This is a genomic window from Rhodococcus sp. BP-316 (assembly GCF_019836105.1).
GTDB lineage: Bacteria > Actinomycetota > Actinomycetes > Mycobacteriales > Mycobacteriaceae > Rhodococcoides.
Map to the genome: position 1 here is coordinate 1 of NZ_JABUEE010000011.1, position 57,024 is coordinate 57,024.

A 57,024-nucleotide genomic window follows, 5' to 3' on the forward strand; every position below is an offset into this window, starting at 1 on the left:
GGTCCGGGGTTCGGGGTGTGCGCCCGAATGGGGTTGTGCGGTGGTCACGGGTGCTCCTACGTGTCGGGAGATACTCGGATGACGGTAGTGAGACCACCATCACACCGATACGGCGTGGCGCCGATCACACGCCGAGCAGCGCGCCGGTGCGCCGAACGGTCTGCCGGGCGGGACGAACGGTCGTGCCGCTCACTGCTTGCGCAGTCGCTCCACGCCCAGACCGAGGCGTTCGGGTGCGTGCATGGCCGACATGATGCGGCCGATGTCCAGCGGTATCGAGGACCGAGTCGCCAGCGACACTGTCACCATGACGGCGAAGGCGAGGGGCACGCTGACCGCCGCCGGGTAGCCGACGATCGCCGCGGCCCACCCACCCAGGAGCTGATCGGACACCCCGCCGAGCACGGCGAGGGATGCGGCGGCCGTGGAGACCCCGCCGCCGACGATCAGCCCCGCGGCGGCCCCGGCGGCGGTGAGACCGCGCCACCAGATGCCGAGCACCAGCAGCGGACAGAGCGTCGACGCCGCGACGGCGAACACGAGCCCGACGGTGCGGGAGAGGTCGAGCGTCACCAACCCGACCGACAGCAGCAGCGGACCGGTGCCGGCCACGATCGCGGCGATCCGGAAGTCGCGCACCCGGCCGCGCAGGACGTCGGTGCTGAGCACTCCGGCGATGGTCACCAGCAGTCCCGACGACGTGGACAGGAACGCCGCCATCGCGCCCGCGGCGACGAGTGCGGCGAGCAGCAGCCCCGGCACCCCGTCGATGGCCGCCGACGGCAGCAGGAGCACGGCCGCGTCGGATGCTCCGGTGATCAGCAACTGGGGAACGTACAGGCGTGCGAACACACCCAGCACCGTCGGGAACAGGTAGAACACCGACAGCAGACCCACCACGGTCAGCGCCGTCCAGCGGGCCGCCGGCCCGTCCGGGTTGGTGTAGAAGCGCACGAGGACGTGGGGCAGCCCCATCGTGCCGAGGAACGTGGCGAGGATCAGCGAGTACACCTGGTACAGCGGGAAGGGACCACCGAAACCGTTGCCGGGCGAGAGCCAGTCGGAGCCCTCGACCGGTGCGCCCGCCACCACGGGGACCGGCGATCCTGCCTCGAGTTCGAGCACCGTGCCCGACTGCAGCGTGTGGTCGCCCGCGTCGAGTGTCGTCGGTCCGTCCACCGCGGCGCCGTCGACGGTGCCGCGGACCACGACGTCGAGGTTCTCCTGCACCTGCACGACGACGTCGGTACTGATGTCGACCGTCGTGGCGGTGTCCACGGACGGCGGTGCGGGGGTGCCCATCTCGCGCGGATCGGCCGCGAAATGCACCGCGAGCACCAGCGCCGGTACCGCGACGGCCGTCAGCTTGAGCCAGTACTGGAACGCCTGGACGAACGTGATGGAGCGCATGCCGCCGCCGACCACGTTGAGGATCACGATCACTCCGATGACAGCCGCGCCGACCCAACTGGGAACGCCGAGAAGGATGTTGAGGGTGAGCCCGGCGCCCTGCAGCTGCGGGACGAGGTACAGCGCGCACACCCCGGCGACCACCAGCATGGCCAACGTGCGGAGCCGCGCCGAACCGAGGCGGAACTCGGCGAAGTCCGGCACCGTGTACGCACCGGACCGTCGCAGCGGCGCCGAGACGAACAGCAACAGCCCGAGATACCCGGCCGTGAAGCCCACCGGGTACCACAGTGCGTCGGCACCGTACTTGGCGATCAGGCCCGCGACCCCGAGAAACGATGCGGCCGAGAGGTACTCACCGGACACGGCCGCGGCGTTCCACCGCGGACCCACGCTACGGGAGGCGACGAGGAAGTCGGAGGTGGTGCGCGCCAACCGGACTCCGTAAGCGCCCACCGCGACCGTGGCCACCGCCGAGAAGATGACGGCGAGCACCGTGGGGACGGACACCATCAGCGCGTGCCGGACGTGAGAGCGCCGGCCATCAGTCCTCCACCAGTTCGGTGAACTCCTGCTCGTTGCGCTCGGCCGAACGGACGAAGAGGTACCCGGCGACCAGCAGGACCGGGTACGCGGCGACGGCGAGTGCCCACCACGGAACCCCGATGCCGGCGATGCGTGCGGTACCCGCGGCCGGCGCGAACACCCACACCAGCGGGACGATGCCGAGGATCAGGACCACGACGGCCGCGGTGCGCAACGCGAGCGCCAACTGTGCGCGGACCAGGCCGTTGATCATGGCCTCGCCCACCTCGGTCTGCTCCTGGACCTCCACCCGGGTGCGCACGATGCGTGCGCCGCGGCGCTGGGCCAACACCACCTTCTCTCGCTGCGCCGCCATCTCAGGAACGGTGCTGTCCGGCGAGTGCCGCTCGTGGGCCGCGGACGAGCCGATCGCGGAGTTCGCGGGTGTGGCGACGGCTCACCGGGAGCTCGACGGGTGGGCAGGCACCCGTGCCGCGCAGGCAGACCACCAGTCCGGACCCGACGGTGCGGGTCCCCCCGACCTGGCCGACGGACACGAGGTACGACCGATGGACGCGCAGGAATCCGTGGTCGGCCCAGCGGGACTCCAGCGTCGAGAGGGCGATCCGCACCAGGTGGGTGCCGGTCGTCGTGTGCAGCCGGGCGTAGTCGCCCTCGGCCTCCACCCAGACGACGGTGGACCGCGGCACCATCGTCGTCACACCGCCGAGCTCCACCGGGATCACGTCGTCCTGGTCGCTGCGCCCCGCGGGACCCGGTACCGCGCCGGACCTCTTGTCGACGACGCGGCGGACAGCGTCGGACAGGCGCTGGTCGCGGATCGGCTTGAGGAGGTAGTCGACGGCCCCGATCTCGAAGGCGGCGACGGCGCGATCGTCGTGGGCGGTCACGAAGACGACCGCCGGCGGTGAGGCGAAGTTGCTCAGCACTCCGGCCAGTTCCATGCCGTCGAGTCCGGGCATGTCGATGTCGAGAAAGACACCGTCGACCGGCGCGTCGCGCAGGATGCGCAGCGCCGTGGTGGCGTCGCTCGCTCCCTCGACCGATCCGACCGCCGGGTGGCGGCGCAGCAGGTAGACGAGTTCGTCCAGGGCCGGCCGCTCGTCGTCCACGGCGAGCAGCCGCAGGGGCCGGTCGGCAGCGGCGGGCGTGGTCGCCTCGGTGGCATGGGTGGGGCTCATGGCGTCTTCATCGTGCCATGTCGCGCGCGCACGTCAGGGCCGGATGCCTGCCCGAAATTTCGGGATCCGCATACTCACCTTGGTGCCGGCGTCCGGCGCGGTCTCCACCACCAGGCCGTAGTCGTTGCCGAAGGCGGCGCGCAACCGGTCGTCGACGTTGGCGAGTCCGACGTGCACCCCCTCCTCCGATCCCAGGTCGCCGGAGCGCAGCAGTTCCGGATCCATGCCGACACCGTCGTCCTCGATGCTGATGGCCGCGTCCGTACCCGCGTCCGCCGCGATCACGGTGATACGGCCGCGGCCCCGGCCTGCGACGCCGTGGCGCACCGCGTTCTCGACGAGGGGCTGCAGCGCCAGGAACGGCAACACCACTCCGAGTACCTCGGGAGCGATCTGCACCGTCACGTCGAGGGAGTCACCGAAACGCGCGCGCTCGAGCGTGAGGTACCGGTCGATGTTGCGGAGCTCGTCGGAGAGCACCGTGAACTCCCCCGCCGTGCGGAACGAGTAGCGCGTGAAGTCGGCGAACTCGAGGACCAACTCGCGCGCACGATCGGGATCGGTCCGCACGAACGACGCGATGGTCGTCAGGGCGTTGTAGATGAAGTGCGGGCTGATCTGGGCGCGCAGCGCCCGGACCTCGGCCCGGTCGAGGCGTGCTCTGCTCGCGTCGAGTTCGGCCAGCTCGACCTGCTCGCCGACGTACCGCGCGACCTCGGTGCAGGCCCCGAGAAGACCGGGACCGGGTTCCTCCAGCGTGACCACGCCCAGCACGCAGACCACGCCGGCGCCCTCGGTGAGGACCGGCTGCACCACCACCGAACGTGCCGGGGCGTCTGCGGTCGCGGCGGTGCGCAGCAGCACCCGACGCTCGGTGTCGACGGCGCGGCGGGCGACCACGGGGAACTCGTCCAGGGTCCCGTCGACGGGACCGTCGTGGCCCAACACCGTCCCGTCCGGTCCCGCCAGGACGACGGCGGCGGCACCGGTCAGCGTGCGAAGGTGCGGCGCCGCCTCCGACGCGGACGCGGCGTCGAGGCCCCGCCGCAACGGGCGTGCCGCGAGCGACGCGGTGTGCAGCGCGGCGTGCACCGCGCGTTCGGTGGGCGTGGTCAGCGGGCGCGTCCCCCGGCGCGTGATGACGACGACCGCACCGGCGACGACCGCGGCCATCACCAACAGGACGACCGCCGTGGTGGCTGTCACGGCACCTGATCACACGTGTTCGTCGGTTGTCCGGTTCCCGCGAACCGCTGGGTGATCCAGTCGATGCCCTCGATGTTGGCGGCCGAGTCGGCGTGGCCCTGGTCCGCCCGGACCCGGTAGTCGATGACGTCGCCCTGCGCGCACGCTCGGCGGGACGCGTCCTCGGTCCACTGCGGCAGGATGAGATCGTCTCGCGAGCCGACCAGCACCATCATCGGCGCCGCGGCCCGTCCCTGCGGTAAGGCGTTGTCCGACAACCACTCTCGAATGGCGGCGTACGCCTCCGGCGAGCTGGGGCGCACGTCGTCCGGTCCGATGGATCCCGCGGCCGTCAACTTCCCGGCGGCCAGGGGTCCCGTGCAGGCCAACAGGACGTCCTTGTTCTCCAGCAGTCCGCCGCTGAGGAAGTCCGCGTCGGTGTACTCCGGATGGTCCACGAGGAAGCCCTCGACGACGAACGGCATGATCGCCTTCTGCGGCAACGTGAGCTGCCCCAGTCCGGACTCCGGGGCGATCGGGCTGATGTCCGCGGCCGGGGACAGGTTGGCCGATCCCAGGAACTCGAGCCCGTCGCCGTACTCCGCGGCCATCTCGGCGGCGGCCCAGGTGGCCTGCCCACCCTGCGACACGCCCAGCGCCGCCCAGCGAGTCCCGCTGCCGGGCGCCACGTTCCGCGCTGCGCGGACAGCGTCGATGATGTCGTGGCCGGCCGACGGGGCGTTCAGGTACGGATGCGGATCGTCGGTTCCCAGGCCCTCGTAGTCCGTCACCGCGACGACGGCGCCGCGTTCGAGCATCGGCGTGACCAGGCCGATGGAGCCGAGCAGATTGGGATAGAGGGACGGTGCGCACTCGTCGGTCACACCCGTCGTGCCGTGCCCGACGGACACGACCGGCCATCCCCCCCCGGGCGGTGCGCCGGCCGGGACGAACACCGTGCCCGTGACGTCGACACCGCCGCCGTCCACCCCGGACGTCGAGCGGTACGTGATGCGGTGCGCCGTGGCGCCGAGATTGGTGACCGCCTGGTCGACCTGACCGAGGAGCACGTCGGCGACCAGCGAGCCGCGCTCGTCGCCCGTGGGGGCAGGAGAGCGGGGTGCCGCGTCGGTGGTCGCGTCGTTCCCCGGGGTGGGCGCGGGATCCGAGGACGCACATCCCGACAGCATCAGCATCGACGCCGCCAGTGCCGATCCCAGCAGGACCGGGACCCTGCCGCGCAGTCCTGGTCTCGAACCGATCCTGCACACGTTCACTCTCGACCTCTTTCCGCCATGAATCGCTGCAACCGTGTCTCGGTGGCGGCCTGCTCGATGTCGAGCCCGTCCAGAACCGCAGCGAGAACCTCGTCGTCGAGGTCCCCCGCGTCGCGTGCGGCGAGCAACGCCTCGCGCTGTCGCCGCAGTGCGGTGCGCCGCCATCGATCGAACACCGCGCCGGAGGACCGCGCCCGCGCGGCCCTCTCCTGATCGTCCTCGTCCTGCTCCGTCCGGAGTCGGCCCAGCATCACGCGGCGCACCCGATCGACGACCTCGGCGGCCTCGGTTCCCTCGACCTTCGTCATCGCCTCGTCGAGCGACTCCTCGACCGCACGGCGGGCGATCTGCCGAGCGAGTGCGCGCTGCTCGTCGAGATGCCGGGCCTCGTCCGGGTCGGAGATGTCCAGCCGTCGGATCACCAGCGGCAATGTCACCCCCTGGATCAGCAGGGTTCCGACGGCCACGGTGAAGGCGATGGCCTGGATGACTCCGCGCCCCGGGAAGTCGTCCCCCGCGAGAGTGGTGAAGGGGACACCGGCGGCCGCCGCGAGGGTCACCACTCCGCGCATCCCGGCCCAGGACAGGACGACGTTCTGGCGCCAGGTCAGTTCCGCGTCCTCGGTCGATCGAGCCCGGTGGTAGACGCGTCGCAGCGCCGAGCCGGCGAACAGCATCACCGGACGCACTGCCATGACGAGCGCGAGGACCAGCAGTCCGTACAGGAAGATGTGGTGGACGGGCAGCCCCTCGCGGCTGATGTCGTCGATGACGAACTCGAGCTGCAAGCCCATGTAGGCGAAGACGAAGGTCTCGAGGAGCAGATCGAGCGTCGGCCAGACGTGCCGCTCCTGGATGCGCGTCGGGATCGCGTCGCCGCTGCGCGCCGAACCGAGCACGAATCCGGCGGTGACGACGGCGAGCACACCCGAGGCGTGGATCTGCTCCGCGGCGAGGTAGGCGGTGAAGGGAACGAGGATGCCCAGCACGGTCTCCAGCGCGCTGTCCGCCATGCGGCTGCGGACGAAGCGCACGAGTCGGCTGAGCGCGTATCCCACAGCGACGCCGCCCACGACCTCGTAGACGAAGAACAGGAGCGGCGAGTCGATGCCGACCCGGCTCCCCGTCACGGAGGCGACCGTGATGGTGAACAGGGTCAGCGCCGCCGCGTCGTTGACGAGTGATTCGCCGGTGAGGATCGCCATCATGCGCGCGGGCAGCCCCAGCTTGCGCCCCACGGCCACCGCCGCGACGGCGTCCGGCGGCGCGACCACGGCGCCGAGGACCAGGGCGGCGCCCAGTGTCAGCTCCGGGACGAGCCAGTACGAGAAGTACCCCACCGAGACGGTCGTGATGACGACGAGACCGACGCCGAGCCGGACGATGGAGCGGAAGTTGTGCGCGAAGGAGCGGAACGAGAAGTTCAACGCTGTCGAGTACAGCAGGGGCGGAAGGATCACGCCCAGAAGGAGTTCGGGTTCGAGAGCGGGACGCGGCAGCCCGGGGACGAACGAGGCGACCGACCCGACGGCGACGAGAACGAGGGGCACCTGCAGATCGAGGCGCTTGGCGAAGCCGGCGATGACGACGGCCCCGACGATCACCAGAAGCAGGAGCCACCCGTCCATCGACTCGACTACCGCGCGGGTCTGCTACTTCTCGGGGATCGCCTTCTTGGCGGCGTCCTGGACCTTGTCGATCTTGTCGGCGTACTTGCCCTGCGTCTTCTTGTCGGCGAAGTCCGCTGCCTTGTCCACGGCCTTCTCGATCTTGTCACTGTTCTGAGCGGCGGCCTTCTTGCCCTGGCCGATCAGCTTCTTGAGGTTGTCCACGAGTGCCATGGTCGTCACGATACCGCGCCGGACCACCAACGCCGGTGCGGGAGAGGACGCGCGAGATCGACTCGCTGGCCCGGCATCGGCACCACCACCGAGATCCGCTCCGCCTCGGCGGCCGTCAGCAGCCGCTCCACGGGTTCGGACCACGGGTGGAACGCGAGGTTGAAGGTCGCCCAGTGGACGGGCACGACGATGCCGGAGGACGGGGTGCCCTGCTGCAGGTCACCGTGCGACCGCGCCGCCTCCTCGGGGTTCATGTGGATGTCCGGCCACCGGTCGTCGTAGGCGCCGACGGGAAGCAGGGTCACGTCGAACGGACCGAGCCGCGCGCCGATGTCCGCGAACGCCTCGGTGTAGCCGGTGTCGCCGCCGAAGAAGGCCCGGTGCTCCGGACCCACCACCGACCACGACGCCCACTGCGTGGTGTCGCGCACCAGGGACCGGCCCGAGAAGTGTCGCGCCTCCAGGCACGTGACGGTGAGCGATCCGATGCGGACGTCGTCGTTCCAGTCGAGCTCGACGATCCGGTCCTCGGGAACCTTCCAGCGGCGCAGATGGGCGCCCACCCCCAGCGGCACCAGGAACGGTGCCGACTGCGACGTGAGCAGCGTGGCCACCGTGTCACGGTCGAGGTGGTCGTAGTGATCGTGCGAGATGACGATGGCGTCGACCTGCGGAAGCGCCTCGGCCGCAACGGGTACCGGGTGCAATCTGGCCGGTCCGAGAACCCGCGACGGTGAGACCCGCCGGCTCCAGACCGGATCGGTGAGCACGCGGTGACCGTCGATCTCGACGACCACCGAGGAGTGCCCGAACCAGGTGACGGCCAGGTCCCCGGCCTCCGCCGGCGCGAGCGGGGTGGCCAACGGCACGGCGCGCTCGGGTCGTCCCGAGCGGCCGCGCGTGAGCATCGCGGCTCCGATGCTCGCCTGCTCCCCCGCCGCGACCGGCGAGCTGCTGCGAGTGTTGTGGAACTTGCGGTCCCGGTAGTGCGAGGACGCGGCGGCGTACGGACGGATGGCACCGCGTCCGGCGCCGACGGCGGACGGCACACCCCACGCCGCGCGCGCGAGCCAGGACAACCCTGCGGCGGCGAGCCCGATGGACACTGCTGCGGTGGCTGGTTTCACGCCTCCGACACTAGTCCACGGTTGATGTGTACCGACTTCACAAGTATCGGCTCACGTCTGTTCCGGCAGGATGTGCTCCCCCGTCTTGTCGGTGCTCAGCGACAGCGACGAGATGTAGAGCGTCTCCCCGTTCGGCCCCTTCTTGGCCGACGCGATCATGTCCGGCCGCTCGAACTCCATTCCCGACACCGAGCACAGCAGCGTCGCGTCGGACGGGTTGCCGTACTCGTCGAACATCGGCAGGTCGATGCCGTCGTCGGTGCGCCGCAGGTAGTACTTGCCCTTGGTCGCGATCGCCAGCACGGGCGGCAGCACGATCGCCAGTACCAGCGCCACGATGGGCGAGTACGGCTTGATCGCCGGCCCGAACGCCCCGAAGAACACGAGGATGGACAGGATCGCGGACACCGCCATGGAACCGAAACCGACGGGGTTCACCGCGTAGAGCATCCCCCTGCGGAACTCCGGCACCTTCGGGGACAGCTTCAGCAGGTACTTGTTGAACACGATGTCGGAGGCGACCACCGCGATCCAGGCGATACCGCAGTTCGCGTAGAACCCGAGGATGTTGTTGAGGAAGTCGAACATGTTGGCTTCCATCAGGATCAACGCGATCGCGAGGTTGAACAGCACGAAGACCAGTCGTCCGGGGTAGGACTTGGTGACGCGGGTGTACGAGTTGGTCCACGCCAGGGAGCCCGAGTATGCGTTGGTCACGTTGATCTTGATCTGCGAGATGACCACGAGCACCACGGCGAGGGTCATGGCGAGCCAGCCCGGCATGAAGTTCTCGTAGATCTCGAGGAACTGGTGCACCGGCTCGTTGGCGATCGACGATCCGTCGACCACGTTCGCGATGAGGTACACGGCGAGGAAGAGTCCGACGATCTGCTTGAGCGCACCGAAGATGACCCAGCCCGGCCCCGCGAGCAGGACGGCCGTCCACCAGCGACGCGAGTTCTCCGGCGTCTTGGGCGGCATGAAGCGCAGGTAGTCGATCTGCTCCGCGATCTGAGCGATCAACGAGAGGCAGACACCCGCGGCCAGCATGACGGATCCGAGGTTCACACCGGTGCCGGCGGCACCGTCGGCACCCCCGTAGGCCATGAACTGACCGATGGAGTCGGGGTTGCTCACCACGAGATAGACGAACGGCAGCACCATGAGGATCAGCCACAGCGGGGTCGTCCACACCTGCAGTGTGGCGAGCGCCTTCATGCCGTAGATGACCAACGGGATGACCATCAGGGTGGACACCGCGTACCCGATGGGCAGCGGGATGTTCAGCCCCAGTTCGAGGCCCTGGGCCATGATCGACCCTTCGAGCGCGAAGAAGATGAACGTGAACGTCGCGAAGATGACGTTGGTGACCACCGACCCGTAGTAGCCGAATCCGCTTCCGCGCGTGATCAGATCGAGGTCGATGTTGTAGCGCGCCGCGTAGTAGGCGAGCGGCAGACCCGTCAGGAAGATGACGACGGCGAACACCAGGATTCCCCACAGCGCGTTGCCGGTGCCGTAGGAGATGCCGATGTTGGCGCCGATCGCGAAGTCCGCGAGATAGGCGATTCCGCCGAGAGCCGACGTCGCCACGACGCCGGTCCCCCACTTGCGGTAGCTGCGCGGGGCGAAGCGCAGCGTGTAGTCCTCGAGCGTCTCCTTCAGTGCCGCCGACTGCTTCTGACTGTCGGACGTGAGCGTGGAGTCGGGTGGAACGTCTCCGAGAGCGGTCATGGTCGGGTGCCTCCGGTCGTGTCGCACGCCGTGGCGGCGCGATGCGAGATGACCGTAGGAACGCTGTGTTGCCGGACTGTACGCACTCTGTGTCGAGTGCGTTACGTGGTGCCGGGGTGTCGCCTTTGTCCGAATCGGCAGGTCAGCGACCCCGATGTCGTCACTGGCCCTGGAAGACCGGGCGTCGCTTCTCCTTGCGCGCGATCCGCGCCTCCACGGCGTCGTTGCTCGCCCAGGCGGCCGCGAACGCGTCGAGCTGCGTGGCGTTCGCCTCGTCACGTGTGCCGTCGTCGTTGAAGACGAGTTTGAGGTGACGCAGCGACAGTGGCGCCAGCTGCGCGATCTCCTCGGCCCACGCGTGCGCGACGTCGAGATCGCCGAGTTTGTTGGCCAGTCCGCACGCCAGCGCCTGCTCGGCGGACAACTGCTCGGCACCCAGGAGCACCGTCCGGGCGGGACCGCCGCCGGCCAGCGACACCAGCCGCTTGACGGTCCAGTTGTCCACGGCGATGGCCAACCGGGTGGAGGGAATGGCGAAGAAGGCGCCCGAGTCGACCACCCGCAGGTCTGCGGCGATGGCCAACTGCGTACCCGCACCCACAGCAGGCCCGTTCACGGCGGCGATGACCGGGACCGACACGGTCTGGAGCGCGCGGTTCATCGACAGCAGCGCCTCGGGGAACTCGTCGGCGATGGCTTCGCCCGACAGATCGGCGCCCGCGCAGAAGCTCGTGCCCTCGCCGGTGATCACGACGACGCGGGTGCCGTCCGCCTCGGCACCCTCCACCGCCTCACGCACTTCGGTGCACAGAGCCGTGTTCAGAGCGTTGCGGCGCTCCGGTCGCTGCAGTTCCACGGTGAGAACCGCGCCGTTCCTGGTGATACCAATGGTCACGTTGTGTCTTCTCTCTGCGTGGAACGAAGTGTTCTGTGAGACCCCCTTACGCGAATTTACCGGGTGCGGAGCCCTGACTGGTGTACTGGACGGGTGCAACACGTCGACGTCGCAGTGATCGGTGCCGGGCAGGCCGGTCTGTCCGCGGCCTATTTCCTGCAGCGAGCGGGGCTGCGGGCATGGGACGACTACGTCGTGCTCGACGGTGCGCCGGCTCCCGGTGGGGCGTGGCAGTTCCGCTGGCCCTCCCTGACCCTCGAGACCGTCAACGGCGTGCACGACCTCCCGGGCATGGCCTTCGCGGACACGCTGGCACCCGACGTCGACCCCGCTCACGTGCCCGCGTCGTCGGCGGTGCCCGAGTACTACGCGGCGTACGAGAAGCACTTCGCGCTGCCCGTGCGGCGGCCGGGACGGGTGTCGGTCGTCTGCGACCGGGACGAGACGACGATGCGGTACCGGGTGGAGGCCGAGCAGGGCGACGTCCACGCACGGGGCTTGATCAACTGCACCGGCACCTGGGAGCACCCGTTCGTCCCGCGCTACCCCGGCATGGAGACGTTCACGGGGCGCCAACTGCACACGCGCGACTACACCTCGGCGGAGGAGTTCCGCGGCGAGCACGTCGTCGTCGTCGGAGGCGGGATCTCCGCGGTGCAGTTGCTCGACGAGATCTCACGCGTGACCACCACGACGTGGGTGACCCGCCGCGAGCCCGTCTTCCTCGAGCGGGACTTCACACCCGAGGTGGGCCGCGCTGCCGTCGGGCAGGTCGAGGATCGAGTGCGCCGCGGACTGCCGCCAGGATCGGTGGTGTCGGTGACCGGTCTGATCCTCACCCCCAGCTTGCGCGAGGCCCGCGATCGCGGCGTCCTGGTACGGCGGCCCATGTTCGCGGAGGTCACACCCGACGGAGTGCGGTGGGACGACGGCACCGCCACCCGGGCGGACGTCATCCTGTGGGCCACCGGGTTTCGCAGCGCGCTCGATCACCTCGCGCCACTCCGACTGCGCGGGCCGGGCGGCGGCATCACGATGACCGGCGCGTCGGCCACTCGAGTGGCCGCGCGGCCCAGCGTCCATCTGATCGGATACGGTCCGTCGGCCAGCACCATCGGCGCCAACCGTGCGGGACGCACGGCCGTGCGGGAACTACTTCAGGAGCTGGGCGAGACGTGAGTGCCGTGGTCCGTGTCGACGACCTGTCCGCCTATCGCGGCGAGCGCACGCTGTTCGACGGTCTCGACCTCACCGTCGGACCCGGCGACGTCGTCGGGCTGGTCGGCGCGAACGGCGCCGGCAAGTCGACGCTGCTCGGCCTGCTGGCGGGCACGGCGACCGGAATCGACCACGACGGCACGGTCACGCTCACCCCGTCGGACGCCACCGTCGGCCACCTGGCGCAGGAGGTCTCCCGCGTTCCCGGTGAGACCGTCGAGATGTTCCTGCAGCGCCGCACCGGAGTGCGCGCGGCCGAGGACGCGATGAACGCGGCGGCGGAGACGCTCGGCGACGCGAGCGCGTCGGACGATCTCTACACACCGGCACTGGAGCGGTGGTTGGCGCTCGGCGGCGCCGATCTGCCCGAGCGAGCCGAGTCGGTGCTCGCCGGCCTGGGCCTGGACGCGGCGCTCGACACCGAGATGTCCGCCCTGTCCGGTGGGCAGGCGGCCCGCGCATCACTCGCGGGAATCCTGTTGGCGCGCTATGACGTCCTGCTTCTCGACGAGCCCACCAACGATCTGGATCTCGCGGGACTGGACCAGCTCGAGAACTTCGTGACGAGTACCCAGTGCGCCGTGATGATCGTCAGTCACGATCGTGAGTTCCTGGCGCGCACCGTCACCGGCATCGTCGAGCTGGACCTGGCGCAGCAGCAGATAGCGGTCTACGACGGCGGGTACGAGGCCTACCTCGTCGAGCGCGACGTGGCGCGTCGTCACGCACGGGAAGAGTTCGAGCAGTACGCCGACACCAGGTCCGGGCTCGAGGATCGCGCTCGGATGCAACGGAACTGGCTCGAGCACGGCGTGCGGAACGCTCGACGCAAGAGCAAGGACAACGACAAGGCGAGCCGGAAGGTCCGCGCCGAATCGACGGAGAAGCAAGCCGCGAAGGCGCGCCAGACCCAGCGACGCATCGAACGGCTCGACGTCGTCGAGGAGCCGCGCAAGGAGTGGGAACTGCGCATGGAGATCGCGGCGGCGCCCCGCAGCGGCAGCGTCGTGGTCTCCGTGAACTCCGCCGTCGTGGAGCGGGGGACGTTCCGGCTCGGGCCGGTGACGGCACAGATCGACGCTGGGGACCGCATCGTCGTCACCGGCGCCAACGGCTCGGGCAAGACCACCCTGCTGCACCTGTTGCTGGGCCGCATCACGCCGACCAGTGGATCCGTGAGCACCGGCTCCGGAGTCGAGATCGGCGAGATGGACCAGGCGCGTTCGGCTTTCGACGGACCCGACTCGGTCGCCGACGCGCTGGCAGCCTCCGTTCCGGACTGGCCGGACGCCGACGTCCGCACACTCCTGGCGAAGTTCGGTCTCCGCGGACAGGCCGCCCTGCGGCCGTCGGCATCCCTGTCCCCCGGCGAGCGCACCCGAGCGGGACTCGCTCTGCTGCAGGCCCGCGGGGTGAACCTGCTGGTCCTCGACGAGCCCACCAACCACCTCGACGTCCCCGCCATCGAGCAGCTCGAATCGGCACTGGAGACCTACGAGGGAACGATGCTCCTGGTCACCCACGACCGGCGGATGCTCGACTCGGTGCGCAGCACGCGCCGGTGGACCGTCGCGCAGGGCGTTCTGCACCAGGACTGAGCGATCGTGTGGTTCAGCGCGCGCTCGCCCGAACAGCGCTGCCCACGGTATTGACACATCGTTGGGTTTATACAACACTTCGATATATGAGTCCGGTCAAACGCGGGACCACACTCCCCATCCACAACCGCATCGGTGTGCTGCGCGCCGAGCGTCGGATGACCCGCGCCCAGCTCGCGGAACTCGTCGACGTCAACCCGCAGACGGTCGGCGCACTCGAACGCGGTGACCACTACCCGAGCCTCGATCTCGCGATGCGCATCTGCGACGTGTTCGGGCTGCCGATCGAGGCGGTGTTCTCGCGTACCGAGTTCGCGCCGCTGTCCACCGAGGTCTACCGGCGCACCCGGCCGGAGGAAGGAACACCACGATGAGCGACACCGTTCTGGACCGCTACCAGGCGTTCCGCACCCGTCGATACCTGCAGAACGAGGCGCGGTACGCGCACTACCTCCCCGGCTGGCGCACCCGGTCGCGGCGCCGGCTGCTGGTGTGGATACTGGTCGCCGCGCTCGTGGCTCTGGTGGCGTCGTCCGTGTTCATCCTCGTCGGACCCGAATGGGCACCTCTCACCTGGCTACCGGGCGCGATCGTCATGTGCGTGTCGTGGACGACGCTGCAGATCGTCACCGGCCGCCGTAGCGACGCTCCCGCCGATGCGCTGGACGAGTGGGACCTGCAACGGCGCAACGCGGCTCGCTCCATCGGGTTCTCGATCACCCAGGGCGTGGTGACGGTTCCGGCACTGGCACTGGTGTGGGCGACGACGTTCATCGACGATCCCCGACTGGCACTCGGTGGCGGCTTCATCATACTGAGTGGTCTAATTGTGGGGAGCTGCTCTCCGGGCATCATCCTCGCCTGGACGGCGCCGATCGACGATCCGGACGAATTCCCCACTCTCCCATCACACTCCCCCGAGGAAGGACCAGCATGAGCGGCTCGACTCTCGAGATCGACGACCTGCACAAGAGATACGGCGAGACCGTCGCACTCGACGGCGTCGGGTTCACCGTGAACCCCGGCGAGGTGTTCGGGTTCGTCGGCAGCAACGGTGCCGGCAAGACGACGACGATGCGCATCACCCTCGGCGTGCTGGGAGCCGATTCGGGAGAGGCACGCCTGAACGGGCAGCCCATCGACCTGAACGTTCGCCGCACCATCGGGTACATGCCGGAGGAGCGTGGGCTGTACCCGAAGATGAAGGTGGGGGCGCAGCTGAAGTACCTGGCCGAGCTGCACGGGCTGTCCACGTCGGACGCCTCCGCCGCGGTCGCGACCTGGACCGAGCGCCTCGGCATCGACGGCCGGGTGAACGACACGGTCGATTCACTGTCACTGGGAAACCAGCAGCGAGTCCAGTTGGCCGCAGCCCTGATTCACGATCCCGCCGTCCTGGTGCTGGACGAACCCTTCTCGGGTCTCGACCCCGTGGCCGTCGACACCATGAGCGAGGTGCTTCTCGAGAAGGCCCGCACCGGTGTCCCCGTGCTGTTCTCGAGCCACCAGCTCGATCTGGTGCAGCGCCTGTGCGATCGGGTCGGCATCATCGGTTCCGGCCGGATGAAGGCCGTGGGCAACGTCGACGAACTGCGCGGCAAGTCCGGCACCACCCTCGAGGTGCACGCCCCGGCCGCTCCCGCCGGCTGGGCCGACGCGCTGACCGGGGTCACCACCGTGTCGCACTCCGACGGGCGCACCAGCCTGTCGTTGGCGCCCGAGGCGGACGACCAGGCGGTGCTCGCCGCAGCGCTCGCCACCGGACCCGTGCACGAGTTCGCCCGCAGCACACCGTCCCTGACCGACCTGTACCGAGAGGTAGTGGCATGAGCGAGAAGTCGACCACCCGATCACCGCTCTCGGCGGGACGAGCCATCGCGCTCGTCGCCCGGCGCGAGTTCGACGTCCAGGTCCGGAAGAAGAGCTTCCTGATCTCCAACGCCATCGTGCTGCTGGTCATCGTCGGCGGCATCGTCGCGTTCTCGATCTTCTCCGGCGGCAGCGATTCCGAGGACCGCACGCCCGTCGGCCTGGTCGGTGATCAGGGTCTGTCCCAGACCCTCACCGCGGTGGGCGATCAACTCGGCGCTCCCGTCGAGGTCCGCGAGATCGGGTCGGCGGACGAGGCTCGGACGCAGGTCACCGACGGCGAAGTGGACGTGGCGCTCGTCCCCGGGACCGGCGGCGCGTACACGGCTGTCACCGAGGACACCGTCGACGGCACCCTGAAGGCCGTCATCGACAGCGCGGTCGCCGCGCAGGCGCAGACCGACGCGCTCACCGGGCTGGGAGTCGATCCCGCCGCCGTCACCTCGGCGACCGACGCCGCCACGGTCACGGTCGAGGCCGTCGATCCGCCGGATCCCGCACAGGGTCAGCGACTCGCGCTCAGCTTCATCGCCGTCATCCTGCTGTACGCCCAGATCATCACCTTCGGCATGTACGTCGCGATGGGTGTCGTGGAGGAGAAGTCGTCACGGGTCGTCGAACTGCTCCTCTCCACCGTGCGCCCGCTGCAGTTGCTGTGGGGCAAGGTGATCGGCATCGGTGTGGTCGGACTGGTGCAGCTCACCGCGTACGGCGCCGCCGGCCTGATCGCGGGCACGGCCACCGGCACGCTCACGGTCACCGGTACCGCCGTCAGCGTCTTCGTCTCCACGATCGGCTGGTTCGTGCTGGGCTTCGCGTTCTTCGCGGTGCTCTACGCTGCCGGCGGCTCCATGGTGTCGCGCCAGGAGGACGTCAACTCGACGACCATGCCGCTGCTGATCGTGATCCTGGCGATGTTCTTCGCGGCGTTCTCGTCCATCGACGACCCGGGAGCGACACTGCCGACCGTCCTGTCGTGGATTCCCCCGTTCTCCGCCATCCTCATGCCGCTGCGCATCGCGGCGGGCGTCGCGGACCCGATCCAGATCGTGGGAACCATCGTGCTGATGATCGTCGCCACCCTGGTTCTCGCCGTCGTCGCGGCCAAGATCTACCAGCGCTCCATCCTGCGCATCGGCCGCACGGTGTCCTGGAAGGAGGCGCTCGGGCGCGCCTGATCGCACGCCATACTGAGCGCATGACGACCTCGGCGCAGCAGTTCCTCGACGCGGTGCTCGATCCCGGGACGTTCCTCTCGTGGGATCGGGCACCGCTCGTCGTCGCGGCGGACGAGCAGTACCTCGCCGACCTCGAGCGCGCACGAACCCGGAGCGGAGTGGACGAGGCGGTCCTGACGGGTGCGGGCACCGTCGGCGGGCGGCACGTCGCCGTGGTGGTGTGCGAGTTCGCGTTCCTCGCCGGATCCATCGGTGTGGCCGCGGCGGAGCGCATCACCCTGGCCGTGGAACGGGCCACGGCGGAGGGGCTTCCGCTGATCGCGTCCCCCACTTCCGGCGGCACGCGCATGCAGGAGGGCACCGCGGCGTTCGTGCAGATGGTGAAGATCGCCGCGGCGGTGACCCTGCACAAGGACGTCGGCCTGCCCTACCTCGTCCATCTCCGGCACCCCACGACGGGCGGCGTGTTCGCGTCGTGGGGATCGCTCGGCCACGTCACGTTCGCCGAACCCGGTGCCCTCATCGGGTTCCTCGGACCGCGGGTCTACCAGGCCCTCTACGGCCAGGACTTCCCCGAGGGCGTGCAGACGGCCGAGAACCTGTTCCGCTGCGGCGTGATCGACGCGGTCGTCCCTCCCGCCGATGTCCGCGGCGTCCTCGAACGGGCCCTGGTGGTTCTGCAGGACGAGCCGGAGGCGACCCCCGAGTACGCGGAACCGTCCGACGAGGGTGCGGACACCTCCGTGTCGGCATGGCACTCGGTCCTGCTGAGTCGCCGCGACGACCGCCCCGGTGTGCGAGAGCTGCTGGCGGCGAACGTCTCTCATCACATCCCGCTGAGCGGCACGGGGCGCGGCGACTTCGACTCCACCGTGACCCTGTCCCTCATCCGATTCCGCGGACGATCGTGCGTCCTGTTCGGGCAGGATCGCACCGGGCAGACGCCGGAGAACACCATGGGTCCGGGCGCTCTCCGAGAAGCGTTGCGCGGCATGCGCCTCGCGGAGCAACTGGGCCTGCCGCTGGTCCTGGTGATCGACACGCTCGGCGCATCGCTCTCACGCGAGGCCGAGGAGCACGGGTTGGCTCCCGGAATCGCGCGCTGCATCTCGACGCTGATCACCCTCCGCACTCCCACCGTGTCGGTCCTGCTGGGGCAGGGCACCGGCGGCGGCGCGCTCGCACTGCTGCCCGCCGACCGCGTCGTGGCCGCGCAGCACGCCTGGCTGGCGCCGCTCCCGCCGGAAGGGGCGAGTGCCATCGTGCACCGCGACACCGCACACGCGCCCGCGATGGCCGAGGCGCAGGGCATCCGGCCCGTCGACCTCCGGTCGGCCCGGATCGTCGACACCATCGTGCCCGAGGACCCGGATGCCGCCGACGAACCGCACCGGTTCATGGGTCGCCTGGGGACCGCGATCGCCCGCGAACTCGACACCGTCACCGCCCTCGACCCGGGCGTCCGGCAGTCCGAGCGACTGCGTCGGTTCAGGACGCTGGGGCAGTAGCCTTCGCGCGGTGCCGCCGGACCGCGTCGCGGTTGGAACAGGCTGTGCCGCAGTACCGTTGGCGACCGGTACGGGAGAAGTCGGCGTAGACACGGTCGCAGTCGTCCGCCGAACACCGACCGAGACGGTGCATGCCGCGGCCCACCAGATGCAGCGCGGTACCGACGCTCACCAGCGCGCGCACGACGTCCGCGAGCGGCAGATCCGGATCCCGGTAGTGCAGGTGCCAGCCGTCGTCGGCGTGGTTCGTCAACCTCGGGTATGCCGAGGTCTGCGCGAGCAACGCGTTCAGTGCGAGCGCCCGTTGCTCGTGCGTCGGCGCGTCGACCACGCCGAGCCACTCCTCGAAGAACACCTCCGCCCGAGCCAGATCGGTGTGCATGGCCACCGTGTCGTCGGACATGCCCGCCTCGAGGCACCGACTCTCGAACTCCACCGCATCGGTCGGGGGCGAGTTCACGATGTCGACGGCCAGCCGGACCGCATATTCTCCGTAAGGGTTGAGGTGCACAAGACCATTACAGCAGACTCGTCGTCATGAGCACCGTGGAATGTCTGCATCGATGGACGGCCGAGTCCCGCCACCGCACCAGCGAGGGCACCGTCGTCTATCACCGGTGCCACTGCGGACGGCACCGCGTCACCCGGGAGACCCCGGTCCAGGAAGCGGTCGGGATCAGCTCCCCGACGTACCGGCCATGACGGGAACCATCACCGCCACGGTGACCGCGGTGTAGACGTCCTGCACCGCCTTGCGCACGGCATCGCTCGCCCACTCCCCCTGCGCGATGTCCTTGGCACGGTTCTTCACCGCGCGCTTGTCCGCATCGGGAAAGACCTTGTGCGTCGCGTCGATCGCCGACAGCAACGCCACCACCGCGGACGTCCGCGCATCGGGATCGAGACCGTCGATCAGGACGGAGTGCAGCGTCTCGCGGACCCGGTCCTCGTGCGACGAATCGAGCGTCGGCCACGTGGTGGTGGGGAACAGCCCCAGGACCTTGCCCTTCTCCTCGCCGACGAACCCACGCTCGACGACGCGGGCGACCACCTGCTCGCGAATGTCCTTGTGCAACTTCTCGACGGCCGATTTCGGCGTCATCGGACGTTTGGCCGTCTCGATCGCCTCAACGGCCCGCTCGAGTATCGGATCCGACACCGTTCGAGCGCCGGACACCGCGAGCCGGCCCTTCTTCGTCGTCTCGTTGTCGCCGGCCACCGACACGGTGCCGTCCATCGCGAGCTCGAGGATCACCGCGCCGGCGAGCACCCGCGGCAGCTTGGTGCTGTCGACGACGGGCTTGCCCGTTCCGTCGTCCAGCAGAAGAAGCAGCAGATCCTCGGCAATCAGGGTCATGTCTCGACCTTACGGAAGTGCGGCCGAGATTACAGTCGGCTCATGACCGAATCGGGCGCCTACCGCCAGGCCTACGACGCCGCTGCCGCCGACCCCGACGCCTTCTGGCTCGAGGCGGCGCGGGCGATCGACTGGGACGTCGCGCCGACCATCGCCCTGGACTCGTCGAACGCACCCTTCCACCGCTGGTTCCCGGACGGTCGACTGAACACGTGCGTCAACGCGCTCGACCGCCACGTCGCGGCCGGTGCCGGCGATCGGACCGCGCTGATCCACGATTCCGCCATGACGGGCGCTCGCGTGTCGTTCACCTACTCCGAACTCCTCGACCGGGTGTCCCGCTTCGCGGGGGCGCTCGCCGCTCGCGGCGTCGGTGCGGGTGATCGCGTCGTGCTCTACATGCCGATGATCCCGGAGGCCGTCGTCGCGATGCTCGCCTGTGCGCGCCTCGGTGCGGTCCACTCCGTGGTGTTCGGCGGGTTCGCCGCGAAGGAACTGGCCGCGCGCATCGACGACGCGGATCCCGTCGCGATCGTGACCGCCACGGGTGGTCTCGAACCCGGACGCACCGTCGACTACGTGACACCCGTCGCCGCGGCCCTCGCCATGTCGACGTCGTCCCCGCGTGCGGTCTTCCTCACGCGCCGACCGGAGATCGACATCGAGGCGCCTGGCGACTGGCTGGACTTCCATCGGGAACTCGACGCCGCGACCCCCGCGGATCCCGTGTCGGTCGCGGCGACCGATCCGCTCTACATCCTCTACACGTCGGGCACCACCGGGAAGCCGAAGGGCGTCGTCCGGGACAACGGCGGACACGCCGTCGCGCTGCGCTGGTCGATGACCAACATCTACGACGTCGGACCCGGCCAGGTCATGTGGACCGCCTCGGACGTGGGCTGGGTGGTCGGCCACAGCTACATCGTCTACGGCCCGTTGCTGGCCGGAGCGACGACGGTGCTGTACGAGGGCAAGCCCGTCGGCACCCCCGACGCGGGCGCGTTCTGGCGAGTGATCGAGGACTACGGGGTGCGTGCGCTGTTCACGGCGCCCACGGCACTGCGCGCCGTACGCAAGGTCGATCCGGAGGCCGCGCTGCTGCGCGATCACGACGTGTCGTCCCTGGAAACCCTGTTCGTCGCCGGCGAGCGCCTGGATCCGGACACCTTCGCGTGGGCGTCCCGCATCCTGGACCGACCGGTGGTCGATCACTGGTGGCAGACCGAGACGGGGTGGGCGATCTGCGCGAATCTCCGCGGGCTGGAACCGATGCCGCTGAAGTCGGGCTCACCGACGGTGCCGGTGCCCGGGTTCCACGTCGGCATCGTCGACGGCTCGGGGGCCGAGGTACCCGCCGGCACCGAGGGCAACATCGTGCTCGAACTCCCCCTGCCGCCCGGCACACTCGCCGGCCTCTGGCAGGACGACGACCGGTTCCTGTCGTCGTATCTCGCCGCGTTCGACGGGTACTACCTCACCGGTGATTCGGGCTACGTCGACGAGGACGGCTACGTCTACGTCCTGGGGCGCACCGACGACGTCATCAACGTCGCGGGGCACCGATTGTCGACGGGCAGTATCGAAGCCGTCGTCGGCGCCCACCCGGCCGTCGCCGAGTGCGCCGTGATCGGCATCCACGACGAGACGAAGGGTCAACGCCCCAGCGCCTACGTCGTGCTCAAGACCGGCGTGGACATCGACGACGACACCCTGCGCTCCGAACTCGTCGCGGCCGTTCGCGAGGACATCGGCGCCGTTGCCACGTTCCGTGACGTGACCGTCGTACAGGCGTTGCCCAAGACACGCTCGGGCAAGATCCTGCGCAAGACGATGCGCCAGATGGTCGACGGCGACGAGGTGGTGGTGCCGTCGACCATCGAGGACGCGTCCGTGCTCGACGCCCTGGCCGCCCTCTTCAGGCCCTGAACGGACCGCACAGTCAAGACTTGAGCGCGCCGAAGCGTCGGAGCGCTTCCTCCCGCTCGTGCTTGTGGTCGACGATCGGCTCGGGATAGTCCTCCGGCCGTCCGTTCTTCAGAGCGTGCACGGCTTTACCCTCGACACCGCGGAGCTCGGGAACCCAGCGACGCACGTAGTCGCCGTTCGGGTCGAACTTCTCGCCCTGCGTCGTGGGGTTGAACACCCGGAAGTACGGCGACGCATCGGTTCCCGTGCCCGCGGTCCACTGCCACCCGTGCTGGTTGCTGGCGATGTCGCCGTCCATCAGGTGCTGCAGGAAGAAGCGTGCACCCCGCCACCACGGCAGGTGCAGGTCCTTCACCAGGAAGGATGCGACGATCATCCGCACCCTGTTGTGCATCCAGTTCTCCGAGACCAGTTGGCGCATGCCCGCGTCGACGATGGGGAAGCCCGTCGTGCCGTCGCACCACGCCTGGAAGAGCTCGTCCGCGTGCGGCCCGGAGTCGAGCTCGATCTTGTCGAACCTCTTGTCGTAGTTCTCCCGAGCGCTGTCCGGTCGGCGAAAGAGGATGTCGGCGTAGAAGTCTCGGAAGCACAACTCGCGTCGGTATGCCTCCGAGCCGTCGTTCTTCAGTGAGGCCAGATCGGCCAGCATGGTGCGCGGATGGATGGTCCCGTACTTCAGGTGCACCGACATCCGGCTGGTGCTGTCCTTGTCTGGACGGTTGCGCTCGTCGTCGTACCCGGTCGCACGGTCGTCGCGGAAGTCCGCCCACGAGGACAGCGCCGCCTGCTCGCCGGCCTCGACGTCCGCACGGGTCTTCTCCGTCGGAATGGTCACTCGCTTGCGGCCGCCCGACACGTCGTCCGGATCGATCCACGACGCCGACGACGCGGAGGTGTCGGCGGGGCCGCGCCAGCCGTGGTCCTGCCAGCGGCGGTAGAACGGCGTGAAGACCTTGAAACCCTCGCCGTCGTCCTTGACGATGCGGCCGGGCGACACCGCGTACGGCGACCCCGTCCGCACCAGGTCGACCTTCTCGGCGACGGCGTCGTCGCGGCGTCGACCGTACGGACCGTAGTCCTCGCTCACGTGCACGGCGTCCGCTCCCACGGCCTTCGCCACGGCCGGAACCGCGGCCACCGGATCGCCCTTCACCACCATCAGGCGGCCGCCGAGCTGGTCGTCCAGCGCTGTCAACGACCGGAACAGCACGTCGCGGCGCGCGGCACCCGACGGGCCGAGGAGGTGATCGTCGAGCACGAACAGCGCCAGCACGTCCCGGCCGTCCTCCGCGGCGTGGGCCAGTGCCGGGTGGTCACCGAGGCGCAGGTCGCGGCGGAACCACAGGACGGAGGGTGCAGAAGAGCTCATGACAGACGTTCGTACCCGTTCCGCGCCCCGGCCGAACGTCAGGGTCCGGTGAAGGCCGGCTCGGCCGGAAGCACCTGCGTCTGGATCTGCGCGTCCACCAGGCCGGCGATGGCGGTGGGCGCGGTACGCAGCGGGCCGAGCGGATCGGTTCCGGGCGGGGTGAGTTGGAGACAACTCTGCGTGCCCACCCTCGACTCGACGGCCGGGCCGTCGTTGTCCAACGCGTCGGCCAGCATCGCGATCGCCGTGGCGTCCGACGGAAGCAGGACGTGGGAGACGTACTTCAGGGGGCAGACGTCCTGGATCACCAGGTTCGACGCCCCGGCCATCGCGCCGGCGGCCGGGGCCGGTCGCACCAGCTCGTCGAACGCCGTCGAGATCGTGGTGGCCGACGTGCCCGCCGGGAACGGCGTCGGCGTCAGTGCGGCCATGAAGTCGGAACCCTCCGAGAACTGCCAGATGGGCGCCGCACAGCCGCCCAGCGCCGCGCACACCGCATCGGTGTCCTGCGGAGCACCCACTGGAGCGAGCCCGACCACGTCGTCCACCACCGCGGCGACCTCGGGATCGGACTTCACCGCCCACGCGGCGAGAGTTCCGCCCTGGCTGTGGCCGACCAGATCGACCGGGCCACCGCGGGTGCTCGCGGTGCGCAGCACGGCGTCCACGACGAAGCGGGTGCTGATCTGCACGTCGACCGTCGCGCGCCGAGGCAGTTCCACCGTGCAGAACGGTCGACCGGTCTGCGTGAGCCACGGTTCGAGCACCGCGCCGAAGTCCTCGGCACTGTTCGTCCAGGTGCCGTGCACCAACACCACAGGGTCCTCCGCCGCACCCGCGACGTCGCCGCTGCACGCGTAGGTGGAGCCGACGGCCGGGTCGGCGGGCGCTGCGACGGCCGTGACGGCGCTGACCACCACCGTCGCCGCCACCGCGGTCAGGACCAACCCGACTCGCACCGGTAGCGCGAACAACGACCCTGCATTCCACCCTGACGATCCTGATCCCGACGACCCCATGCCGCATCACCCCCGACGGGGAAGCTACCGCCCGCCGGAGGTGGTGCCGCACGGAAAACGGACATTCGGCACGCCTCGAGTGAATGTCACCAGCGCGCCGCGTGCATCACAGGACGAACAACATCTCCTGGTAGGTCGGCAGCGGCCACAGGTCGTCGGCGACGATGTCCTCGAGCTGATCGGCCGCCGCCCGCACCTCCGCCATGGCCGGGAGGAGTGCGTCCCTGGCGTGGGTGGCCTCGCCGAGCGCGTCGTGCCCGGTGTCGGCGTCCAGCGCGCCCTTCAGCGTCGCCAGCCCGGCCCGCAGAGCCGCGAGCGGCACGGACACGGTGTCCAGCGGCGCCCTGTCGATCTCCACGCCCACCGCCTGCAGCGCGGCCAGGTTCTGGGCGACCTCCGTCTGGTACCGCACTGCTGCCGGCAGCACGATGGTGGTGCCCATCTCGAGCGTCAACCGAGCCTCCACACCGATGGTGAGTGCGTACTGCTCGAGCCCGATCTCGTAGCGGCTGTGCATCTCTCGCGAGTTGAACACGTCGTACTTCGAGAAGAGGGCCAGCGCCTCGTCGGTGATGAGCTCCGGTAACGCGTCGAGCGTCGTGCGCAAGTTGGCGAGACCCCGCGCCTCCGCCTCGATGGGCCAGTTCTCCGAGTACCCGTCACCGTTGAAGACCACGGCCCCGTGGTCGGTGATGATCTGCGTCAACAGATTCTGGACCGCAGTGTCGAAGTCGACCCCGTCCGCGACGGCCGTCTCGAGCTCGGTGGCCATGTGGTCGAGCGACTCGGCCATGATCGTGTTGATGACGACCATCGGCTCGTTCACCGTCTGCATCGACCCCGGAGCGCGGAACTCGAATCGGTTGCCGGTGAACGCGAACGGGCTCGTACGGTTGCGGTCGCCCGGATCGGTGGGCAGCACGGGTAGCGTGTCCGCCCCGATCATCATGGTGCCCTTGCCCTTCGAGGACGTCGCCGCGCCCTTGGCGATCTGGTCGAAGACGTCGGCGAGCTGGTCACCCAGGAAGATCGAGATGATGGCCGGCGGAGCCTCGTTCGCGCCGAGTAGGTGATCGTTCGTGGCCGACGCCACCGATGCGCGCAGCAGCCCGGCGTACTTGTGCACCGCGCGGATCACCGCAGCACAGAAGACGAGGAACTGTGCGTTGTCGTGCGGGGTGTCCCCCGGGACCAGGAGGCTGCCGAGCTCGGAGTTGCCCAACGAGAAGTTGACGTGCTTACCCGACCCGTTGACGCCCTCGAACGGCTTCTCGTGGAACAGGATCTCCATGCCGTGCTTCTTGGCGATGGTCTTGAACGTCGTCATGAGCAGTTGCTGGTGATCCGCGGCGATGTTGCCGCGTTCGAACATCGGCGCGATCTCGAACTGTCCGGGCGCCACCTCGTTGTGCCGGGTCTTGGCCGGGATGCCGAGCTTGAACAGTTCGCGCTCGGTGTCCATCATGAAGCCCAGGACGCGTTCGGGAATCGCGCCGAAATAGTGGTCGTCGAACTCCTGACCCTTGGGCGGCTTCGCACCGAACAGGGTGCGCCCCGCGTTGAGCAGATCCGGACGCGCCAGGAAGAAGTGCCGGTCGACGAGGAAGTACTCCTGCTCCGGTCCGCAGAAGGACACGACGTGCTCGGGATCCTCGTGTCCGAAGAGCGTCAGGATGCGCTCGGCGTGCCGGCCCATCGCCTGCTGGGAGCGCAGCAGACCCGTCTTGTGGTCCAGTGCCTCACCGGTCATCGACACGAACACCGTCGGGATGCACAGCGTGTTGCCGTTCGGATTCTCGAGGACGTACGCCGGGCTGGTGACGTCCCACCCCGTGTAACCACGCGCCTCGAAGGTGTTGCGCAGACCGCCGTTCGGGAAACTCGACGCGTCGGGTTCGCCCTGGATCAGCGTCTTGCCGGCGAACTCCGCCAACGCGGAACCGTCCGACACCGGCTCGAGGAAACTGTCGTGCTTCTCCGCCGTCAGACCCGTCAGCGGGTAGAACACGTGCGCGTAGTGCGTCGCACCCTTCTCGATGGCCCAGTCCTTCATCGCGGACGCCACCGCGTCGGCCAACATCGGATCGAGCGGCGCACCGTGCTCGATCGTCTTCATCACCGACTTGTAGACCGATTTCGGCAGGCGCTTCGGCATCACCACACGGTTGAACACGTTCTCGCCGAAGACCTGACCCGGAGTCTCCGTGTCGGTGTAGCTGACGGCGGGAGGCTGGTACGCCTCGACCGCTCGCAGAGCCTGGAGACGGACCGTGTTCGCGCTCATCGTGATACCCCTTGCATGCTCGACCCCGACCGCGCTGGATGCACCGACGGCTTCGAGAGACGATAGAGACGCTCTGTTCCGGGAAGATTGCGCAGACGTGACCACCGCGATCGTTCCCGGCCCGGCCGGTTGTGTGCACTGATCCGCGGTGAGCGCGGATCACTGCACACAGGTCGACTCACGTGGCGCGGGGCGCATCCGCACACCACGGTCGTTCCGGCACAATCGACGGATGACCGCTCCGGACCAGCCCACCGTCCTCGTGGTGGACGACGACGTCGACGTGCTGGCCTCGATCGAGCGCGGACTGCGGCTGTCCGGGTTCACCGTGCTCACCGCTCGCGACGGCGCCGCCGCTCTCGACCTCGTCGGTGCGCAGGATCCGGACGTCGTGGTCCTGGACATGAACATGCCCGTCCTCGACGGCAACGGCGTGGTCACCGCGTTGCGCGCCCGCGGCAACGACGTCCCGGTGTGCGTCCTGAGCGCGCGCAGTTCCGTCGACGACCGCATCGCGGGCCTCGAGTCCGGCGCCGACGACTACCTGACCAAGCCGTTCGTCCTCGCCGAACTGGTGGCACGCATCAACGCGATGCTGCGCCGCCGCGGCACCATCGGTACCAGCGTCCCGGCCACTGCCGCCGTGGTGGTCGGGCCGCTGAGCCTCGACGAGCCGGGCCACCGCGCCACCATCGACGGGCGGCCCCTCGACCTCACGAAGCGCGAGTTCGAACTCCTCGCCGTCCTCGCGCACAACGCCGGAGTGGTGCTCAGCCGGGAGCGGCTCCTGGAACTGGTGTGGGGGTACGACTTCGTTGCCGACACCAACGTCGTCGACGTCTTCGTCGGGTACCTGCGCCGGAAGATGGAGAGCGGTGGGGTGCCACGGATCCTGCACACCGTCCGCGGCGTCGGCTTCGTCCTGCGCACGGCTTCATGAAGCTCCTCCGGCCTTCCCGGCGCATGACGACCGGCCTCCGGCCTTCCCGCCGCATGACGACCGGCCTCCGGCCTTCCCGGGTCTTCTCGCTGCGCGCCCGCGTGGCCGCCGCCACCGCCCTGGGCGCCCTCATCATCGTCTCGCTCGTCGGTTGGTACGTCGCAGCGGCCATCTCCCGCAACAACATCCTGCAGCTCGACCGTCGGCTCGAGACCGCGTCCGAGGTGGTGGTGCCGCGTGCGCAGACGTTCGAGATGTTCCTCGGGAGCCTGAGCAGGTCCGAGGCCTTCGCCATCACGATCAGGCAGACCGATCAGGTGCGGGCCAGTACTCAGCCGCAGCTCCCCGCGATGCCGCTCGGTTCGGCGACCGCCGACGTCGACGGCACCCCGTTCCGCGTCTACACCGCCGCGGTGCCGGACCGGACGGACGTCACCGTGTCCATCGCGGTGCCGTTGTCGGAGGCGCAGGACATCACGGACGACCAGCAGCGGCAGGTGCTGCAGGCCGGCGCTCTGGCGGTCGGCGCGTCGACGGCACTCGGCTGGATCCTCGGCGGACGGGCAGTTCGCCCGTTGATGAGGCTCACGCACGACGTCGCGAAGGACCCGCCGACACCACCCCGCAAGTCGACGGGTGTGCGGGAGGCGGACGCCCTCGCGGCCGCCGTCGGCGACATGCTGCAGCGAGTGTCGGACGCCCAGTCGCGCACCGAGAGCGCCCTCGAGACGGCCCGCGACTTCGCCGCCGTGTCAGCGCACGAGCTGCGGACGCCGCTGACCGCCATGCGTACCGACATCGAGGTGCTGCGCACGCTCGATCTCTCGGCCGAGCAGCGGCAGGAGATCCTCGACGACCTGCAGCGCACGCAGGGCCGGGTGGAATCGACTCTCGCCGCGCTGGAACGGCTGGCCACCGGAGAGCTGACCACCGACGCGGACCGGGTGAGTGTGGACGTCGTGGAGGTCGCCGACCTCGTCGCACGGGACGCCGCGCGGACGTTGCCGGAGACGCGGGTGCGGGTGGAGGCCGACGGGCCGGTGTCCGCCCTGGGCCATCCCACGGGACTACGGTTGGCGCTCGACAACGCCGTGCTCAATGCCGTGCGTCACGGCGGCGCGACGACCGTGGTGATCAGCGTGGCGCGCACGGCGGAGGGTGCGCGAATCAGCGTGGACGACAACGGGTCCGGCGTCCCGGAGGACGAGCGGGAACGTGTCTTCGGACGCTTCGAGCGCGGATCACGGGCCGCGGCGGGCGGATCCGGACTCGGGCTCGCACTGGTCGCCCAGCAGGCTCACCTGCACGGTGGAACGGTGCATCTGGAGGCGAGCCCGCTGGGCGGTGCGAGGTTGGTGCTCGACGTGGCGTGAGCCCGTCGAATCTGCGGAGCAGAGGTCAGGCGTTCAGCAGATCGATGACGAAGACGAGCGTCTTGCCCGACAGCCGATGTCCGGCGCCTGCGGGGCCGTAGGCGAGCTCCGGCGGGATGGTGAGCTGACGGCGTCCGCCGACCTTCATGCCGGGAATGCCGTCCTGCCAGCCCTGGATGAGGCCGCGCAGCGGGAAGGTGATGGACTCGCCGCGGTTCCAGGACGAGTCGAACTCCTCGCCGCTCTCGAACTCGACGCCCACGTAGTGGACCTCGACGGTGCCGCCGGGAACGGCTTCCGCGCCGTCACCGACCGTGATGTCCTGGACCACGAGGTCGGTAGGAGGGGGGCCGGCCTGGAACTCGATCTCGGGCTTGGTCACGATGAACTCCTGTAGTCGACTGATACCGAACGACGATGTCCTGTACCGATCGACTGTAACGTGACTGCGCTCAGCCTATCGGGGACGGCATGGCGACGGTGCGGTAAGCGCAGGTCAGAGTCCGATCGGTCGCCGGGTCGCGCAGCTCGACCTTCCACGCGCTCGCGAACTGGTCCACCCCCGGAACCATCGACACCGTGCCGGACATCAGCACCGTGCCCGCCCGGAAGAGCCCCCGCTCGGTGAGGACGTCGAGCCAGTGATCGGGCGAGAGCAGATCGCCCAGAGTGCCGTCCTGGATCAGGGTCTCGTCGTCTCCGACCCGGGCGCGCAGCGTGATGTCGTCGAGGCGGTCGGCCACCTCCGCGAGCCGCCAGGCCCCGGTGCCGAGCACGTCGGGTGAGGCGTTCTTGCTCCACGCGACGCTGTGCACCTCGAGATCGCGATCGGTGTGGTCGCACGCGACGGTCAGCAGCACGTCGTCGCGGGTGGGACCCGTGATCACCAGTGCCCACTCCGCCTCGCCCGAGGTGTGTCCGTGCTGGACGTGCACCTCGGAGGTCTGCTGTGCCAGGTAGGGCGAGATGGGGTACATCGCCGGAATGGTGGTCGGTGCGGGAACGCCGAGCTCGGCCAGTTCGGCGATGTGGGACGCGACCTCGACCTGGTCACGGCCCGCGTACCCGGCGTTCAGGAGTGTGGTCACGGTGACCGACTCGGTGGAACCGTCGGGGAGTTCGAAGGTCAGTGTCGTCATCATTTCTCCTGTTACTTCTCTGTTTCGGAAGCGCTCGAGGGGTTGCGCATACGTCTTGTATACAGCAAGTATATGAACCACGACACCCGAAAGGACATCCCATGGACGGCACGACACCCGACGGCCGAGGGGCGGTGCGTCCCGACCGGACTGCGCTGACCAAGGCTTTCGCTGCCAGCCTGACCGGTACGGCACTGGAGTGGTACGACTTCGCCGTCTACTCCGCGTCGGCCGCACTGATCTTCCCCATCATCTTCTTCCCGGAGAGCGACCCGTTGACGGGAACGCTGCTCGCGTTCTCGACCTACGCCGTGGGGTACGTCGCGCGACCCATCGGCGGATTCGTCTTCGGCCGCCTCGGCGACGTCATCGGACGCAAACAGCTGCTCGTCATCACGTTGTTGCTCATCGGCGTCACGACGTTCCTCATCGGACTGCTGCCGGGCTACGCGACCATCGGCGTCGCGGCGCCGATCATCCTGGTGGCGTTGCGGTTCGCGCAGGGCGTCGCCGTCGGCGGCGAGTGGGGCGGTGCCGTCCTGCTCTCGAGTGAGTACGGCAATCCGCGCAAGCGTGGATTCTGGTCGTCCGCGGCGCAGATCGGCCCGCCCGCCGGCAACCTGATGGCCAACGGCGCTCTCGCGGCCCTGACCTTCGCCCTCACCGAGGAGCAGTTCGAGTCGTGGGGCTGGCGCGTGGCATTCCTGCTGTCGGCCGTGCTGGTCGGCTTCGGACTGTGGATCCGCCTGAAGCTCGAGGACACCCCGGTGTTCAAGGCGCTGCAGGAGAGCGGCGACCGACCCGCGGCACCGATCACCGAGGTGTTCCGCGAGCAGCGCCGCCCCCTGGTCGCCGCGATCCTCTCGCGCATCGCGCCCGACGTCATCTACGCCCTCTTCACCGTCTTCTCCATCACCTACGGCGTGCAGAAGCTCGGCTTCGTGCGCAGCGAGGTGCTCACAGCCATCCTCATCGGCTCGGCGTTCCAGCTGGCCACCATCCCGCTGGCGGGCGCCCTGTCCGACATCGTGAACCGGCGACTGCTCTACGCCGTCGCGGCCGTGGGCGGCGTCGCGTGGGTGGCCGTCTTCTTCCTCCTCATCGGCGGCAGCTCGTTCGGCATGCTCGTCCTGGGTGTCGTGGTCGGACTGACGTTCCACTCGTTCATGTACGGGCCGCAGGCCGCGTTCGTGACGGAGCAGTTCTCCCTGCGCCTGCGCTCCACCGGCGCGTCGCTGGCGTACACGATCGCCGGCGTCTTCGGCGGCGCGATCGCTCCCCTGATGTTCACGTTCCTGCTCGACCGCACCGACAGCTGGGTGCCCGTCTTCGTCTACATCATGGCGATGGGTGTGCTCACCGTCCTCGGCCTGGCACTCGGCCGTGGTCCCGATCCTGCGGAGGAGGCGAGCTACGTCGCGCAGAACCTCGGCGCCGAGCAGCTCTCGGCGCGGGAGAGCTAGCCGCGCAGCAGGATTCGCATGGTGACGTCCAGGTGTGCATCGATCTGCGCGGACGCCGCGGCCAGATCCCCCGAGGCCAACGCGTCGACGATCGCGCGATGCTCGGTGCACACCTGGCGCTTGCGGTCGGGAGCGCCGAACAGCGCGGACAACCCGGCACGCAACTGCCGCGCCCGCAGCCCGGCGTACGTCCGGGACAGCAACTCGCTGCCTGCGGAGTCGATCAGTTCCTGGTGGAACGTCCCGTCGAGGTCGATGAAGGTTCGAGCGTGATCCTCGGCGGCACCGGCAGCCAGGGCCTCCTGCGACTCCAGAGTGGCCGTCATCGCCGCGATGGGTACGTTCCCGGCGTCGATCGCCTTCTCCGCGGCGTGCCGTTCGAGCACGCCGCGCAGGTCCATCAGTTCACCGATCTGGCGCCCGGACATCGGCGGCACGTACGCGCCCCGCCCTCGCACCATCTCGATGAGACCCTCGGACACCAACAGCAGCAACGCTTCTCGGACCGGGGTGCGCGACACCCCGATCTGCGACGCCAGCTCGCCCTCGTTCAGGAACGTGCCCGTGAACGCCGGTTCGGACAGCACGCGGTCGCGGAGATAGACATAGGCGCGCTCGCGACCGGACTGTTCTTGCATACTGTGTGTATACCAGTCACGACCCTCGACACCCCGCACGCCGACGTCAGGAGCACCGCATGAGAATCAGCCTCGCCCAGATCACCGCGTCCCGCGATCCGAACGAGAACCTCGACCTGGTGCGCTCGTCCGTCCGTGACGCCGTGGACGCGGGCGCCCGGCTGTGCGTCCTTCCCGAGGCCACGATGCGCCGATTCGGCGGATCGATCGCCGACGTCGCCGAGCCGCTCGACGGCCCCTGGGCCACCGCGGTGCGCGAGATCGCCGACGACGCGGGCATCACCGTCGCGGCCGGCATGTTCACCCCGGCCGTCGGCGGTGACGAGCGGGTGCGCAACACCCTGCTGATCACCGGCGGGGGCGTCGAGGCGTCGTACGACAAGATCCACCTGTTCGACGCGTTCGGTTTCGCCGAGTCCGACACCGTCGCACCGGGAACCGAGCCGGTGGTCGTCGACATCGACGGCGTGGGTGTCGGCTTCGCGACGTGCTACGACATTCGCTTCCCCGGCCTCTTCCAGACCCTCGCGGACCGCGGCGCCCTGCTCACCGTCGTCGCCGCGTCGTGGGGCCGCGGCCCCGGCAAGGTGGATCAGTGGACACTGCTCGCCCGCGCCCGCGCACTGGACTCCACGACGTTCCTCGCGGCCTGCGGGCAGGCGGACCCCGCCGAGTCGGGTATCGAGATCTCCGGCTCGGCACCCGTGGGCGTCGGCAACTCGATGGTGGTGTCCCCCACCGGACACGTGCTCGACCAGCTCGGCGCGGCGCCCGGTCTGCTCACGCTCGACATCGACCCGAACGAGATCGACGCGGTGCGCCAGAACTTGCCGGTGTTGGCCAACCGGAAGTTCTGACGCACCGCGTCGGGGGTGTCGCGAGGGGCGGGCCGATCAGCGGCCGTCGATGCCCTCGTAGCCGCGCTCGGTGTAGCCCGTGTAGATCTGACGGGGGCGGCCGATCTTGGCGTTCGGGTCCTGGTGCATCTCCTGCCAGTGCGCGATCCACCCGGGCAGGCGGCCGAGGGCGAACAGCACCGTGAACATGCGCTCGGGGAAGCCCATGGCGCGGTAGATGAGACCCGTGTAGAAGTCGACGTTCGGGTACAGCTTGCGCTCGACGAAGTAGTCGTCGGACAGGGCGACCTCTTCGAGCTTCATCGCGATGTCGAGCAGCTCGTCGTTGGTGCCGAGCTTCTCGAGAATCGAGTGCGCCGTCTTGCGCACGATGGCCGCGCGCGGGTCGTAGTTCTTGTAGACACGGTGTCCGAAGCCCATGAGCTTGACACCGTCCTCCTTGTTCTTGACCCGCTTCAGGAAGTCGGCGCTGTCGCCGCCCTCACTCTGGATGCGGTAGAGCATCTCGAGGACGGCCTGGTTGGCGCCGCCGTGCAGCGGACCCCACAGTGCGTTGATGCCGCCGGAGATGGACGTGAAGAGGTTGGCGTCGGACGAGCCGACCAGGCGCACCGTCGACGTCGAGCAGTTCTGCTCGTGATCGGCGTGCAGGATGAGCAGCATGTCGAGCGCCTTGACCATCTCGGGATCGGCCTCGTAGGGCTCGGCCGGGAAACCGAAGGTCATGCGCAGGAAGTTCTCGACGTAGCTCTTCGAGTTGTCCGGGTACAGGAACGGCTGGCCCACCGACTTCTTGTACGCGTACGCGGCGATGGTCGGCAGCTTGGCCAGCAGACGGATCGTCGAGAGCTCGACCTGCTCGGGATCGTTCGGGTCGAGCGAGTCCTGGTAGTACGCGGACAGCGCGTTGACCGCGGACGAGACGACGGGCATCGGGTGGGCGTTGCGCGGGAAGCCGTCGAAGAAGCGCTTGAGGTCCTCGTGCAGCAGGGTGTGCCGACGGATGCGGTCGGTGAAGTTCTCCAACTCGACGGTGGTGGGCAGCTCCCCGTAGATCAGCAGGTAGCTGACCTCGAGGAACGACGACTTCTCGGCGAGCTGGTCGATCGGGTATCCGCGGTAGCGCAGGATGCCCTCGGCACCGTCGATGTACGTGATGGCGGACTTGGTGGAGGCCGTGTTGACGAACCCACCGTCCAGCGTCGTGTACCCGGTGTTCGCGAGCAGTTTGCCCAGCTCGATACCGTCGTTGCCTTCGGTCGCTCTCGCAATGGTCATCTCGTGTTCGCCGCCGGGATAGATCAGCTTGGCGGTGGCGGCGTTGTCGGCATTCTCAGCGGGCACGAAGGGTCCCTCTCGAGCTCGGTGTAACGGAACTTGTGGTGTCTCGATAAAACTAGTCGTCGCCGACCTCGTCCGCCCAGGGAGGGTCCGCCCCCGGTCGTGACACGGTGATGGCGGCTGCCTTCGCGGCGAACGTGAGAGCCGCCGTCCAGGCGTGTGAATCGAGTCGCAGAAGGTCCGCCGACGAGCGCACGCCGTGCTCCGTCAGGTGGTGGAGCATCGCTCCGTGGACGGTGTCGCCCGCACCGATGGTGTCCGCGACCTGCACCGACACACCGGGAACGACTGTCTCGCCGGCCGTGGTGACCACCGACAGCCCGTCCCCGCCGCGCGTGACGACGACGGCCGTCACGCCCGCGTCCAACCAGTCTCGGACGGTGGTGCCCTGCGGCCCCTCCCCCAGCCATCCCGCGTCCTCGACCGACACCTTGAGGATGTCGATCGACGGAAGCCAGGTACGGAACCGGGCGCGGTAACCGTCGCCGTCCGTCATCGCGGCCGGGCGGATGTTCGGATCGAGCATCGTCAGGACCCCGGCGTCGTGCACCCTCGCGAGCAGCGCCGCGTACACGCTCGCGCCCGGCTCGTAGAGCAGCGACAGCGTGCCGAACGACGCCGCGGTCACCGACTCGGGGATGGTCGCGGGCGCCTCGACGAGTCGGTCCGCGGTGCCGTCGGCATAGAACGAGTACTCGGCGGCGCCGTGCGCGTCGAGCACGGTCAGGGCGAGCGTGGTCAGCTCCGGCCCACGCTGGAGCAGGTCGAGTCCCACCTTCGACGCCTCCAGCCACGCCACCAGGTCGCGGCCGAACGGGTCGCGGGAGATGCGGGAGAGGAACTGCACGTCCGCACCGAGGCGGCCGAGCGCGACGGCGACGTTGAACGGGCCGCCGCCCAGCTTCGGCGTCAACGCGGGACCACCGCCCTGGCGATCCGGCACCAGATCGACCAGCGCCTCGCCGCACACGAGGATCGTCACGAGGCGCTCCCGTCGTCCGCCCGGATGCCCCAGCTCCCGGTCCAGGTCTCCCCCGGCTCCAGCACGATCAGCCCCACCCCTGAGTTCAGCGCGTCCGGTGGGCACGTCATCGGTTCGATCGCCAGGGCGCGGCCGCGGTCCGGGTAGGCCTGATCGTGCGCCGGATCCGCCGTGAACACCTGCACCCACGGGAAATTCGCGTCGGTCCACAGCACGGTGGCTGCGCTGTCCGGCGGCGTCAGGTACTGCCGTGCGATGCCGTCCGCGTCCGGGACGAGGGCACTGAACGGGGTGTCGAGCCAGACTCCGGCGAGGCTCCGCGCCGCAGCGAAGTCGAGGTCCGTGTCCTGCACGGGCACGGGGCCGCCGCTGGGCAGGTTGCGCTCGACGTCGAGCGGGAGACGCACACCCGCCGAGAGTCGGAGCGTGCACTCGTCCAGGGGCGCATCACCTGCGCGGACGAACGAGTGGACGCCCATGCCGAAGGGCGCGGTGCGGTCGCCGACGTTCGTGGCCGTGTGGGTGACGGTCAATCCGTCGTCGCCGAGGCTGTGCCGAGCTGTCAGCCGCAGCGCGAACGGCCATCCCGGTTCGCCGCCGATGTCGATGGTGTGGGTGATCGACGAGTCGGACCGCTCCGCGACGTCCCATTCCCGTCGGCGGACGAGTCCGTGACTCGCGTTGTTCCGGGCCGGTTCGGTGATCTCGAGCTGATGTGTCTCACCGTCGAACGTGAACCGGCCGTCGCGCGTGCGGTTGGGCCACGGTGCCAACACCAGCCCCGCCGACAACGGCGGCTTGACGGCGACCCGATCCCGACCGGCCTCCGGCCTGCCCGCGTCCCACGTCTCGGTCAACCGGCGGCCGGAGTGCTCGAGGGCACGTAGTCCCGCACCGGTGGCGGCGACGTCGGCTCTGTACGCACCGTGGCGCAGTGAATGGGACAGGGCGGATGGCGCGTCGTCGACCATGTCAGCACGCTACCGCCCCGGTATGTCGCGTCGTTCTCTGTACGGTGGATCGGGTGTCCACAGTCGCCGTCGCCACCGAACCGGTGGCACCCCGCCGCTGGGTCGACAGGACCCTCGTCGACATCGTCGTGGTCGTCGCGGCCCTGGTGGTCTTCAACCTGACCGCGCACTTCGCGCCCACCCCCATCGCGGTCGCCGCGGTGCCGGTCGGCGCCCTGCTCCTGCTCGCCTTCGCCCGTGCGCGCGGCCTCCAGTGGAGCGACCTGGGATTGAGCAACGTCGGACGCGGAGCCCGTCACGGCGCCGCTGCGGCCGGACTCACGCTGGTGGTGGTGGCCATCGCCGCCTCGATCCCCCTCACCCAGAGCGCCTTCCTCAACGAGCGATACGGCGTCAACGTCGGCGCCACACTGTTCGCCGCCCTGGTCATCATTCCGCTCCAGACGGTCGTTCCGGAGGAGCTCGCGTTCCGCGGCGTCTTGCACGCGAAGTTGTCGCGACGCTTCGGCATTCGTGCGGTCGCCGTCATCGGTTCGCTACTCTTCGGCCTGTGGCACGTGGCGTCGTCACTCGGCTTGACGGTCGGCAACGACGGCTTCTCCGCCGTGCTGGGAACCGGCCTCTTCGGTCAGATCATCGGCGTGTGCGGCGCAGTCGCCGGGACCACCCTGGCCGGCTTCGTCTTCACCTGGCTGCGCCATCGCGGCGGCAGCATCATCGCCCCCATCGGTCTGCACTGGGCACTCAACGGCGCCGGCGCGCTGGCCGCACTCGCGGTGTGGCACCTCACCTTTCACTGAGGTCGAGCGTCGCGGCCAGATCCCGCACGATGTCGGCGTAGAACGCGCCGGTGTCCTCGGTGACGCCGACCAGATGACCGAAGCGCTCGAACGACACCGCGCCGAAGACCGTGATCCACGCCGACAACGTGCGGGCCACCAGGTCGGTCGTCATCACGCCGCCGACGTCCTCACCGGTGGCCTGGAGATAGCGCTCCACGACGAAGTCGCGCGCCGGTGAATAGATGTCGGGCTCGATACGGACCGGCGGTGCGGACCGATGCGCGTCGACGACGATGCTCACCACCACGAGAGTCGGGCGCGTGGCCGGACCGACGGTCGTCTGCGGCGCTCGATAGCCGGGCACGGGCGAGCCGTACAGCAGCGCGTACTCGTGCGGGTGCGCCGCGGCCCACGATCGCAGTGCGTCACATACCGCCACCCAGCGGTCGACAGGCTTCCCACCCTGCGGATCCGCGTCCTCGAGGGCCGCACCAAGCTCGTCGTAGCACTGCACGATCAGTGCCGTGAGCAGCTCGTCCCGACTCGCAACGTAGCGATAGACGGCCGAGGACACCATGCCGATCTCCCGCGCCACGGCGCGCAGGGACAGCGCCGCGGGTCCGATGTCGGCGAGCTGGGTCCGAGCTGCGCCGAGGATCGCGGCCATCGTCTCCGTGCGGGCGGTCTCCCGGGGCGTGGGCATGCCTTCACAGTAACCGAGAGCACCGCTCTTGACTTTCGAGAGCGGTGCTCTCATAGTTGTGGCGAGAGCGGTGCTCTCCACTATGGAAGGTGTTTCCCATGTCCGATCGTCACGTCGTCGTCGGGGCCGGCCCCGTCGGTACCCACGTCGCCCGCCTGCTCGCCGACCGCGGCTCCGAGGTCGTCCTCGTCTCCCGCCGAGGCACCGCCGTCCCGGGTGTCACGGCCGCCGCCGCGGATGCCTCCGACGCCGACGCTCTCAGCGCGCTCACCGAAGGCGCCCGTGCGCTGTACAACTGCGCCAACCCCGGCGATTACACGCAGTGGCAGCAGATGTGGCCGCCGCTGGCGCGGTCGCTGCGCAGCGCCGCCGAACGGACAGGTGCCGTCCTGGCCGTCACGGGCAACCTCTACCCGTACGGGCCCGTCGCCGACGGTGTCATGCGCGAAGGAATGCCCGACGCCGCCGCCGACCACAAAGGCGCGCTGCGAGCGCAGATGTGGCGCGACCTCGCCGACGCGCACCGCGCCGGAACTCTGCGGGCAGTCGAGGTACGCGGTTCGGACTACGTGGGAACGGGAGTCGGCGCGAACGGGCATGTCACGCGTCTCCTCCCCGCTGCGCTCGACGGCAAGGCCGTCTGGGCGATCGATGCAGCCGACGTGCCGCACTCGTTCACCGATGTCCTCGACGAGGCGCGAGCGCTGATCGCCGCCGTCGACACCCCGGAATCGTGGGGACAGGTGTGGCACGCGCCGACCAATCCCGCTGTGACACTGCGACAAGCGATCACCGACACACTCGAGGCCGTGGGCAAGCCCCCGGTCCCCGTACGCGTGGTGCCCCGGTCGATCACGCGGGCAGCGGGTCTCGCCGTGCCGATGCTGCGAGAGTTGAACCAGCTGTCCTACCAACGCACCGCGCCCTACGTGCTCGACTCGACGCGGTCACAGCAGATGCTGGGTATCGAGCCCACCCCCTGGGCGGAGGTGTGCCGCCGCACCGCTCAGGTCTGAGCGGTGACGCGGTATTTCACGAACGCCGGGATCGCAAGGGCTGCGATCATCACCCCGACGATCACCAGCACGCCCCCTCCGGCCGCCGCCGCGGCAGTGCCCACCATGAAAGCGGCCGCACCGTGCAGGACGTCGCCGACTCGCGGGCCGCCCGCGACCACGACGATGAAGACGCCCTGCAACCTGCCCCGCATGTCGTCGGTGGCGACGGATTGCAGCATCGAGCTCCGGAACGCGGCGGAGATCATGTCGGCGCCGCCGCCGATCGCCAGGAAGCCCAACGCCATGTACAGCGCCCACCCCCGCTGGCCGACGGTCGCGAGCGCCACGGAGACGCCGAACCCGATCATCGCGCCGCCCCACACCACGATGCACGCGATCACCGCGACACCCTGACGCTGCACGCGCGGCAACCACCCCGAGAAGATTCCGCCCAGCACCGCGCCCGCCGACAGCGACGCGAACAGCAGTCCGAGGACGAGTCCACCCTCGGCCGGGTCACCGAACGTCTCGGTGGCCACCTCGGGGAACAGTGCGCGCGGCATCCCGAACACCATCGCGATGATGTCCACGACGAACGAGGCGAGCAGCACCTTCTGCGTCGCCAGGTAGGCGAACCCCTGGAACACCTCGCGCAGACCCGCGCGTCGGGACTCCCCCGTCGGCGGAATCTTCGGCAGTCGCGCGACTGCCCACAGGGTCACCGACAGCGCAATGGTGTCGAGCAGGTACAGCGTCGGCAGCCCGAACGCCGGAATCAACGCACCGGCCAGCATCGGGCCCGCGATGGCACCGAAGTTGAACACCGTCATGTTGAGTGAGTTGGCAGCGGGCAACTGCCGCACCGGAATCAGGCGCGGGATGATGGCGCTGCGCGTGGGTTGGTTCACCGCGAAGAAGCCCTGCTGCACGGCGAGCAGCACCAACACGATCCACACGTTGTTCAGCCCCAGGTGCGCCTGCAGCCACAGCATGAACGACGTCGCGCCGATCCCCACCGTGGTGATCATCAGCAGGGTGCGCCGGTCCATCACGTCGGCCAACGCCCCGCCCCACAGCCCGAACACGACCAGCGGAACCAACGCGAAAGCACCCGCGAGTCCTACGTACGCCGAGCTCGACGTGATCTGGAAGATCTGTTGCGGCACAGCGACGACCGAGAGCTGGGCGCCGATGACCGTGACGACGCCCGACGCCCACAGGCGTCGATAATCGGGATTCTGGAGAGGAGTGGTGTCGGCGAGAAGTTTCACGGTTGCAGACGTTCGACGCCGGACGCCGTGATCACCAGCCTGTTGTGCAGACGGTTGTTCCGGCCCTGCCAGAACTCCACGGACTCGGGCGCGATGCGGAGGCCGCCCCAGTTCGGAGGCACCGGCACATCCTGGTTCTCGAACCTGTCGGTCACGTCGGCGAGGTGCCGTTCCAGGTCCTGACGCGATCCGATGGGGCTCGACTGCTGCGACGCCCACGCACCGAGTTGCGACCCCCGCGGCCGGGTGGACCAGTAGGCAGCCGTCTCGTCGGCACTCACCCGCGTGACCGGTCCGCGCACCGTGAGCTGGCGCTGGATGCCGATCCACGGGAACGTCGCCGATGCGAAGGGCGTCGACTCGAGATGGCGGGCCTTCGCGGATCCGTAGTTCGTGTAGAAGACGACACCCGACTCCGACAACTCCTTGCACAGCACCGTGCGGGTCGCCGGTCGGCCGTCCGCGTCCACCGTCGCGAGTGTGATGGCATTCGGTTCCGGCAGACGCGCGTCGATCGCCTGCTGCAACCACACACGGGCGAGCGCGAGCCAGCCGTCGGCGAGGTCGCTCTCCTCGAGATCGCCGTCCCCGCCATACGCCACCCGCATATCCGCCAGGTCGATGTTCTCGGTCACCGCGCAGACGCTACTCCCGGAGTACGGTGCGGCCCGCGCTACCCACTAGGGTGCGGTGAGGTGCAGGTCCACGCACGAAAGCGGGGTCCGCGGACACAGGAGAACGAGGGATCTTCATGGCCCAGGAAACAGTGGTACCGGAGGGCTTCGTCGCCGGACTCGAGGGCGTCGTCGCCTTCACCACCGACATCGCCGAACCCGACAAGGACGGCGGCGCACTGCGCTACCGCGGCGTCGACATCGAGGACCTCGTCGGCAAGGGCGTCACCTTCGGCAACGTGTGGGCACTGCTCGTCGACGGACGCTTCGGCCCCGGACTACCGCCCGCCGAACCCTTTCCCCTCCCCATCCACACCGGCGACGTCCGCGTCGACGTCCAAGCCGGACTCGCGATGCTCGCACCGATCTGGGGGTACGAGCCGCTCCTCGACATCGACGACGACACCGCCCGCGAACACCTCGCCCGCGCCTCTGTCATGGCGCTGTCCTACGTCGCCCAGTCCGCGCGCGGCATCTACCAGCCGGCCGTGCCGCAGACGCGAATCGACCAGTGCTCCACCGTCACAGAACGATTCATGACTCGGTGGAAGGGCGACCCCGATCCCGCCCACACCGAGGCCATCGACGCCTACTGGGTCTCCGCCGCCGAGCACGGCATGAACGCCTCCACCTTCACCGCCCGCGTCATCGCCTCCACCGGAGCCGACGTCGCCGCCGCCCTCTCCGGAGCCATCGGCGCCATGTCCGGACCGCTCCACGGCGGCGCCCCCGCCCGCGTGCTCCCCATGATCGAGGAGGTCGAGAAGTCCGACGACGCACGGGCACTGGTCAAGGGCATCCTCGACCGGAAAGAGAAGCTCATGGGCTTCGGGCACCGCGTCTACCGCGCCGAGGACCCCCGCGCCCGCGTCCTGCGCGCCACCGCGCAGCGCCTGAACGCACCCCGCTTCGAGGTCGCCGCCGCCCTCGAACAGGCCGCACTCGCCGAACTGCGCGAACGCCGCCCCGACCGCGCCATCGAGACCAACGTCGAATTCTGGGCCGCCGTCATCCTCGACTTCGCCGAAGTACCCGCGCACATGATGCCCGCCATGTTCACCTGCGGCCGCACCGCCGGTTGGTGCGCCCACATCCTCGAACAGAAACGCCTCGGCAAGCTCGTGCGTCCCGCCGCCATCTACACCGGTCCCGCACCGCGCTCCCCCGAGAGCGTCGAGGGGTGGGGCACCATCGCGTGAGGTAGGTGGGGTGTTATTTCTCCGCCGCGCGCACCGCACGGTGTTTCGCGCGCCTCTCGTTCTGCGCGCGTAGCCGAGCGGTGCGCGCGGGGCAAGGGGCGGGCGCTCGAACCCGGGGATGACGCCCGACTGTGGACGGCCGCAGCGCGGGCGACCGACTCGTGCGCACACTGCGGCCGTGAACTTCTACGGGGAACACCTGCTCAGCCGTCGTGACGCACTGGCACGCGGCGCCACCGACGCCGAGATCAAGGCTGCACTGGCGCGTCGCGAGATCGCCGTCGTCCGGCGCGGCATCTACGTTCCGGCTGCGGTCCACGAATCGCTCGACGCCACCGGCCGGCACCTGCTCGAGGTGCGCGCGACGCTGCTGGCGAGCGCCCCCGCGGCGGCCGCCGCACACGGTTCCGCAGCCTTGGTGCACGGGATGTCGTTGTGGCGAGTCCCGGAACGGGTGCATCTCGGCATCCCGCGATCGTCGGGTGGCCACGTCGGTCGGCATCGCCACGTGCATGCCGACGGTCTGACCGAGCGGGACGTCGACGTCATCGACGGCCTGCGCTGCACGTCCGCTGCGCGCACCGTCGCCGACCTCGCGCGGACCCTCCCGTTCGAGGATGCGGTCTGCGCCGGTGACTCCGCACTGAACCGACATCTCGTGACGCCGGAGTCGGTGCGCGAGTCGCTGAGCCGTACGCCGTCCCATCGCAGACGCACCGCCGCCGAGTGTGTACTCGGCTTCCTGGACGGGCGAAGCGAGAGCGTCGGGGAGTCGCGGAGCCGCGTGTATCTGCACCATCTCGGCGTTCCGTGCCCGGAACTGCAGGTCACGCTGATGCTCTCGGACCGCCGCACCACCTTCCGCCCCGATTTCTTGTGGGAGGACGAGGGTGTGATCGGCGAGTTCGACGGTGTCTCGAAGTACTCGGCTCTCGCACGCCCCGGCGAGTCACCCGCCGACGTCCTGGTGCGGGAGAAGCGTCGCGAGGACCTGCTCCGCGCACACGGATGGACGGTGGTGCGCTGGACGTGGGCTGATCTGACGTCGCCGCAACTCGGCCGCGAACTGTGTCGGGTGTTGGCCGCAGGGTGCGGGGGCGCACGGCCGCGCACCACTCGGGTGGGGTGACCGCGCCCTCCACGCGCAGCGCCCGTCGACGAGCGCACGCCGCATCCTGCGCAGGGCACCGCGCGGTGCGCCCGCCGGCCCACCAGCACCGGGCAACCAGCACCGAGACGCCCAGCGGGGTGCACGACCCCTGTCACGGCTGCACTACCCTGATCTCGCCGGTACCGCCCACACCGAAACTAAGGACGCGAACCCCGTATGGCCGAGAACCTGACCATTCCTTCCGACCTCAAGCCCGGCGACGGACGCTTCGGGTGCGGTCCGTCGAAGGTCCGGCCCGAGCAGCTCCAGTCCCTGGTGGACGTGGGCGCGTCGGTGTTCGGCACCAGCCACCGCCAGAAGCCGGTGAAGGACGTGGTGGGTCGGGTGCGCGACGGTCTGCGCGAGCTGTTCTCGATCCCCGAGGGCTACGAGGTCGTGCTGGGCAACGGCGGCACCACCGCGTTCTGGGACGCCGCGGCGTTCGGCCTGATCAAGGAGAAGTCGCTGCACCTCACCAACGGTGAGTTCAGCTCGAAGTTCGCCTCGGTGGCCAAGGCCAACCCGTTCATCGGTGACCCGATCGTCGTCTCCGCGGAGCCGGGCAGTGCTCCGGAGCCCACGTCGGACCCGTCGGTCGACCTGATCGGGTGGGCGCACAACGAGACCTCGACCGGTGTGGCCATTCCCGTGTCGCGTCCCGCGGACTCGGGAAACGCCCTCATCGCGATCGACGCGACCTCGGGCGCCGGCGGACTGCCCGTGAACGTGGCCGATTCGGATGTCTACTACTTCGCTCCGCAGAAGAACTTCGCTGCCGACGGCGGACTGTGGGTTGCGCTGATGAGCCCCGCGGCACTGGCCCGCGTCGACGAGATCGCGGCGAGCAAGCGCTGGGTCCCCGACTTCCTGTCGCTGCCCATCGCCATCGACAACAGCACCAAGAACCAGACGTACAACACCCCCGCGGTGGCGACGCTGCTCCTGTTCGCAGACCAGATCGAGTGGCTGAACGGCAAGGGCGGCCTGGACTGGGCGACGTCACGGACCGCCGACTCCTCGTCGCGGCTGTACGACTGGGCGGAGCGCTCCGAGTACGCGACGCCGTTCGTCGTCGACCCGAAGCATCGCTCGCAGGTGGTCGGCACCATCGACTTCGACGAGAAGGTCGACGCTGCAGCCGTCGCGAAGACGTTGCGCGCCAACGGTATCGTCGACACGGAGCCCTACCGCAAGCTCGGCCGCAACCAGCTGCGCGTCGGCATGTTCCCGGCCGTCGAGCCCGACGACGTCACCGCCCTGACCGCCTGCATCGATCACGTGGTCGAACACCTGGCGTGAGAGCGTGCGTGTCCCCCCGACTGCTGCACTGTGGTGCATTACAGTCGGGGGTGGCACCGAACCCGGCCCCGTGCTCGGACAGCGAGCAGCCGAGGGGCAGGGGCCGTCGCGACGCAAAGGAGTGATCGTGCGAGAGATCCACGTGATCGGCCTGGCGTCGGACGGCAAGCACATCGTCTGTGCCGATTCCTCCGGTGAGAAGTTCCGTCTGCCGGCCGACGAGAAGTTGCGTGCCGCCGCCCGTGGTGACGCCGCGCGACTCGGACAGATCGAGATCGAGATGGATTCTCTGATGCGACCGCGCGAGATCCAGGCGCGCATCCGGTCCGGCGCCTCCATCGAGCAGGTGGCCAAGGAGTCGGGTATGCCGGCGAGCAAGGTGGAGCGCTACGCGCACCCCGTTCTGCTGGAACGCTCCCGCGCTGCCGAACTCGCCCAGCTGGGCCACCCCCTGCGTGCCGACGGGCCCGCCGTGCTCACCCTCGTGGAGATCGTGGGACTCGCGTTCCGCGGCCGCGGGCATTCGATGGACCAGGCCGAGTGGGACGCGTGGCGCGACGAGGACAATCACTGGATCGCTCAGCTGACGTGGCCCGCGGGACGCACCACCAACACCGCGCACTGGCGTTTCCAGCCGGATGCCCACGGCGGCAGTGTCACGCCCCTCGACGACGCGGCGTCCGAGCTGATCGACCCCGACTTCGGCCGCCAGCTCCGAGGGCTGGCCCCCGTCGTCGCCGCCGAGGAGGACTCGCCGTCGCAGCAGACCCTCGACGACTACTACGGGGTCGACGCGGACTCGGACACGGAGACCACGGCGGAGCAGCCCGAACCCGCGGAGACACCCGCAGTGCAGGCCGAGCCCGAGCCCGAACCGACGCAACCCAAGCCGGCGCCGGGCCATGCGAACGCGAAGGACAAACGGGGAAAGCCGGCCATGCCGTCGTGGGAGGATGTCTTGCTGGGAGTGCGCAGCAACGGCCGCTGAGCCGAGCAGTGTTCACGGCAGAGCGATCTTCACGGCCGAAAAAGTGACCGTCTGAGACCGGACGACGACAAGGGGGCGCCCGGTGGGGCTGGGAACAGCAGCGTTGTGGTTCGTCGACGCACCTGATCCGATCGCGGTACTGCGGTCCGGAGTGCAGTCCGACACCGATGCGGCCGCGGCCGTCGCACGGAAGCTCCACCCCGGTCTCGAGCCCACCCTCGTCGGCATGGCTCCCCTGACGGCGTTCGCCGTGGCGTCGGAGCCGAACCGCGTGCTGGTCGGCTGCTACCCGGGCATCACCGTCGTCTGCGCGTCCGAGCCCGCCGCGGTGCGCCCGTCGACTCTCGAGGAGTCGTGGACGTCGTTGCTGCCGTCCACGCACACCTTTCTCGTCGCCTCCGAACGCGAGCACGCGTGGGGCGCCTTCGCGCAATGGGACTCCGGCACCCTGAAGCGCTCGTTCAGCGCCGGCCCCACCTACATCCACGAGGACGAGGGTCTCCCCTTCCCGTGGGAACGGCCCTTCTGGTCGGGCGACCATCCGCTGCAGTTCGACGGCGAGAAGTTTCCCGATCCCCAGGCGCTGCCGTTCCACCCCCAGGAGTTCGCCGACGCGGCGAGCGCCCACTGGCTCGGCGTCCGCATGATCGGCGGTGCCCGCGACGGGGACACCGACCCCGGGTCGGTGCTGTTGTGCGATTTCGCGATGCGCGATCCGGCGGCGACCCCTCCGCCCGAACCACCGCGACCGGAGAATCCGGAGCCGCAGCGCAAGCGCGGCCTGTTCCGGCGCCGCTAGACCGACGCGTCGACGGCGAACGCCAGCACACCCACGGCCGCGCCGGCGGCGATGCCCGGAACGACGAAGCGCCACACCGGATCTGCACGCCGGCGGGCGACCGACGGCGCAGCGCCGCCCACCATCACGGCCATCACCAGGACAGCGAAGAGGCTGCTGACCCGGAGCAGGGTGAGGCCCAGCGAGATCACCGCGGCGGCGGTGACGAGTGCCGCGGCGACGGCACACGCGATTCCCGGGCCCCACGGTGTCGGTTCGTCCGGATCCCTCATCCCGTGCGCACCCGCTCGTAGAACGCCATGGCGGCCGCGGTGGCGACGTTGAGCGAGTCGGTGCCCGGTGCCATCGGGATCCGCGCCCGGACGTCGGTGGCGCGCATCGCGTGTTCGGTGAGTCCGGGCCCCTCGGCGCCGAGCAGGAGCGCGACCTTCTCCCCCGTCATCGCCTCGGCCAGCGGAACGGCGGTCGGATTCGGAGTCAGCGAGACGAGCTGGAACCCGTTGTCGCGCAGCACGGACAGCCCGCGCGGCCAGTCGGGGACAGTGGCGAACGGCACGCGCAGCACGTGGCCCATCGAGACACGCACCGACCGTCGGTACAGCGGGTCGGCGCAGGCGCCGCCGAACAGGACGGCGTCGGCACCGAGGCCGGCGGCATTGCGGAACATGGAGCCGAGGTTCTCGTGGTCGTTGACGCCTTCGAGAATCGCCACCGTCCGCGCGTCGGCGACGACGTCCGCGAGGTCCAGCGGTGCGGGGCGCCGGGCGGCCGCGAGCACCCCGCGGTTGAGGTGGAACCCGACGGCCTCCGCCATGACGTCCGCCGTGGTGCGGTAGAACGGCACGTCGACGTCCACGAGATCGTCCGCGAGCTCACCGAGCCGCCGCTCGACGCCCAGCAGCGAGAGGGGCTCGAAACGTGACGCGACGAGGCGCTGGACCACCAGAACACCCTCCGCGATCACCAGCCCCTTGCCCTCGGGCAGGTCGGGGCGACGGTCCGAGGAGTTGAGGTCCCGGAAGTCGTCGAGGCGAGGATCGGCTGGGTCGGTGATGTCGACGACGTGTACCACGGACCCATCTTCTCAGGACGTGTTCCGGCGGTGCATCGGCGCGGCCGATAAGGTCGTCTGCGATGACTACCGACGACACGATCACCATCCGTACCGCCACCGAGGACGACTGGGACGCCATCGCGCTCCTCGACGCCCACGCTTTCGGTGAGCACCAGAACAGCGAGGACATGGAGGAGACCAAGATACTCACGGCCTCGTCCGAGATCTTCCTGGCGTGCGACGGTGACCTGCCGGTCGGTGTCACGATGCACTTCCCGATGGACGTCACCGTCCCCGGTGGCCGCACCCTGCCCGCGACGGGGGTCTCGTGGGTGTCGGTCGCTCCCACGCATCGCCGACGCGGCATCCTGCGCCGGATGTTCACCGCGCAGCACGAGCGCTTCGAGGAGGCGGGCAAACCCCTGTCGGTGCTCACGGCGAGCGAGGCGACCATCTACGAGCGGTTCGGGTACGGCGCCGCCACGCAGGGTGTCAACTACACCATCGACCGGCGCTTCACCGCGTTCCGCAAGGATCTGCCGCCGCCCCGGGGCGCCCGTCTGGTGACGTCCGCGGAGGCTCGTGAACTGCTGCCGGAGATCTACGGACGGTGGCAGCGACAGACCGCCGGCGCCCAGCCGATGCCCCAGACCCGGTGGCATCGCTTCTTCGCCGATCGCAAGAACTCCCGCGGTGGTTTCTCCAAGCTCTTCTTCATCGTCCACCCCGACGGATACATCGCGTTCCGCCGCGGCTACCGCGTCGGGACAGCTGGGGCGCAGGAGGCGCGCATCGTCGACATCATCGCCGCGACGGACGAGGCACGCTCCGATCTCTGGCAGGTGATGTGCGGCATCGATCTCGTGGAGACGATCGAGGTGACGCTTCCCGTCGGGGATCCGCTGCTGACACTGCTGACCGATCGTCGTGTTCCGCAGGTCACCGGCGTCAAGGACGGCCTGTGGGTGCGGTTGATGGACGTCCCGGCCGCGCTGTCGGCGCGGACGTACGCCATCGACACCGATCTCGTGATCGGCGTGGAGGATCCGTTCCTGCATGCCGGCGGCGCCTATCGCTTCGTCACCCGCGACGGGCACGCCGAGGTCACCCGCAGTGACGACGACCCCGACGTGACGGTGTCCTCGTCCGTCCTCGGCAGCCTCTACCTCGGCGCGCACCGCGCTCGCCAGTTCGCGGCCGCCGGCCGAGTGGCGTCGACGTCGGAGAAGGCGTTGCACGAGTTCGACCTGGCTTTCGGCACCCCGAGCCAGCCCCAGATCGGCTGGTTCTTCTAGGCGGGTCGGGGTTCGTCGACCCCGACGTCGGGCATCGCGATGTCGGCGACATGGGTGCGGCGCACGACCAGCGCCGCGCCCAGGCCCGCGATCAGGGAGACGATCCCGCCGAGCACCAGCGGTGCGCGAGGATCGACGACGTCGGCCACCCAGCCGAGCAACGGGCTGCCCAGCGGGGTTCCGCCGAGGAAGCACAGCATGTAGATGCCCATGACCCGGCCGCGCATGTCCGACGGGACCGACGCCTGCAGGATGTTCATCGCGATGGTGCTGAACGTGAGCTGGACTGCGCCGGCCGGGATCAGCATGACGGCGACGGCCCAGAACGCGGGCATCAGTCCGGCCAGGGTCTCGAAGATGCCGAACACCACCGCGGACAGCACGAAGAGACGGATCCCGGGGGTGCCGCGTCTCCGGGCGGCGAGCGTCGCGCCGATCAGGGTGCCCACCGCGAGCACCGTGGACAGGAATCCGTACGCGTCCGCACCCTTGTCGAAGGTGTTGCGCGCGATCACCGACAGGCTCAGCGGGAAATTGATGCCGAACGTCGACACGACGAACACGGTCGCCAGGAGCACGCAGAGATCCGGCCGCCCCGCGACGTAGCGGAATCCCTCCCGCACTTGCCCTTTCCGACGCGGTGCACGCTCGACGGTGAACAGTTCGGCGGGCCGCATGGCGGCGAGGGCGCCGAACACCGCGGCGAACGAGGCTGCGTTGACGAGGAAGACCCAGCCGGTGCCGACCAGCGTGATGCCCACGCCGGCGATGGCGGGGCCGACGATGCGGGCGAGGTTGAACGTCATCGAGTTGAGGCCGATGGCGTTGGGAAGCCGTGCGGGACCGACCATCTCGATGGTGAACGACTGCCGGACGGGCGCGTCGATCGCCGACGAACAGCCGAGGAGCAGCGCCAGGACGTAGACGTGCCACAGCGCCACGACACCGCCGACGTCGAGCAGCCCGAGCACGAGCCCGAACACGGCGGCAGCGGCCTGAGTGGCCATGAGGAGGCGTCTCTTGTCGTACCGATCCGCGAGCACCCCGCCCCACACGGACAGCACCAGTGTGGGACCGAACTGCAGTGCCATGACGATGCCGACGGCGAGCCCGTTGCCCCCGGACAGTTCGAGAACCAGCCAGTCCTGGGCGATGCGCTGCATCCAGGTGCCGATGAGCGAGACGATCTGACCCGACGCCCACAGTCTGTAGTTGCGCGAGTGCAACGCGTCGAACAGAGAGGGCCGGGCCGCGGACCCGTCCGTCCGCCGATGAAGTAGTTGCACGAAGTACCAATCTACTCCGGTGGCGGAGAGCTCGGCCCGAGGTCAGGCGGGGAGCGTCACTCCGACTCGTTGACGATGGCCGACATGATGTCGACCGCGGTACGCATCGCCACGAGCTGGTCCGCGTCGAGCCCGCGCAACTGTTCGGTCAACCACGCCTCGCGGGCGTTGACCTCGTCCTCGATGACCTGACGACCCGCGTCGGACAGCGACACGATGATCTGACGGCCGTCGGTGGGGTGGGGCATCCGGTCCACGTACCCGAGATCGCCCAGGGACGCGACGACGCGCGTCATGGACGGCGGCTGTACGCGCTCGCGCGCTGCCAGGGTGCCCGGAGTCATCGCGCCTTCGCGTGCGAGGGTCGCGAGAGCGGAGAGCTGCGTGAGCGTCACCTGGCTGGTGCGGCGGCCTCGCAGGTGCCGCGTCATACGGACGACAGCGAGGGAGAGGTCGCCGGCCAACGCACGCAGTTCCTGAGGCATCGCCACAGGATACGGCACGTGCGGGTGCTGAACGACCCGCGCGAGCAGCGGATCTGCGCCGACTACGTGAGCGCGTCCGTGATGGGCCCGAGGGCGAAGTACGCGACGAAGAGCAGGGCCACGATGCCGAGAAGTGGGTGGACGCTGCGGATCTTGCCGCGACCGACGGCGAGGACGACCCAGGTGATGAATCCGACGCCGATGCCGTTCGCGATGGAGTAGGTGAACGGCATGACCACGATGGTGAGGAACGCGGGCAGCGCCACATGGAATTTGGTGAAGTCGATGTCGGCGACCTGCCCGATCATCAACGCCCCCACCACGACGAGGGCCGGTGCGGCCGCCTCGATGGGGACCACCGAGTACAGCGGTGTCAGGAACATCGCGGCGAGGAACAGCACGCCCGTCACCACGTTGGCGAGGCCGGTGCGCGCACCCTCGGCGATTCCCGACGCCGACTCGACGAAGACCGTGTTCGACGACGCCGAACCTGCGCCGCCCGCGACCGCGCCGACACCCTCGACGACGAGCGCCTTGCCGACGCCCGGCAGCGTGCCGTCCTTGCTCGCGAGCCCGGCCTCCTTGCCGAGCCCGGTCATGGTGCCCATGGCGTCGAAGAAGTTGGCCAGCACCAGCGTGAACACCAGCAGGCTGGCCGCCAGGACGCCGATGCGGGTGAAGGCGCCGAACAGATCGACGTTGCCCACGAGTGACAGGTCGGGGAGGTCGACGACGACGTCGGGCAGCGCCGGCACGCTGAGGTTCCAGCCCTTCGGGTTCACTCCCGCGGAGGCACCGGTGTCGGTGATCGCCTCGATGATCGCGGCCACCACGGTGGTGACGACGATGCCGATCAGCAACCCGCCCCGCACCTTTCGCGCCACGAGGATGCCCATGAGAAGCAGACCGAAGACGAAGGTCACCGTCGGCCACGACGCGATGGACCCGTCGATGCCCAGGCCGACCGGAACGGTGGTGCCGGCGATGTCCGGCACACGACGCACGAAGCCTGCGTCGACGAGACCGATGAGCGCGATGAAGGCGCCGATGCCCGCAGCGATGGCGGCCTTGAGTTCGCTCGGGATGGCCTCGAACACGGCGGTGCGGAATCCGGTGAGCGCCAACACCACGATGATGATGCCGTCGATGACGACCAGCCCCATGGCCTCGGCCCAGGTGACCTGCGGGGCGATGGTGACGGCGAGCAGCGTGTTGATGCCGAGTCCCGCCGCGATGGCGAACGGGTAATTGGCGATGACACCGAAGAGAATGCTCATGACGCCGGCCACGAGCGCCGTGACGGCGGCGACCTGGGGCACCGGGAGGATGTCGCCCAGCACGTCGGTCTTGGCCGCCGCGTCGTCGGGCGAGAAGCTGCCGAGGATCAGCGGATTCAGCACCACGATGTAGGCCATGGCGACGAACGTGACGACGCCTCCCCGCACCTCGGCGGACATGGTCGATCCGCGATCGGTGATCTTGAAGTACGAGTCGAGGAGAGACGTCGCGCGAGACATGAAGTGGAGACTAGGCCATGACCCGGTGAGGGGCGCGGGTAGCGTCGGCGCCGTGCGCCCCACCCCCGCCACCCCGCCCGGACTGCCACCGCGCGTGACCGATCCCGCTCCGGTGCTCGCTGCCGGGACGCTGCTGTTCCTCGTCGCCGCCGTCCTGTGCTCGGTGGTCGACTCCTTCTCGGGCGCAGTCGCGGTCTGCTGGACGGGAACCGCTCTGGGCGCGTTGGGGTTCGGACTGTTCGCACTGCAACGCCGAGCTGCTCGCCGCGGCCGACGCACGGCCCAGAAGGGGCTCGTGCACCCGCCCGAGGTGTGACCCGGGCGACAGGTTCCGGGCGCGAAAACCCCCTCTGACGTGCTGGAACTCACCCTCCTCGAGGTTGAGTAACACGGACGTAACGTGGAGAATCGGTTATGTCAGTTCAGCTACTCGAGCAACGTCCGGAGAGATAGAAGTGAAGTACGTCGAAAGTTTCCTCAACCGCCGCCGCCACGTTCGGGCACTGCGTGATCTCTACGCACGCGCGAACAACGTGGGCAGCCCCGCGATGCGTGACGAGCTTCTCGTCATCGCCCAGCGCGACCGCTGAGTCGCGACACCACCGCGATACCCGCGACACCGACCAGGGCCCCCAGGAGCCAGCCGACGACGACGTCGCTGAGCCAGTGCGCCCCGAGGTAGACGCGGGAGAACCCGATGAGCAGCGTTGCCGCCGTGACCACGGCGGCCGCTGCTCTCGTTCGTTTCCGGGCACTGTCGAACGCGCCGAGCGCGACCAGCAGCGTGATCACCGCCGCCGCGAAGGTCGCCGACACCATGGCGTGACCGGACGGGAACGAGTAGGTCGAGATGTCGACGAGGCGCTCGGGCACCGGCGGCCGGGTCCGGCGGATCGCGTACTTGAGAGCGTTCATGACGAGCCATCCGGTGAACACCGTGGCCACGAGGCCCGGCCCGAGATGGCGGTGCCCCCGGCGCACCAGGATCAGCGCGACCACCACCGTCACGAGTGCGACGCCCGCGGTGTTGCCCACCGTGGTGATCACGGTCATGGCGTCCGTCAGGGCCGCGCTCCGGTGATCCACCATCCAGTCGAGGACATCACGGTCCGCGCTCACGGCAGCACCGTCCGTGACACGTGCGTCTCGCCGTCGTCGGTGACCCAGAAGGGCACCGCTCGCTCCACTCGCACGGTGCCGCGACACCGCACCACCAGGTCGTCGTGCAGGACGACGACGTCCGGGACCGGCCACGACGAGATCGCGCGTGCGGCCGCGAGGGCGGGATGGGTGTCCACCGTCGCCGGCTCCCCCACCGACACGATCTCGACGCTCAGCGCCGTCGACGCCGTCTCCACGTCGAGGAGATCCGCGAGGGTGTCGGCGGACGCCGTCGACCCGAGCACGACTCGGTCGGCGGGTAGCAGGGCGATCCACCGCGGGTGATCGAGGACGACCACCGCGGCGGGATCGGCCACGCTGCCGGCGAGAGTGCGTACCGCCTCCGGCGGATCGATGTCGCGTAGATCCACCCGCCCGGAGTCCACCGCCTCGGCGAGGAGCGTGTGGGCCCGGATCGCCACCGCGGGAGACACCACACGACCGGGATCGGCGGCCGCGGCGAGCAGATCGGCCGCCGTGTCGGCGTCGTCGATCGCGGGACCCGCCAGCGCCGCGGCGAACTCGGCGGCGCGGGGATGGTCGACGGGGTCCAGCAGTCCACGCAGGGAGTCGTCGCCGGGCAGACGGAGCAACCCCAGCGGTGTCTCGTTCACCCGCGCGTGACGACGCAGCCACCAGGCGGTGTAGCCGGTCCGGTCCCGCACCGCCGCCGCCGTCACCGGATCGTCGACGATCTGGGTGAGCGCGTCCGCCCAGCGCGCCTCGTCCACCAGATCGAGATCACGCACGGCGACCAGGGTGCCGGGCTCACCGGAGAGACCGTCCCACCACGCCTCCTCGTCGTCGAGATCGTGATCGGGACCCGCGGGGGTCTCGTCCACCACGACGCCGAAGCCGTGACCCACGCCCACCACCCGCAGGGCGTCCACGCCGTACCGGTCGACGACGGACCGATCCACCACGCCGAACGGGCTGTCCCGCTGCAACACTCGCCGTAACGGCGAGTCCGGCAACAGCAGTTCGTCCGCCGCCCGCATCTCGCCGTCCGACGAGAGCAACGGCAACGACCCGACGGAGCCGATCCTCGTCTCGCCGCCGACGGCTGCCGCGAGGGTCAGCACGTCGTGCACCAGTTCCTCCGGCACGTCGTCCGGATCCTCGAGCATCGCTGCCAACGCGGGGTCGGCGAGCAGGTCGGCCGGGCGAGCGATCTGCGCTCCCGCGCGGCGGAGCAACGGATGGGCGGCGTCCGGGTGCACCACACGAGCCCACCCGACCGAGCCGAGACGGTCGCCGTCCACCAGCACCACCGTGCGGGGACCCGTGACGGTGCGGCCGTCCGTCAGCGGAACCGGCAGCGCCGCACACTCGTCGACGTCCGCCGAGTCGTGCACGATGTCGGTCAGTGCGTCGTACAGGCGGTGCCACCAGATCGGCGGCCGCGACACCCCCGACAGGCTCTCGACGATGCCCGCGAGCCCGAGCCGACGCACACCGACCGCCGCCAGAGCCGTCGCCGACGCGCGATCCGATGCCTCGGGTGCCACCAGACCCGGCACGACGTCCACGAGGAGTTCGGCCAATTCGGCCGAGATCGCTTCCACCACCGCGGCATTCGCGGGACGTACCGCCCGGCCCGCAATCGTCGGCACCCACGCGGTCGACTCCAGGTCGCGGACCAGCGCCGCGCGGACCGCCTCGTCGACCTCGGACGCCGGCAGTCCCGGACGCGGTACCGCGGCGGCCCGATGAGACGCCGGCAGGTCGGCGACCAGTGCCGCGTATCCGGTCGCCACGACCGAGAGGTCGGCGCCCGGAAGGACCCGTCGACGGTCGGGCTGGAGGGGGACGTCCGCGATCAGGAGCAGCGGAATAGTCAGCACCTCATCGGATCTGGTGGGCGCACGCAGCACGTCCCGCGTCAGTGGCGCGGGCGAGTCCGGCGTGAGACCGTCGTCCTCGAGCGGCAGAAACCAGCGTGCGGCCGCCGCGTCGCCGCGCCACCATCGTCGGCCGCCGACCCGCACGTCCGTCCACGCTCCCGGGCCCGACGACACCTCACGCACGAGTTCGGTCCCGTCGACGGAGATCGACTGCAGCGCATCGAGTTCGAGCATCAGATCGATCGACTCACGGGCGGCCGCGGTCAGCACTTCGGCGACGTCCACGACGCCGTGCAGCACGACCTCGGTGTCCCAACCCGGGGTCGGCACGTCGTCCGACGCCCACGGCAACCGGAGGACGGGAACGCCCTGCTCCGGCTCACTGAGCCCACGCGCGGCGATCGCTCGGCGCGTCCTCGATCCGTCGAACACGATCGAGCCCGACGTGGATCGGATCTCGATACGCTCGGACACCGCACGGACGGCGGTGAACCCGACTCCGTATCGCCCGACGGACGTGGCGTGCTCGGAAGTCTTGTCGGACGCTCGCAGCGCGGACAGCGCCTGCACCCCGGTGATCGACAGCGGCACACCGACATTCGCGACGTGCAGCGCGTCGCCGACGGACCACACCGCCAGGCGACCGGGAACGTCGGCGCGGGAGGCGGCGTCGGCGGCGTTCTGCGCCAGCTCCGTGATCACGCGATCGCGGTAGCCCCCCACCACCAGATCGGCCTCCGTGGCCGCATCCTCCCGCAGTCGGGTGGGCGACGACGACCAGGCCGCGAGAACGGACTCGCGCAGTGCCTCCGTCCCGAAGGGGTCGGTCAGAGGGTCGACGACGACTCCGTGATGTCGGTGACCGCCTCGGTGTCCCGGGGGTCGGTGTTCTGGGGCTCGGTGTTCTCGGTCGGCGTGGTCTCCAGGGCACCGTCGTCGTAGGCCGCGTACGCGGGCGATCCGGCGCCGGTCGGTCCCTCGGTGTCCGAGTGCGCACCGCAGCCGTACGCCGCGTGCACCACGTGTCCGTCCGCGGCCAACTCGTTTCCGCACACGCCGAACGCAGCGCTCAGCGAACCCTGCAGAGCGAGATAGAAACCGCACGTGACGCACGTGCCCGGCGCCGCCTTGGCCATCGGGGAATCGGGACCGAAGTCGCTCTCGGCCCACCGCTCGGCGGCCTCGAGCCGACCCTCGCGGCTCATGACCTGCTTGCGACCGAGACCGAGTTCGAGGGCGACGTCGTCGACGGCGGGATCGCCGGTGGCCAGGTACCCCGGCACCAGTCGGACGTCCTCGTGGCGCGGCGGCAGCAGGTCACCCGGAGCCAGATCGCCGGGACGGATGCGCTCGTCCCACGGAACCCACGTCGGCGCCACCAGGGCGTCCGGACCGGGAAGCAGGGCTAGTTCGCTGACGGTGACGGTCTCGGAGCCGGGGGGCGCTGCGACGACGACCGCCCACTGCCAGCCGCCGTATCCGGGCAGGTCGGCCGCGAAGCGGTGGATCGCGGAGGCCTCGTCGACGGCCTCGACCCCGAGGTGGGCTCCGACCGGGCCTTCGCCCGACTCCACGACGGCGGCCTGCGCCACGGACACGGCGTCGGCGAGGAGCGGGGGGATCTCGGTCACGACAGGGGCACTCACACCCCTATTTTGCAGCATCGGCTCGCGTCGTGCGCCCACCGGGCCTGACAGGATGGCCGTATGCGTTCGGGTCTCTTGCGTTCAGGTTCGGGAGTCGGCCGCGCGATCGCGTCCGGAACCGTCGCCGCCGCGGTGGTGCTCGGTGGATGCGCGCCGGACCCCGCACCGCCGGCCGCGGACGTGCCCCGCTTCGACGTCGAGATCGTCGGCACGTCGCCGCACGACACCGACGCCTTCACCCAGGGTCTCGAGATCGACGGTGAACGATTGCTCGAGGGGACGGGCCGCGAGGGCCGCTCCCGCGTCACGGCGTCCGATCGAGAGACGGGCGACGTGCTCACGGAGGTGGACCTTCCCGCACCGCTGTTCGGCGAAGGCCTCACCGTCGCCGGCGACACGGTGTGGCAGCTGACCTGGCAGGACGGGATCGCGGTGGCCCGAGATCGCGAGACTCTGCTGGAGCGGCGACGCGTCGACTACGACGGCGAGGGCTGGGGTCTGTGCCTCGACGAGTCGAGTGCGGGATCGAGCGGCCGCCTCGTGATGAGCGACGGCACCGACACCCTCACCTTCCGAGATCCGGTCACCTTCGAGCCCACCGGCACCGTGCGCGTGACTCGGGGCGAGCGGCCGGTGACGTCGATCAA

Annotated in this window: 55 protein-coding genes (1 of these 55 only partly in view); 23 read left to right on the forward strand and 32 right to left on the reverse strand. The window is 69.6% G+C overall.

The window, feature by feature from the left end; genetic code table 11:
* Positions 1-189 precede the first annotated feature (189 nt).
* The 10 genes from HQ312_RS19475 to HQ312_RS19520 form a co-directional block, all read right to left on the reverse strand.
* Positions 190-1,923, reverse strand: coding sequence for a cation acetate symporter (locus tag HQ312_RS19475; RefSeq protein ID WP_056446914.1), 1,734 nt, complete (start codon positions 1,921-1,923; stop codon positions 190-192).
* 31 nt (positions 1,924-1,954) lie between these two features.
* On the reverse strand, positions 1,955-2,311 hold the full coding sequence (locus HQ312_RS19480) for a hypothetical protein (RefSeq protein WP_027504184.1): 357 nt from the start codon (positions 2,309-2,311) through the stop codon (positions 1,955-1,957).
* A gap of 1 nt (position 2,312) precedes the next feature.
* The gene (locus HQ312_RS19485) at positions 2,313-3,137 is read right to left on the reverse strand and encodes a LytTR family DNA-binding domain-containing protein (protein WP_051612976.1); all 825 of its coding nucleotides are present in this window, start codon (positions 3,135-3,137) and stop codon (positions 2,313-2,315) included.
* Between the two features lie 33 nt (positions 3,138-3,170).
* Complete coding sequence (locus tag HQ312_RS19490; RefSeq protein WP_037184426.1) at positions 3,171-4,310, reverse strand: sensor histidine kinase; 1,140 nt, start codon at positions 4,308-4,310, stop codon at positions 3,171-3,173.
* A 29-nt stretch (positions 4,311-4,339) separates the two neighbouring features.
* The gene (locus tag HQ312_RS19495; RefSeq protein ID WP_222641004.1) at positions 4,340-5,518 is read right to left on the reverse strand and encodes a lipase family protein; all 1,179 of its coding nucleotides are present in this window, start codon (positions 5,516-5,518) and stop codon (positions 4,340-4,342) included.
* A gap of 77 nt (positions 5,519-5,595) precedes the next feature.
* Positions 5,596-7,227: a Na+/H+ antiporter gene (locus HQ312_RS19500; RefSeq protein WP_222640850.1), complete on the reverse strand. Its 1,632-nt coding sequence runs from the start codon at positions 7,225-7,227 to the stop codon at positions 5,596-5,598.
* 24 nt (positions 7,228-7,251) lie between these two features.
* Positions 7,252-7,440, reverse strand: a complete 189-nt coding sequence (locus HQ312_RS19505; protein WP_042575922.1) for an antitoxin — start codon at positions 7,438-7,440, stop codon at positions 7,252-7,254.
* A gap of 5 nt (positions 7,441-7,445) precedes the next feature.
* The gene (locus HQ312_RS19510) at positions 7,446-8,567 is read right to left on the reverse strand and encodes an MBL fold metallo-hydrolase (RefSeq protein ID WP_235578801.1); all 1,122 of its coding nucleotides are present in this window, start codon (positions 8,565-8,567) and stop codon (positions 7,446-7,448) included.
* Positions 8,568-8,618: 51 nt separating this feature from the next.
* Positions 8,619-10,301, reverse strand: a complete 1,683-nt coding sequence (locus tag HQ312_RS19515; protein ID WP_051612977.1) for a cytosine permease — start codon at positions 10,299-10,301, stop codon at positions 8,619-8,621.
* A gap of 160 nt (positions 10,302-10,461) precedes the next feature.
* Positions 10,462-11,196, reverse strand: a complete 735-nt coding sequence (locus HQ312_RS19520; protein ID WP_027504192.1) for an enoyl-CoA hydratase — start codon at positions 11,194-11,196, stop codon at positions 10,462-10,464.
* A gap of 93 nt (positions 11,197-11,289) precedes the next feature.
* Between HQ312_RS19520 and HQ312_RS19525 the strand changes: the two genes are divergently transcribed.
* From HQ312_RS19525 to HQ312_RS19555, 7 genes are all read left to right on the forward strand, one after another.
* Positions 11,290-12,375 (forward strand): NAD(P)-binding domain-containing protein, encoded by a 1,086-nt coding sequence (locus tag HQ312_RS19525; RefSeq protein ID WP_222640852.1) that lies wholly within the window; start codon positions 11,290-11,292, stop codon positions 12,373-12,375.
* Entirely contained in the window at positions 12,372-14,012 is a 1,641-nt protein-coding gene (locus HQ312_RS19530; RefSeq protein ID WP_222640854.1) for an ABC-F family ATP-binding cassette domain-containing protein, read from the forward strand. Before HQ312_RS19525 ends, HQ312_RS19530 begins: the two co-directional genes overlap by 4 nt.
* Before the next feature lie 86 nt (positions 14,013-14,098).
* On the forward strand, positions 14,099-14,386 hold the full coding sequence (locus tag HQ312_RS19535; protein WP_204866344.1) for a helix-turn-helix transcriptional regulator: 288 nt from the start codon (positions 14,099-14,101) through the stop codon (positions 14,384-14,386).
* Positions 14,383-14,949: a hypothetical protein gene (locus HQ312_RS19540; protein WP_222640856.1), complete on the forward strand. Its 567-nt coding sequence runs from the start codon at positions 14,383-14,385 to the stop codon at positions 14,947-14,949. Before HQ312_RS19535 ends, HQ312_RS19540 begins: the two co-directional genes overlap by 4 nt.
* A complete protein-coding gene (locus tag HQ312_RS19545) occupies positions 14,946-15,842 on the forward strand; it encodes an ABC transporter ATP-binding protein (RefSeq protein WP_027504196.1) in 897 nt (298 codons plus the stop codon). The genes HQ312_RS19540 and HQ312_RS19545 overlap by 4 nt, the downstream gene beginning before the upstream one ends.
* The gene (locus HQ312_RS19550) at positions 15,839-17,059 is read left to right on the forward strand and encodes an ABC transporter permease (RefSeq protein WP_222640858.1); all 1,221 of its coding nucleotides are present in this window, start codon (positions 15,839-15,841) and stop codon (positions 17,057-17,059) included. The genes HQ312_RS19545 and HQ312_RS19550 overlap by 4 nt, the downstream gene beginning before the upstream one ends.
* A 20-nt stretch (positions 17,060-17,079) precedes the next feature.
* The gene (locus HQ312_RS19555) at positions 17,080-18,567 is read left to right on the forward strand and encodes a carboxyl transferase domain-containing protein (RefSeq protein ID WP_222640860.1); all 1,488 of its coding nucleotides are present in this window, start codon (positions 17,080-17,082) and stop codon (positions 18,565-18,567) included.
* Here the strand turns inward: HQ312_RS19555 and HQ312_RS19560 are convergent.
* Both HQ312_RS19560 and HQ312_RS19565 read right to left on the reverse strand, forming a co-directional pair.
* Complete coding sequence (locus HQ312_RS19560) at positions 18,548-19,078, reverse strand: CGNR zinc finger domain-containing protein (protein WP_027504199.1); 531 nt, start codon at positions 19,076-19,078, stop codon at positions 18,548-18,550. The two genes, HQ312_RS19555 and HQ312_RS19560, sit on opposite strands and share 20 nt — an antisense overlap.
* A gap of 165 nt (positions 19,079-19,243) precedes the next feature.
* Positions 19,244-19,924, reverse strand: a complete 681-nt coding sequence (locus HQ312_RS19565; RefSeq protein ID WP_222640862.1) for a GPP34 family phosphoprotein — start codon at positions 19,922-19,924, stop codon at positions 19,244-19,246.
* Between the two features lie 42 nt (positions 19,925-19,966).
* Between HQ312_RS19565 and HQ312_RS19570 the strand changes: the two genes are divergently transcribed.
* Entirely contained in the window at positions 19,967-21,850 is a 1,884-nt protein-coding gene (locus HQ312_RS19570) for a propionyl-CoA synthetase (protein ID WP_222640864.1), read from the forward strand.
* 13 nt (positions 21,851-21,863) lie between these two features.
* Here the strand turns inward: HQ312_RS19570 and HQ312_RS19575 are convergent, their stop codons facing one another.
* The 3 genes from HQ312_RS19575 to HQ312_RS19585 all read right to left on the reverse strand — a co-directional run bounded on the left by HQ312_RS19575 (position 21,864) and on the right by HQ312_RS19585 (position 26,522).
* Positions 21,864-23,219, reverse strand: a complete 1,356-nt coding sequence (locus HQ312_RS19575; protein WP_222640866.1) for a deoxyribodipyrimidine photo-lyase — start codon at positions 23,217-23,219, stop codon at positions 21,864-21,866.
* 38 nt (positions 23,220-23,257) lie between these two features.
* Positions 23,258-24,193: a triacylglycerol lipase gene (locus tag HQ312_RS19580; RefSeq protein WP_222640868.1), complete on the reverse strand. Its 936-nt coding sequence runs from the start codon at positions 24,191-24,193 to the stop codon at positions 23,258-23,260.
* A 151-nt stretch (positions 24,194-24,344) separates the two neighbouring features.
* The gene (locus tag HQ312_RS19585) at positions 24,345-26,522 is read right to left on the reverse strand and encodes a glutamine synthetase III (RefSeq protein WP_222640877.1); all 2,178 of its coding nucleotides are present in this window, start codon (positions 26,520-26,522) and stop codon (positions 24,345-24,347) included.
* A 232-nt stretch (positions 26,523-26,754) separates the two neighbouring features.
* Here HQ312_RS19585 and HQ312_RS19590 point away from each other — a divergent pair, with 232 nt between their 5' ends.
* On the forward strand, positions 26,755-27,462 hold the full coding sequence (locus tag HQ312_RS19590) for a response regulator transcription factor (RefSeq protein WP_027504204.1): 708 nt from the start codon (positions 26,755-26,757) through the stop codon (positions 27,460-27,462).
* A gap of 53 nt (positions 27,463-27,515) precedes the next feature.
* Entirely contained in the window at positions 27,516-28,835 is a 1,320-nt protein-coding gene (locus tag HQ312_RS19595; RefSeq protein ID WP_222640879.1) for a sensor histidine kinase KdpD, read from the forward strand.
* A gap of 25 nt (positions 28,836-28,860) precedes the next feature.
* Here HQ312_RS19595 and HQ312_RS19600 read toward each other — a convergent pair whose 3' ends face one another.
* Both HQ312_RS19600 and HQ312_RS19605 read right to left on the reverse strand, forming a co-directional pair.
* The gene (locus tag HQ312_RS19600; RefSeq protein WP_027504206.1) at positions 28,861-29,217 is read right to left on the reverse strand and encodes an FKBP-type peptidyl-prolyl cis-trans isomerase; all 357 of its coding nucleotides are present in this window, start codon (positions 29,215-29,217) and stop codon (positions 28,861-28,863) included.
* A gap of 70 nt (positions 29,218-29,287) precedes the next feature.
* Positions 29,288-29,974 carry a DUF2848 domain-containing protein gene (locus HQ312_RS19605; protein ID WP_222640881.1) on the reverse strand — a complete coding sequence of 229 codons (687 nt, stop codon included), beginning with the start codon at positions 29,972-29,974 and terminating at the stop codon, positions 29,288-29,290.
* A gap of 101 nt (positions 29,975-30,075) precedes the next feature.
* On the opposite strand from HQ312_RS19605, the gene HQ312_RS19610 reads away from it, so the two are divergent.
* Positions 30,076-31,437 (forward strand): MFS transporter, encoded by a 1,362-nt coding sequence (locus HQ312_RS19610; protein WP_222640883.1) that lies wholly within the window; start codon positions 30,076-30,078, stop codon positions 31,435-31,437.
* On the opposite strand, the gene HQ312_RS19615 is transcribed toward HQ312_RS19610, so the two are convergent.
* The gene (locus HQ312_RS19615; protein ID WP_027504209.1) at positions 31,434-32,075 is read right to left on the reverse strand and encodes a GntR family transcriptional regulator; all 642 of its coding nucleotides are present in this window, start codon (positions 32,073-32,075) and stop codon (positions 31,434-31,436) included. The genes HQ312_RS19610 and HQ312_RS19615 overlap by 4 nt on opposite strands.
* Positions 32,076-32,134: 59 nt before the next feature.
* On the opposite strand from HQ312_RS19615, the gene HQ312_RS19620 reads away from it, so the two are divergent.
* Complete coding sequence (locus HQ312_RS19620; RefSeq protein WP_027504210.1) at positions 32,135-32,932, forward strand: carbon-nitrogen hydrolase family protein; 798 nt, start codon at positions 32,135-32,137, stop codon at positions 32,930-32,932.
* Positions 32,933-32,968: 36 nt separating this feature from the next.
* Here HQ312_RS19620 and HQ312_RS19625 read toward each other — a convergent pair whose 3' ends face one another.
* The 3 genes from HQ312_RS19625 to HQ312_RS19635 are packed head-to-tail and all read right to left on the reverse strand — an operon-like array spanning position 32,969 to position 36,226.
* Positions 32,969-34,276, reverse strand: a complete 1,308-nt coding sequence (locus HQ312_RS19625; protein WP_037183979.1) for a citrate synthase — start codon at positions 34,274-34,276, stop codon at positions 32,969-32,971.
* 52 nt (positions 34,277-34,328) lie between these two features.
* Entirely contained in the window at positions 34,329-35,255 is a 927-nt protein-coding gene (locus tag HQ312_RS19630) for a carbohydrate kinase (RefSeq protein WP_027504212.1), read from the reverse strand.
* Positions 35,252-36,226, reverse strand: a complete 975-nt coding sequence (locus tag HQ312_RS19635; protein WP_222627763.1) for an aldose 1-epimerase family protein — start codon at positions 36,224-36,226, stop codon at positions 35,252-35,254. Before HQ312_RS19635 ends, HQ312_RS19630 begins: the two co-directional genes overlap by 4 nt.
* A 53-nt stretch (positions 36,227-36,279) precedes the next feature.
* Here HQ312_RS19635 and HQ312_RS19640 point away from each other — a divergent pair, with 53 nt between their 5' ends.
* Positions 36,280-37,026, forward strand: a complete 747-nt coding sequence (locus HQ312_RS19640; RefSeq protein ID WP_308123940.1) for a CPBP family intramembrane glutamic endopeptidase — start codon at positions 36,280-36,282, stop codon at positions 37,024-37,026.
* On the opposite strand, the gene HQ312_RS19645 is transcribed toward HQ312_RS19640, so the two are convergent.
* Complete coding sequence (locus HQ312_RS19645; protein ID WP_222640887.1) at positions 37,013-37,711, reverse strand: TetR/AcrR family transcriptional regulator; 699 nt, start codon at positions 37,709-37,711, stop codon at positions 37,013-37,015. The two genes, HQ312_RS19640 and HQ312_RS19645, sit on opposite strands and share 14 nt — an antisense overlap.
* A gap of 98 nt (positions 37,712-37,809) precedes the next feature.
* On the opposite strand from HQ312_RS19645, the gene HQ312_RS19650 reads away from it, so the two are divergent.
* Positions 37,810-38,727, forward strand: coding sequence for an NAD-dependent epimerase/dehydratase family protein (locus HQ312_RS19650; protein WP_222640897.1), 918 nt, complete (start codon positions 37,810-37,812; stop codon positions 38,725-38,727).
* Here the strand turns inward: HQ312_RS19650 and HQ312_RS19655 are convergent.
* Both HQ312_RS19655 and pdxH read right to left on the reverse strand, forming a co-directional pair.
* Positions 38,718-39,980, reverse strand: a complete 1,263-nt coding sequence (locus tag HQ312_RS19655; protein WP_222640899.1) for an MFS transporter — start codon at positions 39,978-39,980, stop codon at positions 38,718-38,720. The genes HQ312_RS19650 and HQ312_RS19655 overlap by 10 nt on opposite strands.
* Positions 39,977-40,588: a pyridoxamine 5'-phosphate oxidase gene (gene pdxH, locus HQ312_RS19660; protein WP_222641013.1), complete on the reverse strand. Its 612-nt coding sequence runs from the start codon at positions 40,586-40,588 to the stop codon at positions 39,977-39,979. The genes HQ312_RS19655 and pdxH overlap by 4 nt, the downstream gene beginning before the upstream one ends.
* A gap of 143 nt (positions 40,589-40,731) precedes the next feature.
* On the opposite strand from pdxH, the gene HQ312_RS19665 reads away from it, so the two are divergent.
* From HQ312_RS19665 to HQ312_RS19685, 5 genes are all read left to right on the forward strand, one after another.
* Positions 40,732-41,853, forward strand: coding sequence for a citrate synthase 2 (locus HQ312_RS19665; RefSeq protein WP_027504219.1), 1,122 nt, complete (start codon positions 40,732-40,734; stop codon positions 41,851-41,853).
* A 178-nt stretch (positions 41,854-42,031) separates the two neighbouring features.
* Entirely contained in the window at positions 42,032-42,982 is a 951-nt protein-coding gene (locus HQ312_RS19670) for a hypothetical protein (protein WP_222640901.1), read from the forward strand.
* A 198-nt stretch (positions 42,983-43,180) separates the two neighbouring features.
* Positions 43,181-44,302, forward strand: a complete 1,122-nt coding sequence (serC, locus tag HQ312_RS19675; RefSeq protein WP_222640909.1) for a phosphoserine transaminase — start codon at positions 43,181-43,183, stop codon at positions 44,300-44,302.
* A gap of 127 nt (positions 44,303-44,429) precedes the next feature.
* Positions 44,430-45,290 (forward strand): septation protein SepH, encoded by an 861-nt coding sequence (gene sepH, locus HQ312_RS19680; protein WP_222640911.1) that lies wholly within the window; start codon positions 44,430-44,432, stop codon positions 45,288-45,290.
* Positions 45,291-45,372: 82 nt separating this feature from the next.
* Positions 45,373-46,089: a hypothetical protein gene (locus HQ312_RS19685; RefSeq protein WP_222640913.1), complete on the forward strand. Its 717-nt coding sequence runs from the start codon at positions 45,373-45,375 to the stop codon at positions 46,087-46,089.
* On the opposite strand, the gene HQ312_RS19690 is transcribed toward HQ312_RS19685, so the two are convergent.
* Entirely contained in the window at positions 46,086-46,361 is a 276-nt protein-coding gene (locus tag HQ312_RS19690; protein WP_222627779.1) for a DUF2537 domain-containing protein, read from the reverse strand. The two genes, HQ312_RS19685 and HQ312_RS19690, sit on opposite strands and share 4 nt — an antisense overlap.
* A complete protein-coding gene (locus HQ312_RS19695; protein WP_027504223.1) occupies positions 46,358-47,161 on the reverse strand; it encodes an RNA methyltransferase in 804 nt (267 codons plus the stop codon). The genes HQ312_RS19690 and HQ312_RS19695 overlap by 4 nt, the downstream gene beginning before the upstream one ends.
* Positions 47,162-47,223: 62 nt before the next feature.
* On the opposite strand from HQ312_RS19695, the gene HQ312_RS19700 reads away from it, so the two are divergent.
* The gene (locus HQ312_RS19700; protein ID WP_222640915.1) at positions 47,224-48,438 is read left to right on the forward strand and encodes a GNAT family N-acetyltransferase; all 1,215 of its coding nucleotides are present in this window, start codon (positions 47,224-47,226) and stop codon (positions 48,436-48,438) included.
* Here HQ312_RS19700 and HQ312_RS19705 read toward each other — a convergent pair.
* The 3 genes from HQ312_RS19705 to HQ312_RS19715 all read right to left on the reverse strand — a co-directional run bounded on the left by HQ312_RS19705 (position 48,435) and on the right by HQ312_RS19715 (position 51,726).
* Positions 48,435-49,676, reverse strand: a complete 1,242-nt coding sequence (locus HQ312_RS19705) for an MFS transporter (RefSeq protein WP_222641015.1) — start codon at positions 49,674-49,676, stop codon at positions 48,435-48,437. The two genes, HQ312_RS19700 and HQ312_RS19705, sit on opposite strands and share 4 nt — an antisense overlap.
* 104 nt (positions 49,677-49,780) lie before the next feature.
* Entirely contained in the window at positions 49,781-50,209 is a 429-nt protein-coding gene (locus HQ312_RS19710) for a MarR family winged helix-turn-helix transcriptional regulator (RefSeq protein ID WP_056447507.1), read from the reverse strand.
* 62 nt (positions 50,210-50,271) lie between these two features.
* Positions 50,272-51,726, reverse strand: coding sequence for an NCS2 family permease (locus HQ312_RS19715; protein ID WP_027504226.1), 1,455 nt, complete (start codon positions 51,724-51,726; stop codon positions 50,272-50,274).
* Between the two features lie 52 nt (positions 51,727-51,778).
* On the opposite strand from HQ312_RS19715, the gene HQ312_RS19720 reads away from it, so the two are divergent.
* Together HQ312_RS19720 and HQ312_RS22070 are read left to right on the forward strand one after the other, a co-directional pair.
* The gene (locus HQ312_RS19720; RefSeq protein ID WP_051612979.1) at positions 51,779-52,042 is read left to right on the forward strand and encodes a DUF2530 domain-containing protein; all 264 of its coding nucleotides are present in this window, start codon (positions 51,779-51,781) and stop codon (positions 52,040-52,042) included.
* Positions 52,043-52,181: 139 nt separating this feature from the next.
* Complete coding sequence (locus tag HQ312_RS22070; RefSeq protein ID WP_261769702.1) at positions 52,182-52,316, forward strand: hypothetical protein; 135 nt, start codon at positions 52,182-52,184, stop codon at positions 52,314-52,316.
* Here HQ312_RS22070 and HQ312_RS19725 read toward each other — a convergent pair.
* The 3 genes from HQ312_RS19725 to HQ312_RS19735 are packed head-to-tail and all read right to left on the reverse strand — an operon-like array spanning position 52,294 to position 56,395.
* Positions 52,294-52,845, reverse strand: coding sequence for a phosphatase PAP2 family protein (locus HQ312_RS19725; protein ID WP_027504228.1), 552 nt, complete (start codon positions 52,843-52,845; stop codon positions 52,294-52,296). The genes HQ312_RS22070 and HQ312_RS19725 overlap by 23 nt on opposite strands.
* Entirely contained in the window at positions 52,842-55,562 is a 2,721-nt protein-coding gene (locus HQ312_RS19730) for a sacsin N-terminal ATP-binding-like domain-containing protein (protein ID WP_222641017.1), read from the reverse strand. Before HQ312_RS19730 ends, HQ312_RS19725 begins: the two co-directional genes overlap by 4 nt.
* Positions 55,559-56,395: a DUF3027 domain-containing protein gene (locus HQ312_RS19735; protein ID WP_222641020.1), complete on the reverse strand. Its 837-nt coding sequence runs from the start codon at positions 56,393-56,395 to the stop codon at positions 55,559-55,561. Before HQ312_RS19735 ends, HQ312_RS19730 begins: the two co-directional genes overlap by 4 nt.
* Positions 56,396-56,437: 42 nt before the next feature.
* Here HQ312_RS19735 and HQ312_RS19740 point away from each other — a divergent pair, with 42 nt between their 5' ends.
* Positions 56,438-57,024, forward strand: partial view of a glutaminyl-peptide cyclotransferase gene (locus HQ312_RS19740; protein WP_222640917.1) — the 5' portion only. 247 nt of this gene lie beyond the right edge of the window; 587 of the gene's 834 nt are visible here — the first part of the coding sequence; it begins with the start codon at positions 56,438-56,440; its stop codon lies off the right edge, out of view.

What these genes read in the sequence shown, in the direction of transcription:
- HQ312_RS19485 (WP_051612976.1), bottom strand. Translation starts at nt 3,137, where the DNA reads ATGAGCCCCACCCATGCCACCGAGGCGACCACGCCCGCCGCTGCCGAC.
- HQ312_RS19570 (WP_222640864.1), top strand. Translation starts at nt 19,967, where the DNA reads ATGACCGAATCGGGCGCCTACCGCCAGGCCTACGACGCCGCTGCCGCC.
- HQ312_RS19735 (WP_222641020.1), bottom strand. Translation starts at nt 56,395, where the DNA reads ATGCTGCAAAATAGGGGTGTGAGTGCCCCTGTCGTGACCGAGATCCCC.
- HQ312_RS19550 (WP_222640858.1), top strand. Translation starts at nt 15,839, where the DNA reads ATGAGCGAGAAGTCGACCACCCGATCACCGCTCTCGGCGGGACGAGCC.
- HQ312_RS19645 (WP_222640887.1), bottom strand. Translation starts at nt 37,711, where the DNA reads ATGCCCACGCCCCGGGAGACCGCCCGCACGGAGACGATGGCCGCGATC.
- HQ312_RS19515 (WP_051612977.1), bottom strand. Translation starts at nt 10,301, where the DNA reads ATGACCGCTCTCGGAGACGTTCCACCCGACTCCACGCTCACGTCCGAC.
- HQ312_RS19490 (WP_037184426.1), bottom strand. Translation starts at nt 4,310, where the DNA reads ATGGCCGCGGTCGTCGCCGGTGCGGTCGTCGTCATCACGCGCCGGGGG.
- serC (WP_222640909.1), top strand. Translation starts at nt 43,181, where the DNA reads ATGGCCGAGAACCTGACCATTCCTTCCGACCTCAAGCCCGGCGACGGA.
- HQ312_RS19480 (WP_027504184.1), bottom strand. Translation starts at nt 2,311, where the DNA reads ATGGCGGCGCAGCGAGAGAAGGTGGTGTTGGCCCAGCGCCGCGGCGCA.
- HQ312_RS19500 (WP_222640850.1), bottom strand. Translation starts at nt 7,227, where the DNA reads ATGGACGGGTGGCTCCTGCTTCTGGTGATCGTCGGGGCCGTCGTCATC.
- HQ312_RS19635 (WP_222627763.1), bottom strand. Translation starts at nt 36,226, where the DNA reads ATGGTCGACGACGCGCCATCCGCCCTGTCCCATTCACTGCGCCACGGT.
- HQ312_RS19590 (WP_027504204.1), top strand. Translation starts at nt 26,755, where the DNA reads ATGACCGCTCCGGACCAGCCCACCGTCCTCGTGGTGGACGACGACGTC.
- HQ312_RS19665 (WP_027504219.1), top strand. Translation starts at nt 40,732, where the DNA reads ATGGCCCAGGAAACAGTGGTACCGGAGGGCTTCGTCGCCGGACTCGAG.
- HQ312_RS19540 (WP_222640856.1), top strand. Translation starts at nt 14,383, where the DNA reads ATGAGCGACACCGTTCTGGACCGCTACCAGGCGTTCCGCACCCGTCGA.
- HQ312_RS19650 (WP_222640897.1), top strand. Translation starts at nt 37,810, where the DNA reads ATGTCCGATCGTCACGTCGTCGTCGGGGCCGGCCCCGTCGGTACCCAC.
- HQ312_RS19535 (WP_204866344.1), top strand. Translation starts at nt 14,099, where the DNA reads ATGAGTCCGGTCAAACGCGGGACCACACTCCCCATCCACAACCGCATC.
- HQ312_RS19610 (WP_222640883.1), top strand. Translation starts at nt 30,076, where the DNA reads ATGGACGGCACGACACCCGACGGCCGAGGGGCGGTGCGTCCCGACCGG.
- HQ312_RS19545 (WP_027504196.1), top strand. Translation starts at nt 14,946, where the DNA reads ATGAGCGGCTCGACTCTCGAGATCGACGACCTGCACAAGAGATACGGC.
- HQ312_RS19575 (WP_222640866.1), bottom strand. Translation starts at nt 23,219, where the DNA reads ATGAGCTCTTCTGCACCCTCCGTCCTGTGGTTCCGCCGCGACCTGCGC.
- HQ312_RS19690 (WP_222627779.1), bottom strand. Translation starts at nt 46,361, where the DNA reads ATGAGGGATCCGGACGAACCGACACCGTGGGGCCCGGGAATCGCGTGT.
- HQ312_RS19710 (WP_056447507.1), bottom strand. Translation starts at nt 50,209, where the DNA reads ATGCCTCAGGAACTGCGTGCGTTGGCCGGCGACCTCTCCCTCGCTGTC.
- HQ312_RS19715 (WP_027504226.1), bottom strand. Translation starts at nt 51,726, where the DNA reads ATGTCTCGCGCGACGTCTCTCCTCGACTCGTACTTCAAGATCACCGAT.
- HQ312_RS19605 (WP_222640881.1), bottom strand. Translation starts at nt 29,974, where the DNA reads ATGACGACACTGACCTTCGAACTCCCCGACGGTTCCACCGAGTCGGTC.
- HQ312_RS19475 (WP_056446914.1), bottom strand. Translation starts at nt 1,923, where the DNA reads ATGGTGTCCGTCCCCACGGTGCTCGCCGTCATCTTCTCGGCGGTGGCC.
- HQ312_RS19585 (WP_222640877.1), bottom strand. Translation starts at nt 26,522, where the DNA reads ATGAGCGCGAACACGGTCCGTCTCCAGGCTCTGCGAGCGGTCGAGGCG.
- HQ312_RS19615 (WP_027504209.1), bottom strand. Translation starts at nt 32,075, where the DNA reads ATGCAAGAACAGTCCGGTCGCGAGCGCGCCTATGTCTATCTCCGCGAC.
- HQ312_RS19595 (WP_222640879.1), top strand. Translation starts at nt 27,516, where the DNA reads ATGACGACCGGCCTCCGGCCTTCCCGGGTCTTCTCGCTGCGCGCCCGC.
- HQ312_RS19505 (WP_042575922.1), bottom strand. Translation starts at nt 7,440, where the DNA reads ATGGCACTCGTGGACAACCTCAAGAAGCTGATCGGCCAGGGCAAGAAG.
- HQ312_RS19555 (WP_222640860.1), top strand. Translation starts at nt 17,080, where the DNA reads ATGACGACCTCGGCGCAGCAGTTCCTCGACGCGGTGCTCGATCCCGGG.
- HQ312_RS19700 (WP_222640915.1), top strand. Translation starts at nt 47,224, where the DNA reads ATGACTACCGACGACACGATCACCATCCGTACCGCCACCGAGGACGAC.
- HQ312_RS19620 (WP_027504210.1), top strand. Translation starts at nt 32,135, where the DNA reads ATGAGAATCAGCCTCGCCCAGATCACCGCGTCCCGCGATCCGAACGAG.
- HQ312_RS19495 (WP_222641004.1), bottom strand. Translation starts at nt 5,518, where the DNA reads ATGCTGATGCTGTCGGGATGTGCGTCCTCGGATCCCGCGCCCACCCCG.
- pdxH (WP_222641013.1), bottom strand. Translation starts at nt 40,588, where the DNA reads ATGCGGGTGGCGTATGGCGGGGACGGCGATCTCGAGGAGAGCGACCTC.
- HQ312_RS19565 (WP_222640862.1), bottom strand. Translation starts at nt 19,924, where the DNA reads ATGACCCTGATTGCCGAGGATCTGCTGCTTCTTCTGCTGGACGACGGA.